Genomic DNA, 55771 nt, shown 5'->3' with positions numbered 1-55771 from the left:
CTGGTACGCCAGGTGCAGATCGCGGTGGACTTCGCCAAAGGCGTGTCCGCGCGTCTGGCCGAGCTTGAAGTGCCGAAATATGACGACAGCGAAACCACCTTTGCCGAACTGCAAGCCTTGATCACCAAGGTATTGGCGTTCATCGACGGCATCAGCCCCGAGCAGATCGACGGCAAGGAAGGCATCGAAATCGTCACCCGTCCGGGCACGCCGAAGGAAAAACGCTTCACCGGCCAGAACTACCTCCTGACCTATGGTCTGCCGCAGTTCTTCTTCCACGTCACCACCACCTATGCGCTGCTGCGCCACAATGGCGTGGAAGTGGGCAAACGCGACTACATGGGCGCGTTCTAAACCCGCCAGCATGAAAAAGCCCGGGACGGTGTGGGCCGTCCCGGGCTTTTTTGTGGCGGTCTGTTTACACGGTGGCTGTGCCATCGCTATCGCGAGCAGGCTCGCTCCCACATTGGATTTGTATCTGCCACAAACCCTGTGGGAGCGAGCCTGCTCGCGATGACGGTCATACCTCCAGCGCCGCTGTCAGGCCACGCGTTCGCGCTTCTCTTCCTCACCCAAGCAAGCCGCCGCGGTGAACAGCACATCGGTAGAGGAATTGAGCGCAGTCTCCGCCGAATCCTGCAGGACGCCGATAATGAAGCCCACGGCGACCACCTGCATGGCGATGTCGCTGGGAATACCGAACAGGCTGCATGCCAGGGGAATCAGCAACAGCGAACCACCGGCCACGCCGGACGCGCCGCAGGCACAAATGGCCGCGACGACGCTCAGCAGCACGGCGGTCGGCACGTCCACCACGATACCCAGGGTATGTACCGCCGCCAGGGTCAGTACGGTGATGGTAATGGCGGCGCCGGCCATGTTGATGGTCGCGCCCAGCGGGATCGATACCGAATAGGTGTCTTCGTGCAGGCCCAGGCGTTTGCTCAGTTCCAGGTTCACTGGGATATTCGCCGCCGAACTGCGGGTGAAGAACGCGGTAATGCCGCTCTCGCGCAGGCAGGTAAAGACCAGTGGGTACGGGTTGCGACGCAGCTTCCAGAACACGATGAGCGGGTTCATCACCAGCGCCACGAACAGCATGCAGCCAATCAGCACGGTCAACAGGTGAAGGTAGCCCAGCAACGCGCTGAAGCCTGAGGTTGCCAGGGTCGAGGCCACCAGGCCGAAGATCCCCAGCGGGGCGAAGCAGATGACCACGCGCACGATCACGGTCACGCCGTTGGACAGATCCCCGAGCACGGTACGGGTGGTTTCGCCAGCATGGCGAATGGCAATGCCCATGCCGATGGCCCAGGCCAGAATGCCGATGAAGTTGGCATTCATCAGGGCGCTGACCGGATTGTCCACCACGCTGAGCATCAAACTCTGCAGTACTTCGCCGATGCCGCCGGGGGCGGTGACGGCGACGTCATGGGACACCAGGACAAGGCTGGACGGAAACAGGGTACTGGCAACCACCGCGACCACTGCGGCGGCGAAAGTGCCGAGCAGGTACAGGAAGAGAATGGGCCGGATATGGGTTTCCTGACCGTGCTTGTGGTTGGCGATCGACGCCATGACCAGCACGAACACCAGGATCGGTGCCACGGCCTTGAGCGCTGACACAAAGACCTTACCGATGAAAGCGGTGGACTTGGCAAGGTCCGGTGCCAGCCACGCCAGGATGATGCCGGCGATCAGACCGATGACGATTTGCGTCACCAGGCCGGTGCGTTTGAGGCGGTGTAGAACGGAAGGAGACAAAGCAGTCATAACGGCATCTCTGATTTTTTTTGTGTGCAACGGTCGACCCCTCAGGGCAACAGGCGGGCAGGCCACGTGAGCGGGACCGAAAAGAAAGTACAGCGTTTGCAGGCCGCGGACTTTATCACAGCCCGCGGAAAAACCTGACGGACCTGTGACGATCCGTCGCTTGGGCGTTCACACGCGTTTGTCTGAGGGGCGCATTCTGTTAGGCTTTGGGCCAATCCCCTTTCTACTCTGCCAGCGACCCTTTTGGGCTGACGCTGGTGTCGTTGTTTTGCTGGAGTTCTGCATGTTGTCTGTTTTTCTGTTGTCGGCGGCTGGTTTTACAGTGCTGACCACCGAATTCATCATCGTCGGCCTGTTGCCATCCATTGCCCGCGACCTGCAAGTCACGATTGCCCAGGCCGGGCTGCTGGTCACGCTGTTTGCATTTACCGTGGCGGCATTCGGGCCGTTCCTGACCGCCTGGTTCGCCCGCTTTGAGCGGCGCAAGCTGTTTATCAGCGTGTTGGTGATGTTTGGTCTGGCCAACACACTGGCGGCGCTGGCCCCCAATATCGGCGTAATGGCCGTCGCCCGATTGATCCCAGCCTTGGGGCTACCGGTGTTCTGGGCATTGGCCAGCGAAACGGCAGTGGACATTGTCGGGCCGCAGTTTGCCGGGCGGGCCATCGCCCGGATCGGGTTCGGCATTGTCTGTGCCACGGTGTTCGGTATTCCGGTAGGCACGCTGATTTCTGATGCGTTCGGCTGGCGCAGCGCCTTTGCCATCCTGGCGTTCGTTGCGTTCGCCAAGGCCTTGCTGCTGTTTGTCTACCTGCCCAAAACCAATCTGCATCAGCACCAGGTCAGTTTGCGCTCGCAACTCAAGATATTGCGCAGCCCGTTGATGCAGGGCCATGTGCTGCTGTCGATCCTGGTGTTCAGCGGCATGTTCACCGCGTACACCTACCTGGCCGATATCCTCGAGCGCCTGGCCGGGTTCGACGGCACACTGGTGGGCTGGTGCCTGATGGGCTTCGGGGCCGTGGGGCTGGTGGGTAACTCTCTGGGCGGCCGCGCGGTGGACCGACACCCTTTGATCGCCTCGATGGTGTTTTGTCTGTTCCTGATCGGCGGCATGGTGGCGCTGGTGCCGAGCATTCATTCGACCGTCGGGCTGGCGGCAGCGATGGGCATCTGGGGAGTGACCCAGGCGGCCCTGTTCCTGGTCAGTCATGTACGACTGATGAAGGCCGCGCCTGAGGCTCCAGCCTTTGCCGCATCGCTGAACATCGCCGGGGCCAATCTGGGAATCGGCCTGGGGGCGATGGTCGGTGGGCGCGTCATCGATACCCTGGGCCTGGGCAGCGTTGGTTTTGCCGCGTCCGGGTTCATCCTCATATCGATCCTGCTGGCGTTGTTGCTGATGACCTTCAAGCCCCGTGCCGCCTGCGCGCAGTCCTAAGCGCTGAACAGCTCGCGTCGGGCACCTTCGGCGATGGCGACGATGCCCGGATGGCTGACCTTGCGCTCCACGGAAATGGCATAGAACGACTCGCTGACCGCATCGGTCTGGCCGATCACCTGTACGCCGTACTGACGCTGAACTTCTTCGGCGATCACGCTCGGACCGATGAAAATTCCGCTGCCTGATTGCCCGAAGGCCTGCATCAGCGCGCTGTCGTCGAATTCGCCGACGATGCGTGGCTGGATCTGTTGCTCGGCGAACCAGCGTTGCAAGCGGCTGCGTACCACGGTTTCGGCACCTGGAATCAGCAGCGGGGCGTCATTCAGGCTGCGGGGGAAATCCTGCCCATAGCGCTCGGCCAGCGCAGCGGTGGCAAAGAAGCTGATCCCGCACTCTCCCAACTTCTGGCTATAACCCTTGATGTCCAGGTGGGTCGGCATCGGGCTGTCGGAAATCACCAGGTCCAGGCGCTGGATCGCCAGGTCCGCCAACAGCCGCTCGAGTTTGTCTTCGCGGCAGGTGATGCGCAGCGGCTCACTCAGCTCCATGGTCGGCGCCAGCAGCCGATAGACGATGGACTTGGGCACCACATCTGCCACCCCGACCCGGAACAGCGTCTGCTGCTCATTGGGTTGGGCCCGGAGCATAAGCTCCAGTTCGCCACCCAACTGGAACATGTGTTCGGCATAGGGCAGCGTCTGGCGGCCAGCCTCGGTCAGTTCCAACTGTCGCCCGACGCGGCGAAACAACTTGATGTTAAAGGTTTGCTCAAGCAGCGAAATCTGCCCGCTGATGGTTTGTGGTGTCAGGTTCAGTTGCTCGCAGGCCCGCACGATGCTGCCGGTCTTGGCCACCACCCAGAAGTAATGCAACTGTCGGTAATTGAGCATAAGGCACACCGATTCGTAAAAATCGAAGTATAACCGCTGAAAATACGAATTTTCCTGAAGTATTCACCTATCTAGAATGCCGGGCCATCGGTGAGCCACCTTTGGTGCTCTGTTTAACCCTGAGAGGCATTTATCCATGACGTACAAAACCCTGGGTTTGGCGGCCTTGTTGGCAGTGTCTTCAATCGCCCTTGTTGGCTGCGAACAGGCCGAAAAAAGTGCCCAGCAGTTGATGGGGCAAGCCGCGGAAACGGCCAAGCAGGCAATCGATGACACCCATAAGGCTGCCGAACAGGCGATCAGCGAGGCCACTGGCGGGTTGATCAGTCCCAAGAAGAAGCCGGCGGATGAGGCTGAAGAATCCGAAACCTCCACCCAAACCATTTAACCCGTCATATCGAGTCAGGACTGACCCATGGATTATCTTTTACAACTCGCTGCCAGCCCCACTGCATGGATCGCGCTGGCGACTCTGGTCGTCATGGAAATCGTGCTCGGCATCGATAACCTGATCTTCATTTCGATCCTGACCAATAAACTGCCCGAACAGCACCGCGCCAAGGCGCGGCGTATCGGCATTGGCATGGCGCTGATCCTGCGCCTGGGCTTGTTGAGTACCATTGCTTTCATCGTGCAGTTGACTGAGCCGGTTATCGAAATCCTTGGTCAGGCATTCTCCTGGAAGGACATGATCCTGATCGCCGGCGGCCTGTTCCTGCTGTGGAAAGCCACCACCGAGATCCACCACAGCATGGACCCGGCACCGAATGATCCGAAGTCCGCCACCTCCGGCGTGACCCTCGGATTTGCCGCTGCGATCGGTCAGATCCTGATGCTGGACCTGGTATTTTCCATCGACAGCATCATTACCGCCGTGGGCATGACCGAGCATCTGCCGATCATGATCATCGCTGTCGTGATCTCGGTGTTGGTGATGTTGCTGGCGGCCGAGCCACTGGCCAAGTTCATCAACGACAACCCGACAGTGGTCATGTTGGCGCTGGGCTTCCTGATCATGATCGGCATGACGTTGATCGCCGAAGGCTTTGGTGCTCATGTGCCCAAGGGCTATATCTACGCAGCCATGGCGTTCTCGGCAGCGATCGAGGTGTTGAACATGATGTCGCGTCGCCGTCAGCAAAAGGCGTTGGCTGACAAAGCCTGATTACAGGCACTCAAAAGCCGCCCGGGTCCATGCCCGGGCGGCTTTTTTTTGGATTTTTGAAGGGCGGCGGGACGGTCAGTGTGCGGCGGCGTGGCGCCTGGCCGGTTTTGGTGCTTTTTCCGCCCGCGCTGGTCGTGGCGCAGGATGATGGCGGCGTGCAATGCGCAAAACGCCCCACAGCATGGCTGTGGCGACGCTTAACCAGCCGAATATCAGCATCAGGATTGTTGTGGTCAGGCTCATCTGTGCCTCCTTCTGCCCAAGTTCAGGGCGACGCACTCGTTACAATGGACAGTCTAGTCGCTAAAGTGTTGCAGGGAATCGATCGGTATTGATGACAGACGGACCGCTTCGTTCTATCGCCGCGATGGGACTGCTGTTTAAGGCTATACCCACGTCTGTCTGCACCTTATGATCGACGGCCCTTGCCTGGCCCGATGTCGGGTGCCTTAACAAGAGAGTCCTAATGTTTCCGGTAATTTCCTCTTTTCGATCACTGGTACTGGTGACGGCCTGCCTGGCGGCCCTGGCGGGTTGCGCAGGCAGTGTGTCGCCGCAGATTCAGCGCCTGCCCGAGCGGGTGGAACTCAACAGCGTGCCGTTCTTTCGTGGCGAAATGTACCAGGGTGGCCCCCAGTCGCTGGCCAGCCTCTTGACGCTGCAAGGCACGGTAATCACCCCGGGGCTGCTGGAGAAGCCTCTGCATCTGCCGGAAGGCGAGGCTCATTTGCAGCAGAACCTGCAGACCCTGGCGCGAGAATATGGGCTGGTGGTATACCCCCTCGACAGCGAACTGCCGGCACTGTTGGAGCAAGTCGCGGCAGGTTATCCCGTGTTGGTGCGCTATACGGAGGGGTCGGCTTTCTGGTCTGGGCCCAGGTACGGCATTCTCGTCGGTTATGACCGCCAAAAGCAGACGGTCTTGCTGCGATCGGGGATGAACCGGCGGCTGCTGATGAGCTTCAGTGGGTTTGAGTCGGCTCTCAAGGATGCTGGAGGCTGGGCGGTATTGGTCCAGCGACCTACGCAGCTCCCGGCCAAGGTAGACTCTCAGCGCTGGCTGAAAGCTGCGGGCGAACTGGCCGGGGCAGGGCAGGAGCAGGCAGCGGCCCGGGCGACTCAAGCCCTGAGCGGCGCACACTGATCTCACCCCCCGTTCGTCACTTGTCGGGCACCACCCGCCATGCCAGAGGCTCCTAACCTCAGGGCCGGAATATCCGGCCCATGCTTGCGAGGAGAAAAGCATGGCACAGTCGAAAACACCTACGGGGCCACATTCTTCCGAACATTCTTCAGGCGATGATTTGGGATTTGATCCCGATTCGCCGGATCTCGGCGATCCTCAAGTCGATCCGATAGGCCCCGCCAAGGCGCCTCTGGACGAAGAGGATGAGCAGGAAGAGCCCGGTTCCAGAGCGTATGACCCGTTGGGTGATCTAAAACCTTGAATAAACAAAGCCCCGATGAGTCGGGGCTTTGTTTGCCTGGTTAATTAATTCGACGCTTCGACTACACCGGTTTGGCGGCTCTTGAGGTTCTTGGCCGCCTTGTATTGAAGGGCCGCGGCAGGGACGCTGGCGCTTTTGCCGGTTTCCACCCAGCTACGGATCCGGCTGGCATCGGCGAAGTGGGTATATTTCCCAAACGCATCCAGCACCACCAGGGCCATCGGTCGATTGCTCATTTTCGTCACCAGTACCAGGCAGTGGCCGGCCTGATTGGTGAAGCCGGTCTTGGTCAGCTGGATGTCCCAGCCAGCCTTATGGACCAAGTGGTCGGTATTGCGAAAGCCCAGGCTATAAACCGGTTTGCGGAAGGTTACGGTCTTTTCCTTGGTGGTACTCAGTTCGCTCAGCAATGGATATTTGCGTGCCGCGATCAGCAGTTTGGTCAGGTCCCGGGCGGTGGATACGTTGTGAATCGACAGGCCTGTGGGCTCGACATAGTGGGTGCTGCTCATGCCCAGCGCCTTTGCCTTGGCGTTCATGGCCGCGATGAACGCTGCGTACCCGCCCGGGTAGTGGTGGGCGAGGCTGGCGGCGGCGCGGTTCTCCGACGACATCAGGGCAATCAGCAACACGTCCCGGCGTGACAGTTCGCTGTTGAGCTTGACCCGGGAAAATACCCCCTTCATCTCCGGTGTATTGGCGATGGTCATGGAGATGTATTCATTCAGATCCTGCTTGGCATCCAGCACGATCAGACCGGTCATCAATTTGGTCACCGAAGCGATGGGCACCACTACGTCGGGATTGCTGGCATAAACGACTTTATTCGTCTGCAAGTCCAGCAGTATCGCGCTGCCCGAGGCGACTTGCAGTTTTGAGGTGTCTCGCGGGGCGGCGATGGTTTCCTGCGCCTCGACATTCTGCGTGATAAAGGTACCTGTGAAAGCGATGAACAGGCTGAGGATAGAAAGACGGATTTTCACGCGAGTAGACTCGATAGAGTTGAAGGTGCCGTGCAGCAATGGCTTGTTAAAAAAGCGCTGCATTTTATGAGTATGGGCGACGACAGCGCCATATGCCTGTACCGCCGGGGCTTGCGATTAAATAAAGTTTAATGAAGGGCGCAAAAACTCCTGTGGGAGCGACCCTGCTTGCGATAGCGGTGTGTCAGTCAGCATGGATGAAGGCTGAGACAAAGCTATCGCGAGCAGGCTCGCTCCCACAGGGATTGGAACTGCGCTGAAAAGGCGTATCAGCTATGCAGCGTTTCCGCCGCATACAAGGTGTTTTCCAGCAGACAGGCACGGGTCATCGGACCTACGCCGCCAGGGACTGGAGTGATCCAGCCTGCACGGGGCAGGGCGGTTTCGTAGATTACGTCGCCGACCAGCTTGCCATCGTCCTGGCGGTTGATACCCACGTCGATCACGATGGCGCCTTCCTTGATCCACTCGCCCTTCACCAGGCCAGGCTTGCCGGCGGCAACGACCACCAGGTCGGCGCGGCCGACGTGTCCAGCCAGGTCCTTGGTAAAGCGATGGGTCACGGTGACGGTGCAGCCGGCCAGCAGCAACTCCATGGCCATCGGACGGCCAACGATGTTGGACGCGCCAACCACCACGGCATCGAGACCGTACAGGTCCACGCCGGTGCTTTCCAGCAACGTCATGATGCCTTTGGGGGTGCAGGGGCGCAGCAGCGGGATACGCTGGGCCAGGCGACCGACATTATAAGGATGGAAGCCGTCGACATCTTTGTCCGGGCGGATACGCTCCAGCAGTTTGGAGGCGTCGAGGTGTTCAGGCAGGGGCAGTTGGAGCAGAACGCCGTCGATGTTCGGGTCGTCGTTCAGGCGATCAATCAGATCAGCCAATGCTTGCTGAGTGGTTTCGGAAGGCAGGTCGTAGGCCTGGGAAAGGAAGCCGACCTCTTCACAGTCTTTACGCTTGTGCGAGACATAAACCTGAGAGGCAGGATCGCTGCCGACCAGGATCACCGCAAGGCCGGGCGTGCGCAGGCCTTGCTGGCGACGCTCGGTGACTCGTTGGGCGATCTGCTGGCGCAGGCTGGCGGCGATCGATTTGCCGTCGATAAGTTGTGCAGTCATTGCGCGTGGTTAACCATCGAGAGGGGAAAAAAAGAGAACGCATTCTCGCATGCCGAGGCGTGAGGGCAAAGGCGCTTGGTCTGCAAATTCCCCTAACCCCTTTAATTAAATGAATTTTTTTTAAAAAAGAGTTGACGACCTATCAGGCCGTCTATAACATTCTTCGCACTTGTCGGGCACAGCCTAGCACTGGTTAAGAAGGTGGAGCAGAGTTGGTTGGTTTAACTCGGTAACACTGAAAGCACTTAGTTTGTAATCGTCCAAGAATACAGATTAAAAAGGCGCCCGTAGCTCAGCTGGATAGAGCATCCGCCTTCTAAGCGGATGGTCGCAGGTTCGAGTCCTGCCGGGTGCGCCAATTAGGCAGCTTTGGCACAAGTAAGGCAACAAGGCAATATGGTGGGCGTAGCTCAGTTGGTAGAGCACGGGATTGTGACTCCCGTTGTCGTGGGTTCGATCCCCATCGTCCACCCCATATTCTAGAAAGGCGCCAGATTAACAGTCTGGCGCCTTTGCTTTAAAAGCTTGATACGCGGATGTGGTGGAATTGGTAGACACACTGGATTTAGGTTCCAGCGCCGCAAGGTGTGAGAGTTCGAGTCTCTCCGTCCGCACCATACAAGTCGCTATTTAAATAGCAGAGAACGGCGCAGTACCTGAAGAGGGCTGCGCCGTTTTTGTATTCATGATTTTTTGTCGCCGACCCTGGTTCAGGGTTGTGCGGGGTGCCCGGGTCATCACGATTGTGTTTCCTGATGATGCGCGGCATGCCCGTTGGTCTCCTCGCGAGACCGGATGCCGGGCGCGCGGGTTTGCTGCTCCTATATATAGAAGCATTGACCCAGAGCCTTGCAGCGACCGACTGTATTTGCAATCCGGGCGAGGCATGACCGTATGTCCGCTCCTAAATTCGGCGCCTGTTTCCAGCCCTTTTTCAGTAGGGTGACTTCTTGAGTTTGACCTACTAGAATGCATGCCCTTGATTCTGGGGTCGGAAACGCCCGGCCAACGTCTGTGCAACGAGGAATATCCATGCAAGTTTCTGTTGAAAATACTTCTGCTCTTGAGCGCCGCATGAGCATCACCGTGCCGGCTGAGCGCATCGAGACTCAGGTCAACAAGCGTCTGCAGCAGACTGCCCAAAAGGCCAAAATCCCAGGTTTCCGCCCAGGCAAAGTGCCAATGAGCGTGATCCGTCAGCGTTATGAAGCTGACGCACGCCAGGAAGCCGTGGGCGATGTGATCCAGTCTTCGTTCTACGAAGCGGTCGTCGAGCAGAAGCTGAACCCGGCCGGCGCTCCGTCCGTCGAGCCTAAAGTGCTGGAAAAGGGCAAGGACCTGGAGTTCATCGCCACGTTCGAAGTGTTCCCTGAGTTCACGGTTGCCGGTTTCGAGTCCATCTCCGTCGAGCGTCTGAGCGCCGATGTTTCGGATGCCGACCTGGACAAGATGCTGGATATCCTGCGCAAGCAGAACACCCGTTTCGAAGTGGCCGATCGTGCTGCCCAGAACGAAGATCAACTGAACATCGATTTCGTCGGCAAGGTCGACGGTGAAGTGTTCGCCGGTGGTTCCGCCAAGGCTACTCAGCTGGTGCTGGGCTCTGGCCGCATGATCCCTGGCTTCGAAGATGGCCTGGTTGGCGCCAAGGCCGGTGAAGAGCGCGTTCTGAACCTGACCTTCCCTGAGGACTATCAGAACCTGGACCTGGCTGGTAAATCCGCCGAGTTCACCGTGACCGTCAACAGCGTTTCCGAGCCGAAACTGCCAGAGCTGAACGAAGAGTTCTTCGCCCAGTTCGGCATCAAGGAAACCGGTCTGGAAGGTTTCCGCGCCGAAGTTCGCAAGAACATGGAGCGTGAGCTGCGTCAGGCCATCAAGTCCAAGGTCAAGAACCAGGTCATGGACGGTCTGCTGGCCTCCAACCCGATCGAAGTGCCAAAGGCTCTGCTGGACAACGAAGTGAACCGTCTGCGTGTACAGGCTGTTCAACAGTTCGGCGGCAACATCAAGCCGGACCAACTGCCCGCTGAGCTGTTCGAAGAGCAAGCCAAGCGCCGCGTTGTGCTGGGCCTGATCGTTGCTGAAGTGGTCAAGCAGTTCGAACTCAAGCCTGACGAAGCCCGCGTTCGCGAGCTGATCCAGGAAATGGCTTCGGCCTATCAGGAGCCTGAGCAAGTCGTGTCCTGGTACTACAAGAACGACCAGCAACTGAACGAAGTCCGTTCGGTTGTGCTGGAAGAACAAGTTGTGGATACTGTTCTGCAGAAAGCTAGCGTGACCGATAAAGCGGTCTCTTACGAAGAAGCGGTCAAGCCGGTGGAAGCTCCACAAGCCGATTGATCGTTCTGCGGTAAGAAATACACACCCATAAGCCAGCCTTCGCGCTGGCTTATGCGTATTCAAGACATAACTATTTGGGAGTGACTGCGAGACATGTCCCGCAATTCTTTTTATCAGCAGAGCTCTGACATCCAAGCCGCAGGCGGCCTGGTCCCGATGGTTATCGAGCAGTCTGCCCGTGGCGAACGTGCCTATGACATCTACTCGCGTCTGCTCAAGGAACGCGTCATCTTCCTGATCGGCCCCGTTGAAGACTACATGGCCAACCTGGTTGCGGCGCAACTGCTGTTCCTTGAAGCGGAAAACCCGGACAAGGATATCCATCTGTACATCAACTCACCTGGTGGCTCGGTGACAGCAGGCATGTCGATCTACGACACCATGCAGTTCATCAAGCCTGACGTTTCCACCATCTGCATCGGCCAGGCCTGCAGCATGGGCGCATTCCTGCTCGCCGGTGGCGCAGCGGGCAAGCGTCACTGCCTGCCTAATTCGCGCATGATGATTCACCAGCCGTTGGGTGGTTTCCAGGGGCAGGCGTCGGATATCGACATCCATGCCAAGGAAATCCTCCACATTCGTTCGCGCCTGAACTCGCTGCTGGCCCATCACACCGGCCAAAGCCTCGAAACCATTGAGCGTGACACCGAGCGTGACAACTTCATGAGCGCTGAGCGTGCGGCCGAATATGGCCTGATCGACTCCGTGATCAACAAGCGTCAAATGCCTGCCTAAGCCGCTCAAAATGCAGGTGGTTGGGATGACCGGCCGCCTGCGGGCTTGAAAAAGCCCGCAATTGCCTTCATCTTGTGTTGCAAGCCTATCGGATTTGGATCGATCGAATGACTGACACCCGCAACGGCGAGGACAACGGCAAACTGCTTTATTGCTCCTTCTGTGGCAAAAGCCAGCATGAAGTACGCAAATTGATTGCCGGCCCCTCGGTCTTCATTTGCGACGAGTGCGTCGACCTGTGCAATGACATCATCCGCGAGGAGGTGCAGGAAGCCCAGGCCGAAAGCAGCGCGCATAAGTTGCCTTCGCCTAAAGAAATCAGCGGCATCCTTGATCAATATGTCATTGGTCAGGAGCGCGCGAAAAAGGTACTGGCCGTAGCGGTGTACAACCACTACAAGCGCCTGAACCAACGTGACAAAAAGAATGACGAGGTCGAGCTCGGCAAGAGCAACATCCTGCTGATCGGCCCGACAGGCTCGGGTAAAACCCTGCTTGCCGAAACCCTGGCCCGTTTGCTGAACGTTCCGTTCACCATCGCCGACGCAACCACCCTTACCGAGGCGGGTTATGTGGGTGAGGATGTCGAGAACATCATTCAGAAACTGCTGCAGAAGTGCGATTACGATGTGGAAAAGGCCCAGATGGGTATCGTCTACATCGACGAAATCGACAAGATTTCCCGCAAGTCCGACAACCCGTCCATCACCCGGGATGTTTCCGGTGAGGGCGTGCAGCAGGCCTTGCTCAAGCTGATCGAAGGTACCGTGGCTTCCGTTCCGCCTCAGGGTGGTCGCAAGCATCCGCAGCAGGAGTTCCTGCAGGTCGACACGCGTAACATTCTGTTCATCTGCGGTGGCGCGTTCTCCGGCCTGGAAAAGGTTATTCAAAACCGTTCCACCCGTGGCGGCATTGGTTTCAACGCCGAAGTGCGCAGTAAGGAAGAGGGTAAGAAGGTCGGTGAATCCCTGCGTGAAGTCGAACCTGATGATTTGGTCAAGTTCGGTCTGATCCCGGAATTCGTGGGTCGCTTGCCGGTCCTGGCGACGCTGGATGAGTTGGATGAAGCTGCACTGATGCAGATTCTGACGGAGCCGAAGAATGCCCTGACCAAGCAATATGCCAAGCTGTTCGAAATGGAAGGTGTAGACCTGGAGTTCCGTTCCGACGCGCTGAAATCGGTTGCCAAACGAGCCCTGGAGCGTAAAACCGGTGCCCGTGGGTTGCGCTCGATTCTGGAAGGCGTATTGCTCGACACGATGTATGAGATCCCCTCGCAGTCTGAGGTGAGTAAAGTCGTGATCGATGAAAGCGTTATAGAAGGTAAGTCCAAGCCTTTGTATATCTACGAAAACAAAGAGCCGGCTGCCAAGGCCGCGCCGGACGCTTAAGCGTCCCGGTGCCGGAATAAAGAAGGGGCCTTCGGGCCCCTTTGCTTTTTGCGCGTTTTAGACGTGTCTTTGCGCTTGTTTTTTTTCAAGGCTGCCCCCATCTTGGTTTCAAGCTTACTTCCATCTGTTTCCGGCCTTGTGGCCGCCGTAGAGGCGAAATCATGAAGACAACCATCGAATTGCCTCTCCTGCCATTGCGTGATGTCGTGGTTTATCCGCACATGGTTATCCCGCTGTTCGTGGGGCGCGAGAAGTCTATCGAAGCCCTCGAGGCTGCGATGACGGGTGACAAGCAGATTCTTCTGTTGGCGCAGAGAAATCCTGCTGACGATGATCCCGGCGAAGACGCACTTTATCGCGTAGGCACAATTGCAACAGTTCTGCAGCTGCTCAAGCTGCCCGACGGCACCGTCAAGGTCCTGGTCGAAGGTGAGCAGCGTGGCACGGTCGAGCGTTTCAGCGAAGTGGACGGCCATTGCCGGGCCGAAGTGTCGCTGATCGACGAAGTGGACGCGCCCGAGCGTGAGTCTGAGGTGTTTGTCCGCAGTCTTCTGTCGCAGTTCGAACAATACGTGCAGTTGGGCAAGAAGGTGCCTGCTGAGGTCCTGTCGTCGCTTAACAGCATCGACGAACCTGGGCGGCTGGTCGATACGATGGCGGCCCACATGGCCCTCAAGATCGAGCAGAAGCAGGAAATTCTCGAAATCATCGATTTGTCTGCCCGTGTCGAACACGTGCTGGCACTGCTGGATGGCGAAATCGACCTACTGCAGGTCGAGAAGCGCATTCGTGGTCGCGTCAAGAAGCAGATGGAGCGTAGCCAGCGCGAGTACTACCTGAATGAGCAGATGAAGGCCATTCAGAAGGAACTTGGCGATGGTGACGAAGGGCACAACGAAATCGAAGAGCTGAAAAAGCGCATCGATGCTGCGGGCCTGCCCAAGGATGCACTTGCCAAGGCCCAGGCCGAGCTGAACAAGCTCAAGCAAATGTCGCCTATGTCTGCCGAAGCCACTGTGGTGCGCTCCTATATCGACTGGCTGGTTCAGGTGCCTTGGAAGGCGCAAAGCAAGGTCCGTCTGGACCTGGCCCGCGCCGAAGATATTCTCGATGCCGACCATTACGGTCTGGAAGAGGTCAAGGAACGTATCCTCGAATACCTCGCCGTGCAAAAACGCGTGAAGAAAATTCGCGGGCCGGTACTGTGCCTGGTGGGGCCTCCCGGGGTCGGTAAAACATCGCTGGCAGAGTCGATTGCCCACGCGACCAATCGTAAATTCGTGCGCATGGCCCTCGGTGGCGTGCGCGATGAAGCGGAAATTCGGGGGCATCGCCGCACTTATATCGGGTCGATGCCAGGAAGATTGATTCAAAAGATGACTAAGGTTGGCGTGCGCAATCCGCTGTTTCTTTTGGATGAAATCGACAAGATGGGCAGCGATATGCGCGGCGATCCCGCTTCTGCGCTGCTCGAAGTGCTCGATCCGGAGCAGAATCACAATTTCAACGATCACTATCTGGAGGTCGACTACGACCTGTCGGACGTGATGTTCCTCTGCACCTCCAACTCCATGAACATTCCGCCAGCACTGCTGGACCGGATGGAGGTGATCCGTCTGCCGGGCTACACCGAAGACGAGAAGATCAACATCGCCGTCAAATACCTTTCGCCCAAGCAGATCCAGGCCAACGGCCTGAAAAAAGGCGAGCTGGAATTTGACGAGGAAGCGATTCGCGACATTATCCGCTACTACACTCGCGAGGCGGGTGTGCGTGGTCTGGAGCGGCAAATTGCCAAGGTCTGCCGCAAGGCGGTCAAAGAGCATGCGCTGGAAAAACGCTTCGCGGTCAAGGTTACTTCGGACCTGCTGGAGCACTTCCTGGGTGTTCGCAAGTTCCGCTACGGCCTCGCCGAGCAGCAGGATCAGATTGGTCAGGTGACTGGCCTTGCGTGGACTCAGGTCGGTGGCGAGTTGCTGACTATCGAAGCGGCCGTAGTACCGGGCAAGGGTCAACTGATCAAGACCGGTTCGCTAGGCGATGTGATGGTCGAGTCGATCACCGCAGCGCTGACGGTCGTGCGCAGCCGCGCCCGGAGCCTGGGCATCCCCCTGGACTTCCACGAGAAGCGCGACACCCATATCCACATGCCTGAAGGGGCTACGCCCAAGGACGGCCCGAGCGCCGGCGTAGGCATGTGCACGGCCCTGGTATCCGCGCTGACCGGCATTCCTGTGCGCGCCGACGTCGCCATGACGGGTGAAATCACCCTGCGTGGCCAGGTATTGGCCATCGGCGGTCTGAAGGAAAAACTGCTGGCGGCTCACCGTGGCGGGATCAAGATCGTGATCATTCCCGAGGAGAATGTCCGCGATTTGAAGGAGATTCCTGACAACATTAAGCAGGATCTTCAGATCAAACCGGTTAAATGGATTGACGAGGTCCTGCAAATTGCGCTGCAATACGCGCCGGAGCCCTTGCCGGATGTGGCTCCGGAGATAGTCGCGAAGGAAGACAAGCGAGAGTCTGACTCTAAGGAAAGAATTAGCACGCATTAATACGCATTTGCCTGGGGGGCTTCCTTGACAGTTTTTTAGAGCCCTTGTTATAAAGCGGCTCTTAAGTGTCTGTAGGCCATTCAGCACTCGTTTTTGCTTTCACCAAAAAAACTTAGAATCATCTCAAATAGATATAAGGGGACTTAGAGTGAACAAGTCGGAACTGATTGATGCTATCGCTGCATCCGCTGATATCCCGAAAGCTGCTGCTGGCCGTGCGCTGGACGCTGTAATCGAATCCGTCACTGGCGCTCTCAAGGCCGGCGACTCCGTAGTTCTGGTTGGTTTCGGCACCTTCTCCGTGACTGATCGCCCAGCGCGTACCGGCCGCAACCCGCAGACCGGCCAAACGCTGGAAATCCCTGCTGCCAAAAAGCCTGGTTTCAAAGCTGGCAAGGCATTGAAAGAAGCTGTTAACGACTAAGGTTTCACCGAGTTTATCCGGGTCGGGGTCATGCCTGGCTTGGCAGCGGAGCGGTCATACAGCCGGTTTGTAGCCGGTGTGTCACGCCAGGACTCGCGGGTTTGAGTCCGGTCCGCTCCGCCAGTTACGAGAAGGCGCATCCTCGGATGCGCCTTTCTTCTATCCGGATTCTACCCACGCTCCACGGTTGCCTAAATTTGAAGTTCAACCGTTTCTGGGGGACGCATGCTGCAGAATATCAGGGACAATTCACAAGGCTGGATTGCCAAAACCATCATCGGGGTCATCGTCGTATTGATGGCGTTGACCGGTTTCGATGCCATTTTTCAAGCTACCACCAACAGTAATGACGCAGCCAAGGTCAACGGCGAAGAGATCAGCCAGAACGAGCTGAGCCAGGCGGTCGACATGCAACGCCGCCAGCTCATGCAACAGCTGGGCAAGGATTTCGACGCTTCGTTGCTGGACGAAAAAATGCTGCGCGACTCAGCGCTCAAAGGCCTGATCGATCGCAAGCTGTTGCTGCAAGGCGCGCAAGATTCGAAATTCGCTTTCTCCGAAGCGGCGCTGGATCAAGTGATCCTGCAAACGCCTGAGTTTCAGGTCGATGGCAAATTCAGCGCCGAGCGTTTCGATCAGGTGATCCGCCAGCTGGGTTACAGCCGCATGCAATTTCGTCAGATGCTGGCTCAGGAGATGCTGATCGGCCAGTTGCGCGCAGGTCTGGCGGGGAGTGGTTTTGTCACCGACGCCCAGGTGTTGGCCTTCGCCCGTCTGGAAAAACAGACCCGGGATTTCGCCACCTTGAATATCCAGGCCGACTCGTCGACGGTCAAACTGACCGATGATGAGGTCAAGGCTTACTACGATAAGCATGCCAAGGAATTCATGACGCCCGACCAGGTGGTCATCGACTACCTTGAGCTGAAGAAGGCTTCTTTCTTCGATCAGGTCAGCGTCAAGGATGAAGACCTGCAAGCGGCCTATCAGAAAGAAATCGCGAACCTGTCCGAACAGCGTCGTGCTGCGCACATCCTGATCGAAGTGAACGACAAGGTCACCGAAGCCCAGGCCAAGGCGAAGATCGAAGAGATTCAGGCTCGTTTGGCCAAAGGCGAATCGTTTGAGGCGTTGGCCAAGGAGTTCTCCCAGGACCCAGGTTCGGCGAACAGCGGCGGCGATCTCGGTTATGCCGGTCCGGGTGTCTACGATCCGGAGTTCGAAAAGGCTCTGTATGCGTTGAGCAAGGATCAGGTATCGGCACCGGTGCGTACCGATTTCGGTTTTCACCTGATCAAGTTGTTGGGAGTCGAAGCGCCTGAAGTGCCAACGTTTGCCAGCCTCAAGGACAAGCTTGTTCGCGAGCTGAAAACCCAGCAGGTTGAGCAGCGTTTCGTGGAGGCGACCAAGCAACTGGAGGATGCCTCTTTCGAAGCCTCCGACCTGGCACAGCCGGCTCAGGACCTGAAACTGACCGTCCACACTTCGGCGCCGTTCGGCCGTGAGGGTGGGGAGGGGATCGCGGCCAACCGCGCCGTGGTGAGCGCCGCGTTCAGCCCGGAGGTACTGGATGAGGGTGCAAACAGCACCGCCATCGAGCTGGACCCGGAAACCGTGGTGGTGCTGCGTGCCAAGGAGCACCGCAAGCCCGAGCAAATGCCACTGGAAAGCGTGGACGGGGCCATTCGCGCTCAACTGGCGAAGGAACATGCCAGTGCGGCGGCCAAGACCCGGGCCGAGGAGTTGATTGCCGGTTTGCGCGATGGCAAGACGGCCCTGGATCAACCTGTCGACGGTCAGAAATGGAAGGTCATCGAGGCGGCGACTCGAAGCCAGGAAGGGATTGATCCGGCGGTGTTGCAGGCATTGTTCCGGATGCCTAAACCCGAATCGAAAGACAAGCCGACGTTCAGCAGTGTGACGTTGCCCGATGGCAGTCTGGTCATCGTGCGCTTGAACGGCGTGAACGAAGCGGCGGCACCGAGCGATGAGGAGAAGGCGCAATACCGCCGTTATCTCGCTTCTCGTGTCGGCCAGCAGGACTTCGCTGCCTATCGCAAGCAGTTGGAGAGTGAGGCGGACATCGAGCGCTTCTAAGTGCTCTGATGGTTTGCCCCACAACGACCCGGCCGAAAGGCCGGGTTTTTTGTGTCTGCTTGTTGCATCGGGCAGTATCTTCGTCGCTCCACCGAATTCGCGTCTTTTTCCCGCAAATAACCCCCAGTAGACTTGTAACCCGTTTGAGACAAGATTAGCCACGCGGCCTGGCAGCGTTCTGTTGCACAATACGCCCCGGATCGTTTTCCTCAGGATGTTCAATGTTCAAATCATTCCCTATGCGCACCGTCGGGCTGGCACTGGTGCTGGCCGCTGCAGCCGGTTGCTCGTCGAAGAAAACAGCTATCTACGAGCATGAAAACTTCGATGACTCCGGTACGTTCTCGCGTTCCTATTCAGTGAATGATGCGGCGACCTGCGAAGCCGGGCGCCGGGCATTGCTCAGCCAGGGCTACATCATTACCAGTAGCGATCCGAAGCTGGTCAGCGGTCACAAGAGTTTTCAGCAGACCGGCGAAACCCATATGGAGATCAGCTTCAATCTGGTCTGTGCGCAAGACAGTGGTCCCGGACACCGTGCGACCATGTTTGCCAACGCCTTGCAGGACCGTTATGCGCTGAAGAAAACCAACAACTCCGCCAGCTTGGGCGTGGGGGTGCTGGGATCGGTGTCGATGCCGATCGGCTCGTCCGATGATTCGATGGTCAAGGTCGCCAGCGAAACCGTGTCGTCGGCGAAGTTCTATGAGCGTTTCTTTGCCCTCGTGGAGTTGTTCCTGCCTCCCGAGGCGAAGAAACCCGTGGAAGAAACCGAAAAACCCAAGGCTGAGCTTGGCGTTCCGGAACCCCAGGTCGAGCCGGCGGCGTTGTCACCGGTTTCTACTCCGGAGCCGACACCGATGCCTGTTCCTGCACCAGAGCCGGCACCGATTCCTGTACCTGCTCTTGCTCCAGAGCCGGAGCCGGCTCCCGAATCGGCTCCCGAACCGGCACCAGCGCCAGTCGCGCCGGTGGAGGAGGCCACGCCCGCGCCTGCCGAGACTTCTCCGGCCAGTTCGGAGCCGGTCGCGCCGCCGGCAGAGCCCGCGCCCATCGCACCCAGCGAGCCTCAACTATCAGAGCCTGAGTCGTCGACGCAAGCCATTACACCGCCACCCTCCAGCGCCTTGCCGGCCCCCTCCGAGCCGATCCAGCCGCTTCCCGCCTCTTGATGCTCAGTGGCAAGGGTGGAAATCCCTTGCCACACCTGCACGCAGTAATTTCCCAGCGCTGTGCTACGTTTAATTCATGAAGCTTTTGCTTCATGTTTTGTTCATAAAGCGGCTTTATGCTGATTCCAGCGCCATCAGGCATCGGTTTCAACGTTACGTTATGGGAAGGATTCAAGATGGATGATTATCAGGAAGAGCTGCTGGAATATCAGGCGTATGAGCTTGATCCCCTGGAACCCGCCGAGGATGCGACAGAGCTGTAAATCCGCTAAAAACGGCACGTTATCAGCGGCAGGTTTGCAGCTTAACTGCTTCTACGACTGCGCCGAAACTCGCCCGGAGTCTGGTTGTTCCAGCGCTTGAAGGCGCGTTGAAAGGCTTCCGCTGAGGCGAACCCCAGCAGGTACGCGATTTCACCGAACGCCAGTTCAGTGTCGCGAATGTAGGTCATGGCCAGGTCGCGGCGAGTGTCGTTGAGGATTGCGCGAAATTGCGTGCCTTCTTCGGCCAGTTTGCGACGCAGTGTCCAGGTCGGCAGCTTCAGACGCGCCGCCACTTCTTCCAGGTCGGGTTCCCGACCGCCGTTGAGCAAGGGCCCCAGCAGTTGGATGATGCGCTCGCGCAGGCTGCGGGTGCGCGTCAATTGCTCCAGCTCCCGTTCACACAACTGAACCAGGTGTCGCCAGGTGCCGGGGCAATGTTGGGGGTTGCGTTGGGCGAGACTGTCGAGTCCCAGGCGTAGCTGATTATGTTCGGCACCGAACTGGATCGGGCAGTCACCGAGCGCGCGATAGGCCTCCAGGTATACCGGTGCTTCGAACTCGATTTCCACACGTTCAGCCCTCAACGCGACAGCACTCACGCAGGACAGCTGCGCCAGCCAGCCGGCGATGATCGAATCCACGACGAAGCGGTTGTAGGCGTTATAGGGGCTGATGGAATAGAACCGCAGCCACGCGCCTCGGGCATCTTCATGAAAACTCGACTGACCGCGATAGTTGGAGCCGTACAGCGGCTCGAAGCGGATCATGCACCGCGCGGCTTCGCGCACCGTCGGTGCCTGAGCCGCCGTCACGCCTGCCAGCCCGGCCTGGCTCAAGCGGCTAAGTTGGCCCATGCGCAAACCCAAGGCAGGGTCCTGGGTCTGTTGGATGGCGGCGTGCCCCAGGCGCATGTAGCGCGGGATCGACAGACGAGCCCCGGGCTCGGCCAGGCGTGCCGCATCCAGACCGTATTGTTCAAGCAAAGGCTGGGGATCGTGGCCATGGCTGGCAACCGCATCGGCCAGGCTATGGACGAAGCTGACTGACAAGTCTCCCAGTCGCATCGGTTGCGGTTTCATGGTGTTACAGCCACAGGTTCAGCAGACGGGCGCCACGAGCTTCACCGTCGGGAAAATGCTCGCCGTCATGGCTGATGAAACTCTGCCCGGCGCTACCGTTGTCCCAGAACTGACCCCGCAGGAAGACACTGACGCCGCCCCTGGCCTGGCTGCTGGGCGGCTGGCTGGTCAGTGTCAGGCGATGCCAGGCCTGGCCTTCACTCACTTCCCCAGGCTTGAGGCTGACTTCGCTCGGTGTGGACAGGCCCCTATAGCCACCCCAGGGTTTTTCCCAGGTATGGCGACCGTTGACAAAGGCAGGCACTGCCACCAATTGCGCACCCTGTTCATTCAACTGCCGATAAAGAACCGGGTACCAACTGTCGCTGCCGATCAGCACGCCCAGGCGACCGGCAGGGGTGTCGACGACGCTGATTGTGTCCGGATGGTCTGGCCCCAGCACGCCCTGTTGCTCGAACATGGGGTGCTGTTGGCGCTGTGGCTGGCCCAGCGGCCGACCGTCGCGGCCGAACACCACGCTACTGTTGTACAACGGGCCCCGGCCAACTTTCAGTTGGCCATCGCTGACGCTTGGCTCGGGCAGCACGATGGAGCCGGCCACCAGAGTCACGCCGAACTCCTTGGCGAGTCCGCCGAACAGTGCCTGGTAGTCACGGGCCATGGTGTCGGCTTTCATGCGCAGGTAAGCATCGTCCAGCCGGTTGTCACCTTTTGCGCTGACCAGCGCCTGGATGAACGCCAGCGGGTTGCTGACCGCCAGCCAGTTCATCGCTTCCTTCAACGTGGCGGCCTGATACAACTCGTCTTTTTCCCCGGCGACCATCAACCAGGTGCCAATGTGCTCGGGCAAGACCACCACGGTTTTGTCATTGAGCAAGCCCAGGTCACGAGCGGTTTGCAGATAGGCCGCCAGTTTGCGGTGCAGGCGTTCGGGGCTCTGGTAGTCGGTGGGGAACAGTTCGGGCTGGATGCCCAGCAAGTTGCCTTGATCGGCAGGGGTGCCCTGGTTCACCGCCAGGTTGATGCGAAGGTCTGACAGGTAATGACCCGCCGGACGATCCACCGTCCACAGCGCGTAGGTGATCAGGGCGGCAATCAAGGCCAGTGACAACAGCAGGTACAGAAATTTGCGCATGGGAAACAGTCAGCGGCCGTGTGCGGATTCACTGACTAGGGTAGGGCCCACGATGGGGTGTTGCCAAGGGGCGTTGCGCATTTGGATCATTAAGTTGTCAGTTACGGCCATTGAGCACGCAGCTTCCCGCTCTTAGGCTGTCTGGCATGACTGATGGAAGCCGCAGAGCCTCCGCATTTTTTTCCGTGATCGCCCGTTGTGGAGTTATCGATGACCACCCCTCATTACCCGCACCTGCTGGCCCCGCTGGACCTGGGTTTTACCACGTTGCGCAACCGCACCCTGATGGGGTCGATGCACACGGGTCTTGAAGAAAAGCCCGGTGGTTTCGAGCGCATGGCGGCGTATTTTGCCGAGCGCGCGCGTGGCGGCGTGGGGCTGATGGTCACCGGCGGAATCGGGCCAAATGACGAGGGTGGCGTTTACTCCGGCGCGGCCAAGCTGACCACCGAGGAAGAAGCCCTCAAGCACCAGATTGTGACCCGTGCCGTACATGAGGCCGGTGGCAAGATCTGCATGCAGATTCTCCACGCCGGGCGCTATGCCTACAGCCCCAAGCAGGTGGCGCCGAGCGCGATCCAGGCACCGATCAACCCGTTCAAGCCCAAGGAGCTGGACGAAGAGGGCATCGAAAAGCAGATCAGTGATTTTGTCACCTGTTCGGTCCTGGCCCAGAAAGCCGAGTACGACGGTGTCGAGATCATGGGCTCGGAAGGTTATTTCATTAACCAGTTCCTGGCGGCCCATACCAACCACCGCACCGATCGCTGGGGCGGCAGCTATGAAAACCGCATGCGCCTGCCGGTGGAAATCGTGCGTCGGGTGCGTGAGGCGGTCGGTCCCAACTTCATCATTATCTTTCGCCTGTCGATGCTCGATCTGGTGGAAGGTGGCAGCAGTTGGGATGAAATCGTTCAGTTGGCCAAAGCCATCGAGCAGGCCGGGGCGACGATCATCAACACCGGTATCGGCTGGCACGAGGCGCGGATTCCTACCATCGCCACCAAGGTTCCGCGGGCGGCGTTCAGCAAGGTCACAGCCAAACTGCGCGGCTCAGTGAGTATTCCGCTGATCACGACTAACCGCATCAACACCCCGGAAGTGGCCGAGCAGATCCTGGCCGAAGGCGACGCCGATATGGTGTCCATGGCGCGGCCTTTCCTGGCCGATCCGGAGTTCGTCAACAAGGCTGCCGCCGGGCGCGCGGATGAAATCAACACCTGCATCGGCTGTAACCAAGCCTGTCTGGACCATACCTTTGGCGGCAAGCTCACCAGTTGCCTGGTGAACCCGCGGGCGTGCCATGAAACCGAGCTCAATTACTTGCCGGTCACCCAGGTGAAAAAAATCGCTGTGGTCGGTGCCGGTCCGGCCGGTTTGTCCGCTGCTACCGTGGCGGCCGAACGGGGTCATCAGGTGACGCTGTTCGATTCGGCCAGCGAAATTGGTGGCCAGTTCAATATCGCCAAGCGGGTGCCGGGCAAGGAAGAGTTCTTCGAAACCCTGCGTTATTTCAAGCGCAAATTGCAGACCAGCCATGTCGAGCTGTGTCTCAACACGCGGGTGGATGTGGCGCAATTGGTCGCGGGCGGTTTTGACGAGATCATCCTGGCCACCGGTATCGCACCGCGGGTGCCTGCGATTCCCGGGGTGGAGCATGCCAAGGTCCTCAGCTACCTGGATGTGATTCTGGAGCGCAAGCCAGTGGGCCGCAGCGTCGCGGTGATCGGAGCCGGCGGTATCGGCTTCGACGTGTCGGAGTTCCTGGTCCATCAAGGGGTTGCCACCAGCCAGGACCGTGAAGCGTTCTGGAAAGAATGGGGGATCGATACCCTGCTCCAGGCGCGCGGCGGTGTGGCGGGTATCAAAGCCGAGCCCCATGCCCCGGCGCGGCAAGTGTTCCTGTTGCAGCGCAAGAAATCCAAGGTGGGCGACGGCCTGGGCAAGACCACCGGCTGGATTCACCGCACGGGCCTGAAGAACAAGCAGGTGCAGATGCTCAACAGCGTCGAGTACCTGAAAATCGATGACGAAGGCTTGCACATCCGCATCGGTGAAACCGGCGAGCCGCAGGTGCTGGCCGTGGATAACATCGTGATCTGCGCCGGCCAGGATCCGTTGCGTGAGTTGCAGCAAGGCCTGGAAGCCGCAGGGCAAACCGTCCACCTCATTGGCGGTGCCGACGTAGCGGCAGAACTGGACGCCAAGCGGGCGATCAATCAGGGTTCGCGATTGGCGGCGCAGTTGTAAAGACCGAATCTTCGGGGGCTGAGCCCCTGTGGGAGCGAGCCTGCTCGCGATAGCGATGAGTCAGTTGCATGAGTGTTTACTGACCCACCGCCATCGCGAGCAGGCTCGCTCCCACAAGGGGTTGCAATGAACACAGGCACTGAGGTCATCCGCGACCTAGCTGTTAAACTTGCGGCTCGTCCCGATTCGGCCTGCTGCAATGTTGCTTTCCTGCCTCGACTGGCACCCCCAACCCCGCCTGGAACTCCTTCATCTGGACTGGCTCACCCGTGCCGGAGTTGAAGTGGCGGTGCTGCGTCTGGACCAGATTGACCCCCTGATCAGCGGCAACAAGTGGTTCAAGCTGGTTCACCATGTGCGCGCTGCCCATGAGGCCGGTGCCAAGGGGATCATGAGCCTGGGCGGTGTCTATTCCAACCATCTGCATGCGCTGGCGGCGGCTGGCAAGCGCTTCGGGTTCCCAACGGTCGGGCTGCTGCGCGGCCATCCCCAGGAAACGCCGACGGTCCTTGACCTCAAAGCGTTCGACATGGATCTGCACTGGCTGGGTTATGGCGGATACCGAGGGCGGCACGCCGCGGATTTCTGGCAACCCTGGCAGGCGCAATACCCGCACCTGCATCCGGTGCCTGAGGGCGGTTCAGGATTGTCCGGCGCGCAGGGTTGCATGGATTGGGTGGCCGGGGCCCGTGAACAATTGGCGGCGTTGGGCTGGGTGGATTACCACGGCTGGTGGCTGGCCTGCGGTACCGGAACCTCCCTGGCGGGGCTGGTATTGGCTGAAGCGGGGGAGCACCCGGTCTACGGCGTGTTGGCTGTGCCTGCGGATCACGGCGTGGCGCAGCAGGTCGAAAGCATCGTGGGGCAAGCAGGTCTTTGCAACCCGCGTTATGAGTTGTTCGACGGCAGCCGTGGCGGCTTTGCCCGGATCGACGCCGAACTCGTCGCCTTCATCCACGCCACTGGCGCCATCGAACTGGAGCCGCTGTATACCGGCAAGGCGTTGATGCTGCTCAAGGCCCGGGTCGAGGCCGGACAGTTTAGCCGCGGCACCCGCTTGATTTTCGTTCACACCGGCGGCTTGCAAGGCCGCCGAGGGTTTGAATAACGGGCGTCAGCCGCGTTTGGGCATCATCCGCAGCAGGGTGTTATCGCGCACGATGTAGTGGTGGTACAGACCCGCCAGGGCATGCAGGCCAATCAGCCAGTAGCCAATGGTGCCCCCCAACTCATGCCAGCCCTCCAGTTGTTTGGCAAAGTCTTTGTCCTGATCGATCAGCAGCGGCAAGTCGAAACCATAGAACATCACCTGATGCCCTTCGGCACTGGTGATCAGCCACCCCAGCAATGGCATGGCGATCATGAACAGGTACAACGCCCAGTGCATCAGGTGGGCAAGGAAGGTCTGCCAGGCAGGCGAGGCGGGAAAGATGGCTGGAGTCTTCCCCATGCTGCGGGCGAACAGGCGTAGCCAGACCAGCGCAAACACGGTCAGGCCGAGCATGAAGTGAGCTTCTTTGATCAGGGTCCGGCCGTCACTGCCTTTGGGGAATATCCCTCGCAGTTCGATGCAGGCATAAACCACGGCCAGCAGAATCAGCATCAGCCAATGCAGGGCGACCGTGACGGTACTGTAGCGGTTTTCCGAGCTTTTCCAGGGCATGCAGGTATCTCCAGTCATCAGGTAGAGCACCGTCTTATGCGGCGTAGTGCTCCTACTGTAAGCCCGTTTTTTCGGGTTCGCTTGAGCCAGATCAGTTTCGCCAGTATGGACAACCCCGATCAATGCATTCACAGGATGGCGGCTGTTGCGCCGCCGCGCGGGAGTAAGCGCCCTGGTCACGCAAGGAGGTCAGGGTGTCAGGTCTGGCGGATTCAGGAGCCAGTCCAATAGCAGCCTTGTGTCATTTTGACCCTGCACCGGTTTCGTTTGTATGGCGGGCTGCCCACCGCCGACATCGCCTACCCCCAGGCACAGCACCGGTCGGTCGGGGTCACCATCGAGAAAGCTCACCAGCACTACGCTGCCGATCCTCAGGACGGGCCGTTCATTCAGCGTCAGGCGTGACACCGGCAGCGTGATGCCTTCGTTATCCGGGGTCCACAGGCTGACCGTGACACGGCCGCGTTGATCGGGGCGTGTCGGCTGATCGCCAGGGTCGAGTACGTACGCGAGGTGATAGCCGGGGATGCAGGGTCTTGGATGCTTGAGGGCAGGCCTGAATACGGTGGACCATGGGATGGCCGAAAACCGGTTACGGTAATCGCGGGTCGCCGGTATGGGCGACAGGTTGGTTTCAAGGATGGAAAATTGCCGCCCGCGATGCTGGATATCGGTGATCAGCCACTGGTCGTTGAAAGTGGACTCCGGGTGTTCACTGATCTGCACGATATGGCCGCTGCGCAGGAAGGGCTGGTGGCTCTGGCCCTGGATTTCCCGCTGTCGACAGCGCAGCCGCTCAAGTCTGCGGCGGCCGGCCTGGTAGCGATGAGCCAACGTCGGACTGCTGCGTATCGTCTCGTGATTTTCACCTTCGAAGGCGTGATTGGCCGCGCTGTCCCCGGCTTGGCTTGTGTCGCGATCACTGAAGCCGGCCGGCAGGCCATGGGTCATTGCGCAGTGTCGCTGGTACACCTGCCTGATGGCTGGTTGCTGGCCGGGATCAGGGCGCAGGTTCAGTTCGATCGGACGGGCGGGAAAACTTTTCGGGTCTTCGGCGAACACCAGGACATGGCCATGAACGGTGTGTTCGAAGTGGTAATGAATGCCTTCTTCTTCACACAACCGGTGCAGCAACTCCAGATCGCTCTCCTCGTACTGGATACAGAACGGGCGGCACGGGTACTGCCCATGGGGCAGTTCAAAGCGGTAGCTGTGGGCCGGCAGCGCATTGTCTTCCAGCAGTCGATGCAGGATCTGCACAGCGCTAAGCCGGTAGAATACCCGTCGCCGTGGGCCCTGTTCCAGGCGCTGGAGGTACGGCACCAGCGTCAAGCGATAGCCGATGCGCTGTGGGGCATGGCTCGTCACGCCGACGCTGTGCACAACGCCATGCACACCGCATTCGCCATCGAGGCGCAGGAAGGCAGGCTGGTCCAGCAACGTGTCGGGATTGATCGGCGGCGACAGCCCGATCAATTCAAGGTCGAAACGGTATGGCTGATTAAGCGCTTCGCGACCGTTAAACCTCAGGACTTGCAGGCGCAAGTCGCTTTGCGTGAGGGTCAGGCTGAAAGGACTTTCCGATTCGTTGCGCATCGCGGTTCTTACTGGCAGGGGAGATAAGTTCACGAGAGTACGAAACCGCAGGAGGAAAGGGGGCCCCAAATCGCCATTTCAGAAACTCCCTACAGCACGTCGGGGAAATGTTGATTCATCGGCGGTGATTTTTTGGTCGATCAGCCGGTTTAGGCCGTATAAACTTGCGCCACAGCGCCGGCCAGCAGATGTCTCGGCGCGACAGACAAGAGAGTGAGTAATGGGCGCACAGTGGAAGGTTAAACACAAAGAAGCGGCTGCCAACGCCAAGGGCAAGATCTTCGGCAAGCTGGTGAAGGAAATCACCATTGCCGCGCGCAACGGCGCTGACACTGCCACCAATGCGCATCTGCGACTGGTGGTCGAGCAGGCGAAAAAGGCCTCGATGCCCCGCGAGACCCTGGAGCGCGCGATCAAGAAAGGCTCCGGCCAGCTCGGCGAAACCGTGCAGTACCATCGTGTGACCTACGAAGGCTTCGCACCGCATCAGGTGCCGCTGATCGTCGAATGCGTGACCGATAACATCAACCGTACCGTCGCCGAGATTCGCGTTGCGTTTCGCAAGGGCCAACTGGGCGCCTCGGGTTCGGTCGCGTGGGACTTCAACCATGTCGGCATGATCGAAGCCGCCCCGGACAGCCCCGACGCTGATCCGGAAATGGCCGCCATCGAGGCCGGCGCCCAGGATTTCGAACCGGGCGAAGACGGCGCGACGCTGTTCCTCACTGATCCTTCCGACCTGGATGCGGTGCAGAAGGCGCTGCCGGAGCAAGGTTTCACTGTGCTGTCCGCCAAGCTCGGCTACCAGCCGAAAAACCCGGTCAGTGGCTTGACGGACGAGCAGATGGCCGAAGTCGAGGCGTTCCTTGAGGGCCTGGACAATCACGACGACGTGCAGGACATGTTTGTCGGGTTGGCCGGTTAAGCACCACAACCCCCTGTGGCGAGGGAGCCTGTTCCTTCGCCACAGTCGCGCAGTAAGCCTTCAATCTCCTCAAACCCCGGCCGCCCCAGCACCTGCGGCTGACAGCAGCGCGCCTGCAGATCCTGCAACGTTGCCAGTTCCTCAGCACTGAGCCCCGGTTCGATCCGCGCCAGCAGTTCCCCCAGCAAAATCCCGAACGCCCGCACTTCGATGCGTTGTAACGCACGGGTTTGCACCGTGTCGGCAGTGGCATGGAACGACGCCGCGCCAAAGTCGCCCAACAGACAGTCGCCCTGGTCATTGCACAAAATATTGTGCCCGTACAAATCACCGTGGGTAATGCCCTGGCGGTGCAGGTGCGCCGCCACCGAGGCGATGCCCAGGGCGATGCGCAAGGCCACGGGAGCGCTTAAACGCAGTGCGTCGGCATACACGTCGCGGGTGCAGGACTCCAGGCTCGGCAGCCCCGCCAGGTTGCGGTAGCTGGGCGCGATCAGGTCCATCACCAGTCCGGCCTGTTGCTCGGGGTGCCCGTTGATCTGGCCCAGCACGTCGATAAGGTTCGGATGACGACCTGCGGTGATGCAGGCGTGCATTTCATGCAATGGCGAGCCGTCGCTGGTCATCTGGCCTTTGTACAGTTTGAGCGCGACGTGTCGCGCGACCTGACCCGGTGGTTGCCATAGCGCCTGATGAATCACCCCCGAAGCGCCTTCGCCTAATTGTTGATGCACGTTCAGTTGCGACCAGTCGATGGGCGTCGTCCTCGCCAGGAGGTCGGCGTTGGCCTGGGTTTCCAGCGGGTTGCCGGCATAGGCCAGCCAGCTCAGGCTTGGCAACTCGAGCAACCATTGCGGCAGCTCGGTCAATTGGTTGGCGGCGATGCGCAGCAGTTCGAGACGATGGCACTGCCCCAGGCTCGTGGGCAACTGCTGTAATCGGTTGCCGGCCAGCATGAGCTTTTGCAAGTGCGGGCGTTGGCCGAGCTCTTGCGGCAACTGACTGATGCGGTTGTCCGTCAGGATCAGCCAACGCAATAGTGGCGGCAGGGCAGTGCCGGGCACGCGTTCGATGCGGTTAGCCTTGAAACCGACCATGGTCAATGCCGCGCAGCGGCCCAGGCATTCGGGCAATTCAATGAAGTGGTTGTCCGAGCAGAACAACACCCGCAGGTGGGGCAACCGATGCAGATCATCGGGCAGCGCAGTCAACTGGTTGCCGCTGAGATTGAGGACTTCGAGCGAGTCGGCCAGGTCGAAGATTTCCCGGGGGAACTGTGTCAGGCCGCAGGACAGATCCAGCCGTTTGATGCCCGACAGCTGGCCGGCGCGCAGTTGAGCGAGGGTGTGCATGAGAGGTTCGCTGCTGATCAAGGGGCGGGCATCAAGCCCGAAGCCGCACAGTTAACCAATAATCAGTTCAACACAACACCCTGTGGCGAAGGTTTTATCTGTGGGAGCAAGACTTGCCCCCACAAAGTCCCCTCGCCAGCGTCGAAGGTGTCTAGCGCTCGACGCTGCGGTTCCATCGTGCGTTCCAGGCCGGGCGTTGCTCGTTGACCTGGTCCCAATCCACCGCAATCGCCGTTTCCAGGTACTGCTTCATCGCCTCTACCTGGCCGCGGGTTTTGTCAGTGGTCGGTGTGGTGGGGTTGGACGGGATCTGGTCGCCTTCTTCCAGGGCGATGGCCTGGGCTTCGGGCGTCAGCAGGAAGGCGGCGAGCTTTTGCGCCAGTTCAGGCTGGGTGTTCTGGGCAATGGCGCACTCAGCGACATTGAGCACCACCGCGCCTTCTTTGGGTTGCGCGTACTCGACCGGCATGCCCTTGAGTTTGAGCGCGGTCACTTGGGTCGGCGTCAACGGGAACAGCGCGGCTTCGTCGGTTTGCAGCATTTCGGAGATCTTCGCTGAGCTGGGGATGTATTCCAGCACGTTGCGTCCGACGGTGTTTGGCCAGGCCTTGAAGCCCGGTTCGACGTCAGTTTCGCTGCCGCCCTGGATCCGGTTGAACATCAGAAAACCGTGCAGGCCGAAGGTCGAGGAAGCCAGGGACTGGAACACCAGTTTGTCCTTGAAGCGTGGATCGGCCATGTCCATCCAGGAGGTGGGCGCACTCCAGCCATTTTCCTTGAACAACCGTGTGTTGTAGGCAAGTCCCGTGACACCGAGGCTGACGGCCACGGCTTGATCCTTGATGCGGCCCTTGGCCGGAATCTGGGCCAGGGGTGGGCTGTCTTCGAGCTTGTCGCACAGCCCCATGGCGATGGCGCGGTACATGATGCCGTCGTCGAGGAACATCACGTGCATTTGCGGGTTGCCTTTACTGGCCTGGACTTTCGCCAGGATGTCGGCGGAGGTGCCGGGCACGATCACCACTTTGACGTTGTTGGCTTTTTCGAAGGCCGGCAAGACCTTGTCGGCGTAAAGCCGCTCCATGGTCCCACCGTTCATGCCCAGATAAAGCGTCGGCTCGGCCATCGCCTGGCTGACGGGGAGCAGGGCGCCCAGGCAGGAGAAACCCAGCGAGCAGAAACCGAACAGTGCACTGCGTTTGACGTTATTCATTGGCGCGACCTTCCTCTATCAAGCAACGGAGATGGAGTGAAACCGGGTGATTGAAAACGCATCCAGCGACGTTTTTGACGCGCCGCAGCAGATGATCTCGGTGAGCGCCTGGCCCACCGCGGGACCGATCTGAAAACCTGCGCCGGCAAAGCCGAACGCATGCAACAGGCCGGGTTGGGTGCTGCTGTGGCCGATCACCGGTTGGCGATCGGGCAGGTAACCTTCGGTGCCGCTCCAGGTGCGAATCGCCTGGGCACCTTTCAAAAAAGGGTAGAGCTCGACGGCTTGGCGCAGGATGTCGATCACTGCGTTCTGGCCGGGGCGGGCGCGGGCATTGTCCAGGGCGAAACCTTGGCCGCCCCCCAGCACGCAATTGCCACGGGCGACCTGGCGGGCGTAGATACCGCCGCCCTCCACGCCAGTGCTGGCATCCATCACCAAGGGTAATGGCTCAGTGACCAGCATCGCTGGATGCCCGGCGTGCATCGGCACCGCTTCGCCAAATTGCGCGGCAAAATGGCTCGCCCAGGCGCCCGCGCAGTTCAGCAGCCAGGGGGCCTGAAGCACCAGGCCCGTTTCGGTACGCACACTAAAGTGCTGACCGTCATGCTGCACATGGCTGACTGCGCATTGTTCAAAGACCTGTGCGCCATGCCTGCGGGCCGCCTGGGCAAATGCCGGGGACACCAGTCGCGGATTGGCGTGGCCGTCGTCCGGGCAGAGGGATGCTCCGACTGCAACTGCACCGACCCATGGGAAGCGGGCGCGCAACTGGTCACGGTCCAGCAGTTGCAGATCAAGGCCGAAGCCCTGGCTGTTGGCGGCATAGTCGTGCAGGGCTCGCAAGTCGTCGGGGCTGCGGGCCAATTTCAGGTGACCGCTGCGCTGGTACTCCCCGTCGATGCCGATCAACTGCGGCAACTGGCTCCAGATTTCATGGGCCCGTTGCGACAACGGCAGTTGTGACAACGGTCGACCCTGGCGCCGCACGCCGCCGTAGTTGACGCCGCTGGAGTGCGAACCGCAGAAGTCTCGCTCCAGCAATGCCACCCGGCGTCCGGCTTTGCTCAGGAACAACGCGGCCGAGGACCCGACGATACCGCCGCCAATGATCACGACATCCACTTTGATCATGGCTCGACCTCCAGGCCAAACGGTACGGGTTTGACCGGTGCCTGTGCCCGCATCCGGCCGATTTCGCCGACCGGACGCCCGCTCTCGCTGGCAATGATTTCCGCCGCTGCCGCACCGCACATTCTCCCTTGGCAACGCCCCATGCCGACCCGGCAATGGGCCTTGACCCGGTTGATTTCCCAATGGCCTTCACCCACTACCTGGCGGATCTCGCCTGCGCTGACTTCTTCGCAGCGGCAGATCATCAGGTCGTCAGCGGCGTGGGCGGCCCAATCCGTGGGAAAGACAAAGGCGCGCTCCAGGCCCTGTCGGAAACGGCCGATGCGTTCCAGGGATTGTTCCAGTTGGGCGCAACGCTGCGGGTCGACCAGGTAGCCGAGGTCTTCGAGCAAAGCCAGGGCCGCACGTTCGCCGGCGATTTCCGCGGCGTCGGCACCCATGATTCCGGCCCCGTCGCCTGCCAGGTAGATCCCCGGCATGCTGCTGCGACCGGCAGGATCACGCTGCGGCAGCCAGGCGCGGTTTAGGGGGCTCCAGGAAAATTCGCAGCCCAGCAGGTCAGCCAGTTGGGTTTCGCTGCGCAAGCCGTGGGCGAAGGCCACCGCGTCGCAGTCGAGCGATTGCAAGCCTTTTGCATTGCGCCACTGCAATGACTGGACGCGTCGTTCTCCGTCGATACGCGACAGGCTCGCACCCTGATGCACAGCAATGCCGTGGCTGCTCAGCCAGGCGCGATAGTAGAGCCCCTTGGCCAGTGTGGCCGGTTGAGCCAGCAGGCCGGGCAGGGCGCGGGCCTGGGCGCTCAAGGGCGAGCTGTCGAGTACCGCGACCACCTTGGCGCCGGCCTTGGCGTATTGATAAGCCACCAGATAAAGCAAAGGGCCGCTGCCGGCGAACACCACCCGTTCGCCGATGGCGCAACCCTGGAACTTCAGGGCGATCTGCGCCGCGCCCAGGCTGTACACACCTGGCAGAGTCCATCCCGGAGCGGGAAGAATTCGGTCAGTGGCGCCCGTTGCGACGATCACGCTGGCGTACTCCAGGCGCGCGGCGCGGCCTTCATGCAAGGTATCCAGCAGGCCCGACTCGGCGTTCCACACCAGTGTGTCTGGCCGGTAATCGAGCTGTTCGCGCAACGCGTCGAAGGTTTGGTGCAGGGCGCTGGCTTTGTGCGCCTCAAAGCCATACAGCTTGGCCGGCGAGCGCTTGAAGTTGGCCGGTTGTTGCCGATAGATCTGTCCGCCACCGCGTGCGGCTTCGTCCAGCAGGACGGGGTATACGCCGTGGGCGACCAGGGTCTGGGCGGCGCGGATACCCGCCGGGCCGGCCCCGATGATGACTACCGGTTTCATAGCCACCTCGCAGGCGATGCTGTGGGATTTATGCTGCTATCGCCGCCGCCGTCGCGAGCAGGCTCGCTGCCACAGGGGGACGGTGGTGATGCTTGCTGCAAGTCCCTTGGGGCAGCGAGTCTGTTCGCGATGGGGCCATTCCAGACGGCATTGTTCATGGCTGGCGCCCCGGTTCGCGGGTGATCTGCTGGCCGGCTTCAAGTAGCGTCGAGCAGGCGCGCACGCGGCGGCCGTCGCCCAGCCGGACCCAGCAATCCTGGCAGGCGCCCATCAGGCAGAAACCGGCCCGGGGCTCGGCGCTGAAGTCGCTGCCGCGCAAGTGTTCACTGCAGGTCAGCACAGCGGTAAGCAGGGTATCGCCCAGCAGACCGATGGCCGGTTTGCCGTCGAGGATAAAGTCCAATGCCGGGCGGTCGCCTTCGGCCAGTCGTTTCAACAGAGCCATGGCGCCCTCATTGTTTGCCCACCAGAACTCGATCCAGGCCATAGACCCGGTCGAGCAGAATCATGGTCAGCGCCGTGAGCGCGATGACCAGCGCCGACACCGCCGCCATCATCGGGTCGATGGATTCGGTGGCGTAGACATACATGCGCACCGGCAGGGTTTGCGTGGCCGGTGAAGTGACGAAGATCGACAAGGTTACCTCGTCGAAGCTGTTGATGAACGCCAGCAACCAGCCTCCTGCTACCCCGGGCAGGATCATCGGCAAGGTGATTTGCCGAAACAGCGTGAAGCGCCCGGCCCCTAGCGATTGCGCGGCCTGCTCGGCGCTGCGGTCCAGGCCGATGGCCGAGGCCAGCACCAGACGCAGTACATACGGTGTAATCACCAGCACATGGGCGAAGATCAGCCAGGTGAAGCTGCCGTTCACGCCCATCAGCGCAAACAGCCGCAGCAACGCCACACCCAGTACCAGGTGTGGAATGATGATCGGCGACAGGAACAGGCCATTGAAAAAATCCCGGCCAGGGAATTCGAGCCGTGTGATCGCCAGCGCCGCCGGCACCGCGATCAACGTCGCCAACGACGCCGCACTGAATGCCAGGATCAGGCTGTTGTAGAACGCATCGATAAAGTCGGCGCGTTCGAACACCGCACGGAACCAGCGCAGGGAAAACGCCGTGGTCGGCAGGCTCAGGGTATTTTCCGGGGTGAAGGCAACAAGACAGACCACCACCAGCGGCGCCATCATGAACACCACCACCAGGGCATGAAACAACAGGGCGAAAGGACCGTTCCTGGACATGATGAGTTACCCCAATGACTTCTTGTAGCGGCCTTCGATCATGCGGTTCCACGACAGCATGATCAGCAGGTTGAGCAGCAGCAGCGCGACGGCAATGGCCGCGCCCATCGGCCAGTTCAGCTCCGACAGGTACTGGTCGTAGATCAGCGTGGCGACCATTTTCAGGCGGCGCCCACCGAGCAGGCCGGGAATGGCGAAGGAGCTGGCGGCGAGGCCGAAGACGATGAGGGTGCCGGACAAGACGCCGGGCATGATCTGCGGCAGCACGACCTTGCGCATCACCGTCAACTGGCTCGCGCCCAAGGACAGCGCGGCCTGTTCGGCGGCCGGATCGAGCTTTTGCAGCGAGGTCCAGACCGGGATGATCATGAATGGCAGCATCACATGCACCAGGGCGATGACCACGGCAAACGGCGTATAGAGCAGCTTCATCGGTGAGCCGCCGAAGGCTTGCAGCGTCTGGTTGACCAGCCCGTCGGCACCCAGCAGCAGGCTCCAGCCGAAGGCCCGCACCACCACCGAAATCAGCAGCGGCGTGAGAATCAGAATGAGGAAGATCGAGCGCCACGGCGCGCCCATGCGGCTGAGGATATAAGCCTCGGGCACGCCGATCAGCACGCACAAAATAGTGGTGAGTGCGCTGATCCAGAATGTGCGCAAGAAAATCTCGTAATAGTACGGGTCGCTCAGCAGGCTGGCGTAGTGGTCGAGGGTGTAGGCGTCCCCGTCGATGCCCGTGCCGTAGTCGAAGACATTGAACGACAGCACCAACGTCAGCCCCAAGGGAATGACCAGCAGACCCAGGTACCAGGCCAGGGCGGGCGCGGACATCAGATAGCCTTGCCTTCCCCGGCGCATTGCGTCGATCAGCTTCATGCCGGCACCTCGTCCACGCTCAGCACCCGCAGCAGCGCCGGATCCCAGTCAAGACCTACCGCTGTGCCTTCGGTCATCGGCGCGCAGCCGTCGTTGCGGCGCACCACGCTGAGCTCGCCCAGGTTGGTCGAGACGCCGTACAGCCATTGGCTGCCGAGAAAGAAGCGGCTGACGATGACGCCTTGCAACCGACCCGAGCCGGCTTGGCACAGATCGATTTTCTCTGGACGCAGGCTCAAGACCAGTGGGCCGTGGCCCTGGCTGCAAGCTTGAACATTGCCCTGGCCGTCGCGCTCGCCGGGCAGCAGGTTGGCTTTACCGACGAAGCCGGAAATGAATTCGGTGCGCGGGTGTTCGTAGAGGGTGTACGGCGCGTCGATCTGAGTGATTCGCCCGGCCTGCATCACCACGACTCGGTCACTGATGGACAGTGCTTCGGATTGGTCGTGGGTCACCATCAATGTGGTGATGCCGACTTCCCGCTGAATGCGGCGGATTTCGTACTGCATCTCCTCGCGCAGGTTGGCGTCGAGATTGGACAGCGGTTCGTCGAGCAGCAGCACTGGTGGTTCGATCACCAGCGCCCGGGCCAGTGCCACGCGCTGGCGCTGGCCGCCCGAGAGTTCCCGCGGGTAGCGCTCGGCGTGCTGGTCCAGACGCACCAGCTTCAGCACCCGATCCACCCGTTGTTGCAGCTCGGCGCCGGGCACTTTGCGCATGCGCAGGCCGAAAGCGACGTTGTCCTTGACGGTCATGTGGGGGAACAGCGCATAGCTTTGGAACACGACGCCCAGGCCCCGACTGGCGGGCTTGGCATGGGTGATATCGCGACCGTCCAGCAGGATGCGCCCACTGCTGACTTCGACGAAGCCGGCGATCATTTGCAAAGTGGTGGTTTTGCCGCAGCCGGAGGGGCCCAGCAGCGAGACGAATTCGCCTTTTTCCACCGAGAGATGGGTGTCCACCACGGCATCGATGGCGCCGTAACGTTTGCCAAGTCCTTCAAGTTGCACAAAAGCCATGATTGCGCTCCACCTGAGATTGTTATGCGTCGCCACAAGGCGCGCTTTTTTGTATGGGCAGATACGAAGGGATGCTGCGGGGTGCGTTGGCGCTCGACGTCAAGTCGGCTGCCGCTGTTGTTCGAATCGCCCCTGTATGGACGCAGAGTAGGACGAAGAATAGGATGGGCTCAATGGACTATTTCACTGAGACGATGACTATTTTCATTTTCCTTCAGTGAGTAAATTTAACCAGCGAGAAACTTCATGTCTGATTCCACTGATCGGAATATCGAAAAAAACGAAGTCGGGGTCGGCGCGGTCTCTCGACTGTTTGCCGTGTTGCGCAGCCTGGGTGACACCGTCGAGGGCGGGGAGCGGGTCACGCAACTGGCTCAGCGCATCGGTCTGTCTCAACCCACCACACATCGCATGCTGCGCAGCCTGATGGACGAGGGCATGGTCGAGCAGGATGCGCGCAGCAAACGCTATCGCCTGAGCCTGGACTTTTTTGCCTTGGCCGCGCGTGCCGGGAACACCGGCAACCTGCGTGAGTTGACGCGCCCTGCCATGCTGCGGCTGTCGGCGTCCCTGGGGGATTCGTTGTTTCTGCTGGCGCGCAGTGGTTTCGATGCGATCTGTCTGGACCGCAGTGAAGGTCCTTTCCCGATCCGCACATTCACCGGCGACATAGGCGGTCGCGTGGCGTTGGGCGTGGGGCAGGGCAGCCTGGCGATCCTGGCATTCCTGCCGGAAGAAGAGCGCGACACGGTGATCCAGTACAACCTGCCACGGCTCAAGGATTTTCATTTGTACGATGAAGTCTTCCTGCGCACGGAAGTGGAGAGCGTGCGTGCGCTGGGTTACGCCGGACGCAACACCGGGGTGTTGCAAGGCATGGCCGGGGTGGCTGTGCCAATCCTGGACCGGGAGGGCCGCGCCGTGGCGGCGTTGAGCGTGGCGACCGTGAGTGATCGACTGGGGCCCGACCGGCTGCCGACGGTGGTGGAAATGCTCAAGCGCGAGGCCGCCCTGATCGGACCGCGAGTCAACCCGTTCGACCCGCTGCTGCGCAGACCTTCGCAGGTGTTTGGGCAGGGTTGAATTTCACGGGCATCCCCGACCTCTGTGGGAGCGGGCTGCAGCGCTCAGAAATTCAGGGTTTGCTTGAGCTTTTGCGCCGCTGGCGTATCACTGGGTATGACCATCGCATAGTTGTATCCCGGTCCGGACCAATACTCGGCTTGCAACTCGCCGTCACGACGGCTGCCGCGCGGTAGCAGGAAATTTTTCGGGCCTGGTGGACGCACGTAGAAGCTGATCTTCTGGCCGCTCGGGTCCTGATAAACCACCATCGCCGCCGCGCCTTGCTCGGTGCTCAGCAATCGCCCGCTGACCGGCTTGAATCCTGCCGCCGACAGATCTGGCAGGCGGTCGGCCCGCGTGAAGTAACGGTCGAGCCAGCCTTGCATGGTGCTCTCATCGCCGCCTTGGTAATCGGCCGGCAGGATGCCTTGCTGGGCAAACAATCGATACGCCTGCAAGGCGTCGCTCATGGGCAGCATAGCGCTGACGAGCGTCATCTCCCGGGCCTTCCAGCCGCTCAAACCGCCGACACTGACGGCCAACACCAACACTGCCGCGCTGGCCAGATGGCGATGGAACCGATGTTTCAGGCGTTGGCGGATCGCTGTCGGGTCGAGGTCCGGATTAGGCGCGTGTTGCAGGCCTGCGTTCAGAGCCGCGCGCAAGTGTTGTGCGTCCTGTTGCCAGGCCTGGACCCGGGCGGCGACTTCCGGGTGATTGGCCAAGTAGTTTTCCATCAGACGCTGGTCGGCTTCGCTCAGTTGACGATCGACGAAGGCGTGCAAGTCGTTGTCGCTGGGGGGCATGCTGATCATTTGAGTATCCGCAGGGCAGGGCGGGTGATTTCGCCGTCGCTGAGTTGGCGCAGGGCCTGGCGGGCGCGGGATAGGCGCGACATCACGGTGCCGGTCGGCACGTCGAGGATGTCGGCCACTTGTTGGTAGCTCAAGCCTTCCACCGACACCCACAGCAACAGCGCACGTTGTTCGGTCGTCAGTCGATCGAAAGCCTCGAGGGACGATTGGGCGATCACGCTGCGCTCGGCTGAAGGGTGAGCATCATCGCGACCGGTGAAAAATTCCAGCATGCGTGCATAGCGTCGGGAACGACGATGGCTATCGAGAAACTGTCGATAAAGAATCGAAAACAGCCAGGCCCGAAGGTCACCATCGGCCCGTTTGTCATTCCATTTTGACAATGCCCGCTCCAGGCACGCTTGCACCAGGTCGTCAGCATTGCTGGGGTTGCGCGTCAACGACACGGCAAAACGCCGTAGTCGGGGGATGAGCGTGCGCAACTGTTCGTCGAGTTCGTTCATGGCTGTGCTTCTTTGGCAGTCACTGCGCCGGGAGTGGAAAGACGACTCGCGAACGAGATTATTCCAGCCTGGGAAAAATAAATACGAAGTGTGGGAATAAAACCCTCTGGCTTTCGTCTGACGGGTCCTTTAGTACAAACGGCCTTGGGCCTTGGAGCTTCGTCATGGTTGACCCTTCCTTTGAACCGAGCCGGCCGCCGTTGAGTGCCGCCAGCCTGGCGCTGCGCCTGACCGGCATTGCTGTGATTGTTGCCGCGTTGGCCGGGACATTTGCCTACGTCAACGGAACCCTTGACCCACAACGCCTGACACCGAATGCGCTGGTCAACGTGCTGGAAAAGAACAACGGTGTGCACCCGGGCTTTCGTCGCAATCACTCCAAAGGGGTTTGCGTTGCGGGCTATTTCCAAAGCAGCGGTGAGGCTCGCCCCTATTCCAGTGCCCAAGTCTTCCTGGAGGCGCGCACGCCGGTCGTCGGGCGGTTTGCCTTGCCCAGCGGCAACCCCTACGCGCCGGACAACAGCGTGCCGATCCGCAGCCTGGCGCTGCGCTTCACCCAAGCCAACGGGCAGCAGTGGCGTACCGGCATGAACAGCATGCCGGTGTTTCCGGTGGGCACGCCCGAAGCGTTCTATCAGTTGCAACAGGCACAATCGCCGGATCCGGCCACGGGCAAACCCAACCCTGCGGCCGTACCCGCCTTCTTTGCCGCGCACCCGGAAGCCAAACCGTTCCTGCAATGGATCAAGACGGCCAGGCCATCGGCCAGCTATGCCACCGAAACCTACAACGGCATCAATGCGTTCTATCTGGTCAATCCTGCGGGACAACGCCAGGCGGTGCGGTGGGGCGTGGTGCCAGTGGCTTCGGATGGCACGGACGTGACGCCACCCCAGGGCGCTGACTTTCTGGAACAGGATCTGGTCAAGCGCCTGGCTGCGGGGCCGTTGCGCTGGCAGCTGAATATCACGTTGGCCAATCCGGGCGATCCGGTGAACGATGCCAGCAAAGCCTGGCCCGAAGATCGAACGGTGCTCAACGCCGGTACGCTGGTGCTGGAGCGCACCCAGTCACAGGACGACGGCGAATGCCGCGACATCAACTATGACCCGCTGATTCTGCCGAGCGGCATCGAAGGTTCAGATGACCCGCTTTTGGCGGCGCGCTCTGCCGCGTATGCCAGTTCGTACTTGCGGCGCACCAGCGAAGTCAGTCAATTGCCCGCCAACCAGGAGTCCCGCCCATGAGCGCCCCTCGACACTTCGCACCGCTGGCTCGACTGCTGCACTGGTTGATGGCATTGATGGTCATTGCCATGCTCTTTATCGGCGCGGGCATGGTGGCCTCGGTGTCCGAGCGCCATGAATGGCTGCTTCAGTTGCACAAACCCTTGGGCATCGCGATTTTGCTGCTGGTGATCGTACGCCTGGTGGTGCGTTTTACGACACGCCAACCACCATTGCCGGCCGATCTGCCAGGCTGGCAGGCGTTGGCGGCCAAGGCGTCCCATGCTCTGTTGTATGCCTTGATGTTGATTCTGCCCCTGTTGGGCTGGGGCATGATTTCAGCGGCGGGAGACCCGGTGATGCTCAGCAGCTCCCTGCAATTGCCTTCCATCGTACCGGCGGATGCCCAGACTTTCGCACTGTTGCGCAAGGCCCACGGCTACCTGGCTTATCTATTGTTCCTGACCGTGCTGGTGCATCTGGCGGCGGCACTGTTTCATGGTTGGGTGCGTCGGGATGAGGTGTTGGACAGTATGTTGCGAGGACGGGATTGAAGTCCCCGCTACCTGTCGACAAACGATAACTTGTGGCGAGGGAATGAATCCCTCGCCACCGAGTGCCCACCACGGGGAGAGCGTTGGATGATGGAGCGTTAGCGCAGCTCGTCGACCATGTCCGCTATGGTGCTCAATACATCCTTGCCCAGTTGCATCGAACGCTTGCCGGACCAGCCGGTGCGAGGATCCGGGTGGTCGTCATGATCCTTGAACGGCATCTCCAGGGTCAGGGACAGGCAGTCGTATTTCTGGCCGACCGCGTTACAAGCCAGGGTCATGTTGGCCAGGCCCGGTGCGTCGCGGGTGTAGCCGTGAGCGGTCTGAAAGTCTTTGGTCTGGTGCTTGAGATCGCTGCGAAAGCGCTCTTCGAGTTCGGCAATGCGTGGCGTGTAGCCGGGGTTGCCTTCGCAACCGGCAGTGAAGACGTGAGGGATTTCCTCGTCACCGTGAACGTCCAGGAACAAATCTACGCCGTATTTTTCCATTTGCTGCTGTACGAAAAATACCTCAGGACTGATTTCCGGACTGGCGTTCTGCCACGCGCGGTTGAGATCCTGACCCATGGCATTGGTACGCAGATGGCCGTGGAAGGCACCGTCAGGATTCATGTTGGGCACCAGATACAGATCGGCCTTGGCAAGCAGTCGGTTCAAGCGCGTGTCGTCCTGATGCTGCAGGCGTTCGATCACGCCCTCCATGAACCACTCGGCCATGTGCTCGCCGGGATGCTGCTGGGCGATGATCCAGACTTTGCGTCGACCTTCGGCACCGCTGCCCTTGCGCAGTAGTTGAATGTCGCGGCCTTCCACGCTTTTGCCGACGGCCAGCAGTTCGGTCCCGGCCTTGTGCAGTGCCTGCTCGATCAACCAGTCGTGACGACCACGGCTGTAGGGTTCGAAATAGGCAAACCAGGCATGGGACTGTTCGGCTTCCAGGTGAAAGCGCAGGGCGTCGCCTTCGAACTGTGTGGGAATACGGAACCAGTTGACGTGATCATAAGAGGCAACGGCCTGGTAACCCGTCCATGCCTTGTTGTAGGACGATTGACTGGCATTGAGCAAACGAAAGGAATATTCCTGGCCGACATGCAAGCCACTGGCCTTGAAGTGGAACCACTGGAAGTGGGCGCTACGGGTGTCGGGTCTGATCTTCAGCAGTGATTGCAAAGGATTGCTGATGTCGACGATCTCGATGTTACCGCTGTCGAAATTGGCGCTGATATCAAAGGAAGATTTAGCCACGGTCACGATTCCTGTGATGGATTTTATGACCGTTACTTTACACGCAAGGAGGAGGATGTCGGGACGATTTGCGTGACAGAAAAGAGGGGGCGTCCTCCCTGGACGCTATTGGAGCTTAGTGAGTCCGCGATTGATTCTCAAGTGCTGCCTGTCGATAGTTTTCGTCGGTATGGCGTGGAGTGCTTGAAAAGGGATATTCATTTGCTATCATCGCCGCCATCGAATGAGCGACACCCAAAAGACTTCATTAGCCTGAAGCCATAAGCCGAAAAATCGGCAAAAAAAGACCCGGCAAAAAGCCGGGTCAAAAACCGTGATTAGCCTGATGAGGAGATATTCCAGAAGTCCGACCTAAGGTCTTCTGGCCTATCGACTGATCTCGCGACCAGCTGATGCAATAATAATCATTATCATTTGCAAGTCAAATGTTTTTATCCTGCCTATTGGAAAATATTTTCCTGGTCCCGCATTCGCGGTGCCATTCCCAAGTGTTACGCCTAGCGAGTAGGGTAGCCATCCAGTGACCGGTCAAGCATCACCTTGACCAGATCAATCATATGCACCACTGAAAAAGCCAGGTCGCGGCTCGACCCTTGTAGTCGACTGGCGGATTCCTGGGCGGTGGCGGCCGCACAGCGCAGCAGGTCGCAAGCATGAACCAAGGCCTCTTCTGCGCTGATGTTGCGGTTTACGTCGAAGAAGCGATGTTCTGCAGGCGCTTCTGACATACCCGGTTTCAAGTAGTAGTCCAGAGCGCGTTGGGCCGCCGGGCAGTCCTTCAGCGAGGTGAGTGTACTGTCGAAAGGGCGGGTGGGCTCATCGTTGTTGAGTCTGTCCATGGTGTCTAGATTCTCCGTGTAGGGGCTGAAATCCTGAATCCAGAATAGTACCTATCGTAATTGTGACGATAATTTAAATACTACATTTTGTGTTTTGATGGTCGGAGCCAGCCAAGTATCGTGCCGCTCATGGATAAATGGATAGAGTTGGTCAAGGCCAAGATGAAGGAGCTGCGCATCACGCAAGTGGTGCTCGCAGAACGTTTGGGGATGTCCCAGGGCGGCGTCGGCCATTGGCTGACCAAGCGCCGGCAACCCAGTGTCGACGACATGAACCGGGTCCTGCGGGAGCTGGGGCTGGAGTTTCTGGAAGTGGCGATGGTGATCCGCGAGCCGGACACCTCCACCGAGGAAGGCATGGCCCTGGCGCAGAAGTACAATCCGTACTTCCGCTACCCGGTAAGTGATTGGAGCGAGGTAGGCGGGATTCGCGAAGGCGATCTGGCGTCCTACAGCCAGGCGCGCTATGAGCTGACGGACTATCACGCTCAGGGGGACGCATTCTGGCTCGTGGTGGTGGGAGATGCGATGACGTCACCCAGCGGGTTGAGCATTCCCGAGGGTATGTCGATCCTGGTGGACCCGGCCATTGACGCGGTGCCAGGCAAACTGGTGGTTGCCCAATTGCCTGACAGCAGTGACGCCACCTTTCGCAAGTTGATTGAAGAGAGCGGGCAGCCTTACCTGGTCCCGCTCAATCCCACCTACCCGAAAACCCTGTACACCGAGCAATGCCGCATCATCGGTGTGGTCGTGCAGGCCACCATCAGGTTCTGACTGGATCGGCCCGTGGGAGCGGGCCGATACTTACTCTTCGAACTCCACCAACGCGCAGCCCTCGCTGACCATTTCACCTTCCTGGCAATACAGTGCCTTGATCACACCGGCTTGGGGCGCGCGAATGCTGTGCTCCATTTTCATCGCCTCCAATACCACCAGTTGCGCCCCGGCTTCCACCGTCTGACCGGCGCTCACCAGCACCCGAACGATACTGCCGTTCATGGGGGCGGTCAGGCCGCCTTGGTGGCTGTGGCTGGCTTCGGCGGCGGCCAGCGGGTCGTACACGTCGACTCGGTGCAGGTCACCTTCCCATTGCAGATACAGGCTGTCGCCCTGGCGAATGGCGCGATGCCTGCGCCGCAGGCCATTGTGCTCGGTCACCAGTTGCTCACCCCGGAATTCTGTACGACCAGCCGTGACGTCCAGGGTCAATGCTCGATCCTGGCCCTCACAGCTAAGGTGCACAGTGGTCTGTCTTGGCAGCCCCAGACGCAGTCCGGCGGTGTTGGCCCAAGGTGAGTTGGCGTCATCGGACCGTGCATGCGGCGTCAGACTCAAGGCGAAGCCATGGGCCGCCGCGAGCCAGAAGTCGTCATCCAATTCGCCGGGCTCTGGCAATAGTTGCGTCTGGTAACGTGGGATAAATCCAGTGTCCAGCTCCGCCGCCGCAAAGGCGGGGTGGGCCACGATGCGTCGTAGAAATCCGATGTTGGTTTTCAGCCCGCCGATGGCAAACTCATCGAGCATGCTCAAAAGCCGCAACCGCGCCTGTTCACGATCCTCGCCCCAGGCAATCAGCTTGCCGAGCATCGGGTCGTAGAACGGTGAAATCTCATCGCCTTCCTCCACGCCGCTGTCGACCCGACGACCCGGTGCCGCACTCGACTCGCGATACAACGCCAGGCGCCCGGTAGCCGGCAGGAAGTCGTTGGCCGGGTCTTCGGCGTACAGGCGCACTTCGATAGCGTGGCCCAACAGGGGCACTTGCTCCTGTGTCATGGGAAGCCGCTCGCCACGTGCCACGCGAATCTGCCATGCCACCAGATCGAGGCCGGTAATGGCTTCGGTGACCGGGTGCTCGACTTGCAGGCGCGTGTTCATCTCCATGAAGAAGGAACTCACCGCGTGCATCCAGCAAAAACTCCACGGTACCGGCACCGACATAACCGATGGCTTGAGCCGAGCGCACGGCAGCTTCACCCATGGCACGCCGCAGTTGTGGGGTGAGGCCGGGGGCAGGGGCTTCTTCCACCACTTTCTGATGCCGACGCTGGATCGAGCAATCACGCTCATTGAGGTACAGACAGTTGCCGTGCTGATCGGCAAAAATCTGGATTTCCACGTGCCGTGGCTTGAGCAGATATTTTTCCACCAGCATCCGCGAATCGCCAAACGACGATTGCGCTTCACGCTGGGCCGAAGCCAGGGCTTCGGCCAGTTGGCTGACGTCCTCGACCACTTTCATGCCTTTGCCGCCGCCACCGGCAGTGGCCTTGAGCAGTACCGGATAGCCAATGCGTTCGCAGGCGTCGCGGAAGGTCTCCAGGTCCTGGGCTTCGCCGTGATAACCGGGCACCAGAGGCACACCGGCGGTTTCCATGAGGGCTTTGGCGGCGGACTTGCTGCCCATGGCATCAATGGCCGAGGCGGGCGGGCCGAGGAAGATCAAGCCGGCGTTTTCGATGGCCCGGGCGAACCCGGCATTTTCCGAAAGAAAACCATACCCGGGATGGATGGCCTGGGCGCCGCTGGTCTTGGCCGCGTCGATCAGTTTGTCGATTTGCAAATAGCTGTCAGCGGCCTTGCTACCGCCCAGGTCAACGCGGATATCGGCTTCACGGCTGTGACGGGCATCGCGGTCGGTGGCGCTGTGGACGGCCACTGTGGTCAGCCCCATGGCCTTGGCGGTGCGCATCACGCGACAAGCGATTTCACCACGGTTGGCCACCAGCAACGTGGTGAGGATGGGGACGCTCATCAACGCGGCTCCTTGTTGTTCGATTCGGCCTGCCAGCTGGGCGAGCGCTTTTGCAGGAACGCTCGTAAACCTTCCTGGCCTTGCGCACTGACGCGGATGCGGGCGATGGCGTTTTCGGTGTAGCGCCGCAATGCAGGTGTGAGGGCGCCGTTGCCGACTTCACGCAACAGTTCCTTGCTGGCGCGCATGGCCGCCGGACTGTTGAGCAACAGGTTGTCGACCCATTGTTCGACCTGCTGGTCCAGTGTTTCGGCCGGGTAACTTTCCGACAGCAGACCGATTTCTTTTGCCCGTTGTCCGTCGAAGCGTTCCGCGGTCAGGGCGTAACGCCGCGCGGCCCGCTCTCCGATGGCTTGCACCACGAACGGGCTGATCACCGCCGGCGCCAGGCCAATGCGTACTTCCGACAGACAGAACTGCGCTTGATCAGCGCCAATGGCCATGTCGCAGGCGCTGATCAGCCCCAGCGCACCGCCAAACGCTGCGCCCTGGACCACCGCCACGGTAGGAATTTTCAACTTGGCGAGGTTGTACATCAGCTCCGCCAGTTCCCGGGCGTCGTCCAGGTTGGTGTGGTAATCGAGTTCGGCCGACTGCTGCATCCAGGCCAGGTCGGCACCGGCGCTGAAGTGTTTACCGCGACCACGGATCAGCAGAAAACGCAGGTTCGGATCACTGCTGACATGGTCCAGGGCAAGGATCAGCTCGCGGATCATTTCGGCGTTGAACGCGTTGTTTTTCTGCTCACGGCTGAGCCACAAGGTCGCAAAGCCGCGGGGGTCGCTGAGCAGTTCGAGGGTGTTGAAGTTATCCATGTGCATTCCCCGTTTACATCCGGAACACGCCGAAGCGGCTCGGTTCGATGGGCGCGTTCAATGACGCGGACAAGGCCAGGCCCAGTACATCGCGGGTCTGGGCCGGGTCGATGACCCCGTCGTCCCACAGCCTCGCGCTGGAATAGTAGGGGTGGCCCTGCTCTTCGTACTGATCGAAAATCGGTTGTTTGATTTCAGCTTCTTGGGCGGCGCTGAACGGATGGCCGCTACGTTCGGCCTGTTCGCGCTTGACCTGCACCAGTACGCCGGCGGCCTGTTCGGCACCCATCACGCCAATCCGCGCATTCGGCCACATCCACAGGAACCGTGGGTCGTAGGCGCGGCCGCACATGCCATAGTTGCCGGCACCAAAGCTACCGCCGATGATGACCGTGAATTTCGGCACCTTGGCGCAGGCCACCGCCGTCACCAGCTTCGCGCCGTGCTTGGCGATGCCGCCGGCTTCGTATTTTTGCCCGACCATGAACCCCGTGATGTTTTGCAGGAACAGCAGCGGGATACCGCGTTGACAGGCCAGCTCGATAAAGTGCGCGCCTTTTTGCGCGGCTTCGGCGAAGAGGATGCCATTGTTGGCGAGAATCGCGATCGGGTAGCCGTGCAAGTGAGCAAAACCGCAGACCAGCGTCGTCCCGAACAGCGCCTTGAACTCATCGAACACCGAACCGTCCACCAGCCGCGCAATCACTTCACGCACGTCAAACGGCTGCTTGGCGTCCGCCGAAACCACGCCGTACAGCTCGTCGCTCGAATACAGCGGGGCGATGGGGGCACGTTGCTGCACTTCGCCGAGCTTGTGCCAGTTGAGGTTGGCAATGCTGCGGCGGGCAATGGCCAGGGCGTGTTCATCGCTGTCGGCGTAGTGATCGGCGACGCCGGAGATCTTGCAGTGCACATCGGCACCGCCCAGGTCTTCAGCACTGACCACCTCTCCGGTGGCCGCTTTCACCAGCGGTGGGCCGGCCAGGAAGATCGTGGCTTGCTGGCGAACCATGATCGCTTCGTCGGCCATCGCCGGCACATAGGCGCCACCGGCGGTGCAGGAGCCCATGACCACGGCAATTTGTGGAATGCCCATGGCGCTCATGTTCGCCTGATTGAAGAAGATCCGCCCGAAGTGCTCACGGTCGGGAAACACTTCGTCCTGGCGCGGCAGGTTGGCGCCGCCGGAGTCCACCAGGTATATGCACGGCAAACGGTTCTGTTGAGCGATGGTCTGCGCGCGCAGGTGCTTTTTCACGGTCAGCGGGTAATACGAACCACCTTTTACGGTGGCATCGTTGGCGACAATCATGCACTCGACGCCTTCCACCCGGCCGATCCCGGCAATCACGCCAGCGGCCGGCACGTCTTCGCCATACACCTCGTAAGCTGCCAATTGGCTGATCTCAAGAAACGGCGAACCCGGATCGAGCAAGCGATTGATGCGCTCACGGGGCAGCAGTTTGCCCCGCGAGGTGTGGCGCTCCTGCGCCTTGGGGCCGCCACCTTGTTGAACCTGAGCGAGCAGGGTGTGCAAAGCGTCGACCTGTTTGAGCATCGCCTCGCGGTTGGCAATAAATTCCGCTGAGCGCGGATTGTGCTGGGTATGCAGCGTGGCCATGGACAGCTCCGTTTAGCGGGTTTCGTTGAACAGTTCACGACCGATCAACATCCGGCGAATCTCACTGGTACCAGCACCGATTTCGTACAGCTTGGCGTCACGCAGCAGGCGACCGGCGGGGAATTCATTGATGTAGCCGTTACCCCCCAGAATCTGGATCGCGTCGAGGGTCATCTGCGTGGCGCGTTCGGCGCTGTAGAGGATGACCCCGGCGGCGTCCTTGCGGGTGGTTTCGCCGCGCTCGCAGGCTTGGGCCACGGCATAGAGATAGGCTCGGCTGGCGTTGAGCTGGGTGTACATGTCCGCGACTTTGCCCTGGATCAACTGGAATTCGCCGATGCTCTGGCCGAACTGCTTGCGGTCGTGGATGTACGGCACGATCAGGTCCATGCAGGCCTGCATGATCCCGGTAGGGCCGCCCGACAGCACGACACGCTCGTAATCGAGGCCGCTCATCAACACTTTCACGCCGCCGTTGAGCACCCCGAGGATGTTTTCTTCCGGGACTTCGACGTCATCGAAAAACAACTCGCAGGTGTTGGAGCCGCGCATGCCGAGCTTGTCGAATTTGTTGCTGCGACTGAAGCCTTTCCAGTCGCGCTCGACGATGAAAGCAGTAATACCGTGGGGGCCTTTTTCCAGGTCAGTCTTGGCGTAGATCACGTAGGTGTTGGCGTCGGGACCGTTGGTGATCCAGGTCTTGCTACCGTTGAGCACGTAGTGGTCGCCGCGCTTGTCGGCCCGCAACTTCATCGACACCACGTCAGAGCCGGCGTTGGGTTCGCTCATGGCCAGTGCGCCGATGTGTTCGCCGCTGATCAGCTTGGGCAGGTACTTGGTTTTCTGTTCGTGATTGCCGTTGCGGTTGATCTGGTTGACGCAGAGGTTGGAGTGGGCGCCGTAGGAGAGGGCGACCGAGGCCGAGCCGCGGCTGATTTCTTCCATTGTCACCACGTGGGCCAGATAACCCAGGCCAGCGCCGCCATATTCTTCCGGGACGGTGATGCCCAGCAGGCCCATGTCGCCGAATTTGCGCCACATGTCGGCAGGGAACAGGTTGTCGATGTCTATCTGGGCGGCCCGTGGCGCTAGCTCAGCTTTGACGAAGGCCTGCACCTGATCACGGAGCATGTCGATGGTTTCGCCGAGGGCAAAGTTCAGGGATGGGTAGCTCATGGGACACCTTTTGGATTTTTTGTCGGGTGTGGAGAGGGGGGATTGGCTCTCACCTTTACGTTAACGTAAGCCTGTGACGAATGGCTGTCAATCACCCTTTACGTTAACGTCAACTTACGCCAAAGTAAGTGCGCTTGAGTCAGCAGGTTCACCGATACACCCACTAATAAAGACAAGAGGGGTCATCATGGATCAACCCGGTTCGCAATCGCAGCTCAGCTACACCCGTGGCTCTCAGGACAAGACTCTGCTGGCGCACACCATCGGCGAGGCCTTTGATCAGACTGTGGCCCGGTATCCCGATGGCGAGGCGTTGGTGGTTCGCCATCAAGCGCTGCGTTATACCTGGCGCCAACTGGCCGAAGCCGTCGACTTGCATGCCCGAGCCCTGTTGGCGCTGGGCTTGAAAGCCGGCGACCGTCTTGGCGTGTGGGCCCCCAACTGTGCTCAGTGGTGCATCAGCCAGTTCGCCAGTGCGAAGATCGGTGTCATTCTGGTCAACATCAACCCGGCGTATCGCAGTTCCGAACTCGAATACGTGCTCAAGCAGTCAGGTTGCCAATGGCTGGTCTGCGCCGCAGCGTTCAAAACCTCGGATTATCACGCCATGGTGCAAGCGCTCGCGCCTGAACTGGCGGAGCAATCGATAGGCCAGTTGCACAGCGAGCGTCTGCCGCTGCTACGAGGCGTGATCAGTCTGGACGCCCAACCACCGTCAGGCTTTTTACCCTGGTCACAACTGGCAGCCCTTGGCGCTGCGGTTTTGCCTGAGCAACTGGTCGAGCGCCAGGCCAGCCTGCATCATGATGACCCGGTGAATATCCAGTACACCTCCGGCACCACCGGGTTCCCCAAGGGCGCGACCCTCAGCCATCGCAACATCCTCAACAATGGTTACATGGTCGGCGAAAGCCTGGGTCTGACGGCGAGCGACCGGCTGGTGATCCCGGTACCGCTCTACCATTGTTTCGGCATGGTCATGGGCAATCTGGGCTGCATGACCCACGGCAGCACCATGATCTACCCCAACGACGCCTTCGATCCGTTGCTGACCCTGCGTACCGTGGCCGAAGAAAAAGCCACGGCGCTGTATGGCGTGCCCACCATGTTCATCGCCATGCTGGACCAGCCGCAACGAGGCGATTTTGATTTGTCCAGCCTGCGCACCGGGATCATGGCCGGGGCCACTTGCCCTATTGAGGTGATGCGCCGGGTCATCAACGAGATGCACATGGCCGAAGTGCAGATTGCCTACGGCATGACGGAAACCAGTCCTGTGTCGTTGCAGACCGGTCCTTCAGACGAACTGGAATTGCGCGTGACCACCGTTGGCCGTACCCAGCCGCAGTTGGAGAGCAAGATCGTCGACGAGGCCGGCAATATCGTTGCCCGTGGCACCATCGGCGAGTTGTGTACCCGTGGCTACAGCGTGATGCTCGGCTACTGGGACAACCCTAGCGGCACTGCTGACGCCATCGATCAGGACGGCTGGATGCACACTGGCGACCTGGCGACCATGAACGAACAGGGTTATGTCTGCATCGTCGGACGCAACAAGGACATGATCATCCGAGGCGGCGAGAACATTTACCCGCGTGAGCTGGAAGAATTTTTCTTCACCCACCCCGCAGTGGCTGATGTGCAAGTGATCGGCATTCCGTGCTCGCGCTACGGTGAAGAAATCGTCGCCTGGATCAAGTTCCATCCCGGCCACAGCGCCACCGAGCAAGCCTTGCAGGCCTGGTGCAAAGAGCGCATTGCCCACTTCAAGACGCCACGTCATTTCAAGTTCGTCGAGGAGTTCCCGATGACCGTGACCGGCAAGATCCAGAAGTTCCGCATGCGCGAAATCAGCATTGAAGAACTGCGCGAAAAGGAAAGCTGAGAAAAATCCCCTGTGGGAGCGGGCTTGCTCACGAATGCGGTGTGTCAACCAAGGTGATATGGCTGACACATCGCCCCGGAAAACCCAAATCCCAGATAGCACAAAGGGGAGCCGAAGCTCCCCTTTAATTTTGTCGTTACGTGCTCTTTTTTTATTATTGAGGGGCGGCCTGTTGTTGTTTTTAGTAGCCGTGACCCTTTACCGCTGTTTTGGTGATCCCCATCCGGGATCAAGAGCAAACGTATTTTTTTGAGCGCTGACCTGCTTTTTCGCTTCGCGATCCAACCGATTCGGGGGCTACCTGAAGGTAGTTTTATTGTTCTCTGTCCGGTTGCGGGTTGCTCCTGAAAGCACCCTGAAAAGCCCATCTTCTCCAAAAAAATCTGTTAGCTGCGCCTCTGTCGTGTTGTTTTTGTTATGTCAGAGTCGTTTCGTCTTGTTTTTATTGGGTGTATCGCATTTTTTATTTTTGTTATGCCAAAGGTATAGCAGAGTGCGTGCCAACTTTTATGAATGCTTTATAAATCAATGACTTGGGCTTTTTGTCGGAAATATCCGCCCGTCCAGACCTGACAAATTGTTTCCGTGTTACTCGTTTCGTAGCTGTTACACCGGGAGCGGTAACACCTCACTGTGCGGCGCGCGCCTTGGCTACCCGCGAACCGGTAGGGCGACCCAGTACGTCACAGATCTGCCGGCCGGCAGCCATCAGTGCGTCCAGGTCGACGCCAGTTTCAATGCCCAGGCCATTGAGCAGGTACAACACGTCTTCGGTGGCAACGTTACCGCTGGCGCCCTTGGCATACGGGCAACCGCCCAGGCCTGCGACAGAACTGTCGAACACGGCGATGCCTTCCAGCAGACTGGCGTAGACGTTGGCCATGGCTTGGCCGTAGGTATCGTGGAAGTGCCCGGCGAGCTTGTCCCTGGGTACTTCAGCCGAAACCACCTCGAACATCTTGCGTGTGGCGCCAGCGGTGCCGGTGCCGATGGTGTCCCCCAAGGACACCTCGTAGCAGCCCATTGCGTACAGTTCGCGGGCGACCCACGCCACTTGTTCGGGCTTGACCGCGCCTTCGTACGGGCAGCCCAGCACGCAGGAGACGTAACCGCGCACGCTGACACCGTTCTGCCGGGCGGCTTCCATGATCGGCGCAAAGCGCTCAAGGCTTTCCTTGATGGAACAGTTTATGTTGCGCTGGGAGAACGCCTCGGACGCGGCGGCGAACACGGCGACCTCTTTCACGCCGGCCGCCAGCGCGTCTTCAAAACCCCGCAGGTTCGGCGCCAGGGCGCCATAGGTGACGCCGGGTTTGCGCTGTATCTGCGCGAACACCTCGGCGGAGCCGGCCATTTGCGGCACCCACTTGGGCGAGACAAAACTGCCGACTTCGATATAACCCAGGCCGGCGGCGCTCAGGGCGTCCACCAGGTGCACCTTGTCGGCGACACTGATGGGTTGTGCTTCATTCTGCAGGCCGTCGCGAGGGCCAACTTCAATCAGGCGTACAAAGGAGGGAAGGGACATGGGGATTGACCTGTAGTGGGCTGCCAGTATCAAGAGGATGACGATGATTACTGCACGGTTTCCTGACCTTTGATCGTCTGCTCCAGGGCCTGGATGCAGCGTTCTTCGGCGGTGTCGAGTTCTAGCTTCATCTGTTCGATGTCCAGCAGTTGCTGTTCGAGCTGTTCCCGACGTTCGGTGATCTTCGCCAGCATGCTGTGCAGTTGTTTCTGATTGCCGCTGGTGGGGTCGTAGAGTTCGATCAGTTCACGGCACTCGGCCAGGGAAAAACCGATGCGCTTGCCCCGCAGGATCAGCTTCAGGCTGACCTTGTCCCGAGGCGAATAAATGCGTTCCTGGCCACGTCGTTCCGGGCTCAGCAGGCCTTGCTCTTCATAGAAGCGGATGGCCCGGGTGGTGATATCCAGTTCGCGGGCGAGGTCGGAGATGCTGTAGGTCTGGCTGCTCATGGAAGCGCTCGAAACGAAAGGGGCTGGCGCTAAGCTAATGGCAGGTTGACGTTCACGTCAAGCAATCAGATCCCAATGCAGACACACCCCTTGTGGGAGCGAGCCTGCTCGCGATAGCGGTATACCTGTCAGCATTAATGTTGACTGACCCGGCGCCATCGCGAGCAGGCTCGCTCCCACAATTTTGATTGCCTAAACCTTGTCGAGCTTCTTCTCATGCGCCGTCACCTGCTGGCACAGCTCGATCATCTGTTCGCGCATCCAGCGATTGGCCGGGTCCTGGTCGGTGCTTTCATGCCAGTAGAGATGGGTTTCCACGGGGGGCACATCGTTGACCGGCAACACGAAGGCATGCAGATCGTGACGACGGGCAAAGCGCTCGGGGACGGTCATGACCATGTCGGTCTGTTGCAACACCTGGGACGCCATCAAGTAATGCTGGGAGCGTAGGGCGATCTTGCGCTGGATGCCCATCTTGCCCAGGGCCAGGTCGACATAACCCAGACCGTTACGGCGGCTGGAAATATGCACATGAGTCTGGGCCAGGTAATCATCGAGGCTGATTTTTTCCTTGCCCGCCAGTGGGTGCCCCTTGCGCATGGCGCACACGTACCGGTCTTCCATCAGCTTGACGTGGCGCACTTGCGGGTCGGTATTGAGTGGCGCGTCGACGGCGAAGTCGAGGCGACCGGCGGCCAGTTCCTTGGTGGTTTCACGGCGCTTGGACAGGAAGCTCTCGATGGCCACGGTCGGCGCCAGGCGTCGCAGGCGCTGGAACAACAGAGGCAGGATCACGCCTTCGGTGAGGTCGGTCATGCTGATGCGGTAGGTCTTGACCGCCTGCAGCGGATTGAAAATCCGGCTTTCCTGCACCGACACTCGCAGCAACGATAAGGCATTGCGCACCGGGCCAATGATGTTCTGGGCCATGGGCGTGGGCACCATGCCCTGGGCCGTGCGCACGAACAGCGGGTCATTGAAGGTCTCACGCAAACGCGCCAGGGCATTGGACACCGCCGGCTGAGTGATGCCGACGATCTGTCCAGCGCGGGTCAGGTTGGCTTCGGTGTAGATCGCGTCAAAAACGATAAAAAGGTTGAGGTCGACCTTGCTCAGATTCATGGCGCTGCACTCTTGTTCTTGGGCTTGTTGTGAGGTGCCGGGTGGCGATGCAAATCAGTGAACCATATATCGGTGATGAATGTTAATACACGCCGAGAATAGGTTAGGTAAATTTTCGTAGCTGAACTAGCATCGATTTCATGACCTAAAAACAACCTCTGCCAAGAAGGTGCTTCTCATGGATTTTGCGTATTCCCCCAAGGTTCAGGAACTGCGTGAACGTGTCACCGCGTTCATGGACGCCTACGTATACCCGGCTGAAGCAGTGTTCGAACGACAAGTGGCCGAAGGCGACCGCTGGCAGCCCACCGCCATCATGGAAGAGCTCAAGGCCAAGGCCAAAGCCGAAGGGCTGTGGAATCTGTTCCTGCCCGAGTCTGAGCTGGGCGCTGGCCTGACCAACCTCGAATACGCGCCGTTGGCAGAGATCATGGGCCGTTCGTTGCTGGGGCCGGAGCCGTTCAACTGCTCGGCGCCGGACACGGGCAACATGGAAGTGCTGGTGCGTTACGCCAATGAAGAACAGAAACAACGCTGGCTGGAACCGCTGCTGCGCGGCGAGATCCGTTCGGCCTTCGCCATGACCGAGCCGGACGTTGCTTCTTCGGACGCCACCAACATGGCCGCCCGCGCCGAGCGCGATGGCGACGAGTGGGTGATCAACGGCAAGAAGTGGTGGACCTCCGGGGCCTGTGATCCGCGCTGCAAGATTCTGATCTTCATGGGCCTGAGCAACCCCGACGCGCCGCGTCATGCCCAGCACTCGATGATTCTGGTGCCGGTGGACACGCCTGGGGTAAAAATCGTACGTCCGCTGCCGGTATTCGGCTACGACGATGCGCCCCACGGCCACGCCGAAGTGCTGTTCGACAATGTGCGGGTGCCGTACGAAAACGTCTTGCTGGGTGAAGGGCGCGGTTTTGAAATTGCCCAGGGTCGCCTCGGCCCGGGCCGGATCCACCACTGCATGCGTTCCATCGGCATGGCCGAGCGTGCATTGGAGTTGATGTGCAAACGTGCCGTCAGCCGCACCGCCTTCGGCCAGCCGTTGGCGCGCCTGGGCGGCAACGTCGACAAGATCGCCGATTCACGGATGGAAATCGACATGGCGCGCCTGCTGACCTTGAAAGCGGCGTACATGATGGACACCGTCGGTAATAAGGTCGCCAAGAGTGAGATCGCCCAGATCAAGGTCGTTGCGCCGAACGTGGCCTTGAAGGTCATCGACCGGGCCATCCAGATCCACGGCGGCGCCGGGGTTTCCAACGATTTCCCGCTGGCCTACATGTACGCCATGCAACGCACCTTGCGCCTGGCCGACGGCCCGGATGAAGTGCACCGCGCCGCTATCGGCAAGTTCGAAATCGGCAAGTACGTGCCCAAGGAGATGTTGCGCAGCGGGCGCTAGGAAGTTAGCCCACTACGAGCCTTTGTGGGAGCAAAGCTTGCTTCCACAGGCTCATCTTGTGGGGGTGAGCTCGCTTACTCCTTGACGCTCATATATTCCTCGGCCCAGC

Annotated in this window: 51 protein-coding genes, 3 tRNA genes and 1 pseudogene (2 of these 55 running past the window's edge); 26 read left to right on the top strand and 29 right to left on the bottom strand. The window is 59.9% G+C overall.

What is annotated here, in order from left to right:
- A protein-coding gene (locus tag PSH91_RS17460) for a DUF1993 family protein (RefSeq protein ID WP_047228507.1) crosses the window boundary here: on the top strand, window positions 1–354 show its 3' portion. The gene continues 156 nt to the left of window position 1, outside the view; only the last 354 of its 510 coding nucleotides appear in the window; its start codon lies beyond the left edge, outside the window; its stop codon occupies window positions 352–354.
- A 186-nt stretch (window positions 355–540) separates the two neighbouring features.
- Here the strand turns inward: PSH91_RS17460 and sstT are convergent, their stop codons facing one another.
- Window positions 541–1773 (bottom strand): serine/threonine transporter SstT, encoded by a 1233-nt coding sequence (gene sstT / locus PSH91_RS17455; protein WP_047228506.1) that lies wholly within the window; start codon window positions 1771–1773, stop codon window positions 541–543.
- Between the two features lie 283 nt (window positions 1774–2056).
- On the opposite strand from sstT, the gene PSH91_RS17450 reads away from it, so the two are divergent.
- A complete protein-coding gene (locus PSH91_RS17450; protein ID WP_047228505.1) occupies window positions 2057–3214 on the top strand; it encodes an MFS transporter in 1158 nt (385 codons plus the stop codon).
- Here the strand turns inward: PSH91_RS17450 and nhaR are convergent.
- Window positions 3211–4107 (bottom strand): transcriptional activator NhaR, encoded by an 897-nt coding sequence (nhaR, locus tag PSH91_RS17445; protein ID WP_076383964.1) that lies wholly within the window; start codon window positions 4105–4107, stop codon window positions 3211–3213. The genes PSH91_RS17450 and nhaR overlap by 4 nt on opposite strands.
- 136 nt (window positions 4108–4243) lie before the next feature.
- Between nhaR and PSH91_RS17440 the strand changes: the two genes are divergently transcribed.
- Together PSH91_RS17440 and PSH91_RS17435 are read left to right on the top strand one after the other, a co-directional pair.
- Window positions 4244–4495 (top strand): hypothetical protein, encoded by a 252-nt coding sequence (locus PSH91_RS17440; protein ID WP_107322275.1) that lies wholly within the window; start codon window positions 4244–4246, stop codon window positions 4493–4495.
- Between the two features lie 27 nt (window positions 4496–4522).
- On the top strand, window positions 4523–5272 hold the full coding sequence (locus PSH91_RS17435) for a TerC family protein (protein WP_305466302.1): 750 nt from the start codon (window positions 4523–4525) through the stop codon (window positions 5270–5272).
- Between the two features lie 75 nt (window positions 5273–5347).
- Here PSH91_RS17435 and PSH91_RS17430 read toward each other — a convergent pair whose 3' ends face one another.
- Window positions 5348–5515: a hypothetical protein gene (locus PSH91_RS17430; RefSeq protein ID WP_171061342.1), complete on the bottom strand. Its 168-nt coding sequence runs from the start codon at window positions 5513–5515 to the stop codon at window positions 5348–5350.
- A 223-nt stretch (window positions 5516–5738) separates the two neighbouring features.
- Between PSH91_RS17430 and PSH91_RS17425 the strand changes: the two genes are divergently transcribed.
- Together PSH91_RS17425 and PSH91_RS17420 are read left to right on the top strand one after the other, a co-directional pair.
- Complete coding sequence (locus tag PSH91_RS17425; protein WP_047228501.1) at window positions 5739–6416, top strand: peptidase C39 family protein; 678 nt, start codon at window positions 5739–5741, stop codon at window positions 6414–6416.
- Between the two features lie 100 nt (window positions 6417–6516).
- Window positions 6517–6720 (top strand): DUF6021 family protein, encoded by a 204-nt coding sequence (locus PSH91_RS17420; RefSeq protein ID WP_076383965.1) that lies wholly within the window; start codon window positions 6517–6519, stop codon window positions 6718–6720.
- Between the two features lie 44 nt (window positions 6721–6764).
- On the opposite strand, the gene pbpG is transcribed toward PSH91_RS17420, so the two are convergent.
- Window positions 6765–7703, bottom strand: coding sequence for a D-alanyl-D-alanine endopeptidase (gene pbpG, locus PSH91_RS17415; protein WP_047228565.1), 939 nt, complete (start codon window positions 7701–7703; stop codon window positions 6765–6767).
- 269 nt (window positions 7704–7972) lie between these two features.
- A complete protein-coding gene (gene folD / locus PSH91_RS17410; RefSeq protein WP_047228500.1) occupies window positions 7973–8827 on the bottom strand; it encodes a bifunctional methylenetetrahydrofolate dehydrogenase/methenyltetrahydrofolate cyclohydrolase FolD in 855 nt (284 codons plus the stop codon).
- Between the two features lie 281 nt (window positions 8828–9108).
- On the opposite strand from folD, the gene PSH91_RS17405 reads away from it, so the two are divergent.
- The 11 genes from PSH91_RS17405 (at window position 9109) to PSH91_RS17355 (ending at window position 19810) form a co-directional block, all read left to right on the top strand.
- Window positions 9109–9185 (top strand) — tRNA-Arg (locus tag PSH91_RS17405).
- Between the two features lie 41 nt (window positions 9186–9226).
- Window positions 9227–9302 (top strand) — tRNA-His (locus PSH91_RS17400).
- Between the two features lie 57 nt (window positions 9303–9359).
- Window positions 9360–9444: transfer RNA gene (locus tag PSH91_RS17395), tRNA-Leu, on the top strand.
- 415 nt (window positions 9445–9859) lie between these two features.
- Entirely contained in the window at window positions 9860–11170 is a 1311-nt protein-coding gene (gene tig, locus PSH91_RS17390) for a trigger factor (protein WP_047228499.1), read from the top strand.
- A gap of 93 nt (window positions 11171–11263) precedes the next feature.
- On the top strand, window positions 11264–11905 hold the full coding sequence (clpP, locus tag PSH91_RS17385) for an ATP-dependent Clp endopeptidase proteolytic subunit ClpP (protein ID WP_003183177.1): 642 nt from the start codon (window positions 11264–11266) through the stop codon (window positions 11903–11905).
- Window positions 11906–12012: 107 nt separating this feature from the next.
- Window positions 12013–13296 carry an ATP-dependent Clp protease ATP-binding subunit ClpX gene (gene clpX / locus PSH91_RS17380; protein ID WP_047228498.1) on the top strand — a complete coding sequence of 428 codons (1284 nt, stop codon included), beginning with the start codon at window positions 12013–12015 and terminating at the stop codon, window positions 13294–13296.
- Between the two features lie 161 nt (window positions 13297–13457).
- On the top strand, window positions 13458–15854 hold the full coding sequence (gene lon / locus PSH91_RS17375) for an endopeptidase La (protein ID WP_076383967.1): 2397 nt from the start codon (window positions 13458–13460) through the stop codon (window positions 15852–15854).
- A gap of 148 nt (window positions 15855–16002) precedes the next feature.
- The gene (locus PSH91_RS17370; RefSeq protein ID WP_047228496.1) at window positions 16003–16278 is read left to right on the top strand and encodes an HU family DNA-binding protein; all 276 of its coding nucleotides are present in this window, start codon (window positions 16003–16005) and stop codon (window positions 16276–16278) included.
- A gap of 225 nt (window positions 16279–16503) precedes the next feature.
- Window positions 16504–18375 (top strand): SurA N-terminal domain-containing protein, encoded by a 1872-nt coding sequence (locus PSH91_RS17365; RefSeq protein ID WP_076383968.1) that lies wholly within the window; start codon window positions 16504–16506, stop codon window positions 18373–18375.
- A gap of 221 nt (window positions 18376–18596) precedes the next feature.
- On the top strand, window positions 18597–19547 hold the full coding sequence (locus PSH91_RS17360; RefSeq protein ID WP_047228494.1) for a DUF2242 domain-containing protein: 951 nt from the start codon (window positions 18597–18599) through the stop codon (window positions 19545–19547).
- 116 nt (window positions 19548–19663) lie between these two features.
- On the top strand, window positions 19664–19810 hold the full coding sequence (locus PSH91_RS17355) for a hypothetical protein (RefSeq protein WP_171061343.1): 147 nt from the start codon (window positions 19664–19666) through the stop codon (window positions 19808–19810).
- 41 nt (window positions 19811–19851) lie between these two features.
- On the opposite strand, the gene PSH91_RS17350 is transcribed toward PSH91_RS17355, so the two are convergent.
- Both PSH91_RS17350 and PSH91_RS17345 read right to left on the bottom strand, forming a co-directional pair.
- The gene (locus PSH91_RS17350; RefSeq protein WP_305466299.1) at window positions 19852–20889 is read right to left on the bottom strand and encodes an AraC family transcriptional regulator; all 1038 of its coding nucleotides are present in this window, start codon (window positions 20887–20889) and stop codon (window positions 19852–19854) included.
- A 4-nt stretch (window positions 20890–20893) separates the two neighbouring features.
- A complete protein-coding gene (locus PSH91_RS17345; protein WP_305466298.1) occupies window positions 20894–22024 on the bottom strand; it encodes a carbon-nitrogen hydrolase family protein in 1131 nt (376 codons plus the stop codon).
- Window positions 22025–22234: 210 nt separating this feature from the next.
- On the opposite strand from PSH91_RS17345, the gene PSH91_RS17340 reads away from it, so the two are divergent.
- Both PSH91_RS17340 and PSH91_RS17335 read left to right on the top strand, forming a co-directional pair.
- Window positions 22235–24274 carry an FAD-dependent oxidoreductase gene (locus PSH91_RS17340; RefSeq protein WP_047228491.1) on the top strand — a complete coding sequence of 680 codons (2040 nt, stop codon included), beginning with the start codon at window positions 22235–22237 and terminating at the stop codon, window positions 24272–24274.
- A 199-nt stretch (window positions 24275–24473) separates the two neighbouring features.
- Window positions 24474–25382, top strand: coding sequence for a 1-aminocyclopropane-1-carboxylate deaminase/D-cysteine desulfhydrase (locus PSH91_RS17335; RefSeq protein WP_305466296.1), 909 nt, complete (start codon window positions 24474–24476; stop codon window positions 25380–25382).
- Window positions 25383–25388: 6 nt separating this feature from the next.
- Here PSH91_RS17335 and PSH91_RS17330 read toward each other — a convergent pair whose 3' ends face one another.
- Together PSH91_RS17330 and PSH91_RS17325 are read right to left on the bottom strand one after the other, a co-directional pair.
- On the bottom strand, window positions 25389–25937 hold the full coding sequence (locus tag PSH91_RS17330; RefSeq protein ID WP_305466295.1) for a cytochrome b: 549 nt from the start codon (window positions 25935–25937) through the stop codon (window positions 25389–25391).
- A gap of 189 nt (window positions 25938–26126) precedes the next feature.
- Window positions 26127–27533, bottom strand: a complete 1407-nt coding sequence (locus tag PSH91_RS17325; RefSeq protein ID WP_305466293.1) for a type VI secretion system Vgr family protein — start codon at window positions 27531–27533, stop codon at window positions 26127–26129.
- 220 nt (window positions 27534–27753) lie between these two features.
- On the opposite strand from PSH91_RS17325, the gene PSH91_RS17320 reads away from it, so the two are divergent.
- Window positions 27754–28458, top strand: a complete 705-nt coding sequence (locus PSH91_RS17320; RefSeq protein ID WP_047228487.1) for a YebC/PmpR family DNA-binding transcriptional regulator — start codon at window positions 27754–27756, stop codon at window positions 28456–28458.
- On the opposite strand, the gene PSH91_RS17315 is transcribed toward PSH91_RS17320, so the two are convergent.
- The 8 genes from PSH91_RS17315 to PSH91_RS17280 all read right to left on the bottom strand — a co-directional run bounded on the left by PSH91_RS17315 (window position 28455) and on the right by PSH91_RS17280 (window position 36654).
- A complete protein-coding gene (locus PSH91_RS17315; RefSeq protein WP_288912764.1) occupies window positions 28455–29810 on the bottom strand; it encodes a leucine-rich repeat-containing protein kinase family protein in 1356 nt (451 codons plus the stop codon). The genes PSH91_RS17320 and PSH91_RS17315 overlap by 4 nt on opposite strands.
- Before the next feature lie 151 nt (window positions 29811–29961).
- Complete coding sequence (locus PSH91_RS17310; protein WP_076383975.1) at window positions 29962–31023, bottom strand: ABC transporter substrate-binding protein; 1062 nt, start codon at window positions 31021–31023, stop codon at window positions 29962–29964.
- A gap of 18 nt (window positions 31024–31041) precedes the next feature.
- Window positions 31042–32157: an FAD-binding oxidoreductase gene (locus PSH91_RS17305; RefSeq protein ID WP_305466291.1), complete on the bottom strand. Its 1116-nt coding sequence runs from the start codon at window positions 32155–32157 to the stop codon at window positions 31042–31044.
- Complete coding sequence (locus PSH91_RS17300) at window positions 32154–33509, bottom strand: NAD(P)/FAD-dependent oxidoreductase (protein ID WP_281460008.1); 1356 nt, start codon at window positions 33507–33509, stop codon at window positions 32154–32156. The genes PSH91_RS17305 and PSH91_RS17300 overlap by 4 nt, the downstream gene beginning before the upstream one ends.
- Window positions 33510–33663: 154 nt before the next feature.
- Window positions 33664–33954 (bottom strand): (2Fe-2S)-binding protein, encoded by a 291-nt coding sequence (locus tag PSH91_RS17295; RefSeq protein WP_047228483.1) that lies wholly within the window; start codon window positions 33952–33954, stop codon window positions 33664–33666.
- A 7-nt stretch (window positions 33955–33961) separates the two neighbouring features.
- Window positions 33962–34756: an ABC transporter permease gene (locus PSH91_RS17290; protein ID WP_047228482.1), complete on the bottom strand. Its 795-nt coding sequence runs from the start codon at window positions 34754–34756 to the stop codon at window positions 33962–33964.
- A gap of 6 nt (window positions 34757–34762) precedes the next feature.
- Window positions 34763–35632: an ABC transporter permease gene (locus PSH91_RS17285; protein ID WP_047228481.1), complete on the bottom strand. Its 870-nt coding sequence runs from the start codon at window positions 35630–35632 to the stop codon at window positions 34763–34765.
- Complete coding sequence (locus PSH91_RS17280; protein WP_107322282.1) at window positions 35629–36654, bottom strand: ABC transporter ATP-binding protein; 1026 nt, start codon at window positions 36652–36654, stop codon at window positions 35629–35631. The genes PSH91_RS17285 and PSH91_RS17280 overlap by 4 nt, the downstream gene beginning before the upstream one ends.
- Window positions 36655–36900: 246 nt before the next feature.
- Between PSH91_RS17280 and PSH91_RS17275 the strand changes: the two genes are divergently transcribed.
- Window positions 36901–37737: an IclR family transcriptional regulator gene (locus PSH91_RS17275; RefSeq protein WP_107322284.1), complete on the top strand. Its 837-nt coding sequence runs from the start codon at window positions 36901–36903 to the stop codon at window positions 37735–37737.
- 44 nt (window positions 37738–37781) lie between these two features.
- Here the strand turns inward: PSH91_RS17275 and PSH91_RS17270 are convergent, their stop codons facing one another.
- Both PSH91_RS17270 and PSH91_RS17265 read right to left on the bottom strand, forming a co-directional pair.
- Window positions 37782–38534, bottom strand: a complete 753-nt coding sequence (locus tag PSH91_RS17270; RefSeq protein ID WP_047228478.1) for an anti-sigma factor — start codon at window positions 38532–38534, stop codon at window positions 37782–37784.
- Window positions 38531–39037, bottom strand: a complete 507-nt coding sequence (locus tag PSH91_RS17265) for a sigma-70 family RNA polymerase sigma factor (RefSeq protein WP_047228477.1) — start codon at window positions 39035–39037, stop codon at window positions 38531–38533. The genes PSH91_RS17270 and PSH91_RS17265 overlap by 4 nt, the downstream gene beginning before the upstream one ends.
- Window positions 39038–39201: 164 nt before the next feature.
- On the opposite strand from PSH91_RS17265, the gene PSH91_RS17260 reads away from it, so the two are divergent.
- Complete coding sequence (locus tag PSH91_RS17260) at window positions 39202–40284, top strand: catalase family peroxidase (protein ID WP_047228476.1); 1083 nt, start codon at window positions 39202–39204, stop codon at window positions 40282–40284.
- Complete coding sequence (locus PSH91_RS17255; protein WP_047228475.1) at window positions 40281–40817, top strand: cytochrome b; 537 nt, start codon at window positions 40281–40283, stop codon at window positions 40815–40817. The genes PSH91_RS17260 and PSH91_RS17255 overlap by 4 nt, the downstream gene beginning before the upstream one ends.
- A 98-nt stretch (window positions 40818–40915) precedes the next feature.
- Here the strand turns inward: PSH91_RS17255 and PSH91_RS17250 are convergent, their stop codons facing one another.
- Together PSH91_RS17250 and PSH91_RS17245 are read right to left on the bottom strand one after the other, a co-directional pair.
- Window positions 40916–42067 carry a M14-type cytosolic carboxypeptidase gene (locus PSH91_RS17250; protein WP_047228474.1) on the bottom strand — a complete coding sequence of 384 codons (1152 nt, stop codon included), beginning with the start codon at window positions 42065–42067 and terminating at the stop codon, window positions 40916–40918.
- 491 nt (window positions 42068–42558) lie between these two features.
- Window positions 42559–42900 carry a DUF3077 domain-containing protein gene (locus PSH91_RS17245; protein ID WP_047228473.1) on the bottom strand — a complete coding sequence of 114 codons (342 nt, stop codon included), beginning with the start codon at window positions 42898–42900 and terminating at the stop codon, window positions 42559–42561.
- Window positions 42901–43029: 129 nt separating this feature from the next.
- Here PSH91_RS17245 and PSH91_RS17240 point away from each other — a divergent pair, with 129 nt between their 5' ends.
- Entirely contained in the window at window positions 43030–43677 is a 648-nt protein-coding gene (locus PSH91_RS17240) for a LexA family transcriptional regulator (protein ID WP_047228472.1), read from the top strand.
- Between the two features lie 30 nt (window positions 43678–43707).
- Here the strand turns inward: PSH91_RS17240 and PSH91_RS17235 are convergent.
- The 4 genes and pseudogenes from PSH91_RS17235 to PSH91_RS17220 form a co-directional block, all read right to left on the bottom strand.
- Window positions 43708–45658 (bottom strand): annotated as a pseudogene (locus tag PSH91_RS17235) (biotin carboxylase N-terminal domain-containing protein).
- Window positions 45658–46473, bottom strand: coding sequence for a gamma-carboxygeranoyl-CoA hydratase (locus PSH91_RS17230; RefSeq protein WP_047228470.1), 816 nt, complete (start codon window positions 46471–46473; stop codon window positions 45658–45660). Before PSH91_RS17230 ends, PSH91_RS17235 begins: the two are co-directional and overlap by 1 nt.
- Before the next feature lie 13 nt (window positions 46474–46486).
- Window positions 46487–48094 (bottom strand): carboxyl transferase domain-containing protein, encoded by a 1608-nt coding sequence (locus tag PSH91_RS17225; protein ID WP_305466286.1) that lies wholly within the window; start codon window positions 48092–48094, stop codon window positions 46487–46489.
- A 12-nt stretch (window positions 48095–48106) separates the two neighbouring features.
- Window positions 48107–49270, bottom strand: coding sequence for an isovaleryl-CoA dehydrogenase (locus tag PSH91_RS17220; RefSeq protein ID WP_305466284.1), 1164 nt, complete (start codon window positions 49268–49270; stop codon window positions 48107–48109).
- A gap of 187 nt (window positions 49271–49457) precedes the next feature.
- Between PSH91_RS17220 and PSH91_RS17215 the strand changes: the two genes are divergently transcribed.
- The gene (locus tag PSH91_RS17215; RefSeq protein WP_305466283.1) at window positions 49458–51155 is read left to right on the top strand and encodes an AMP-binding protein; all 1698 of its coding nucleotides are present in this window, start codon (window positions 49458–49460) and stop codon (window positions 51153–51155) included.
- A 628-nt stretch (window positions 51156–51783) separates the two neighbouring features.
- Here PSH91_RS17215 and PSH91_RS17210 read toward each other — a convergent pair.
- From PSH91_RS17210 to PSH91_RS17200, 3 genes are all read right to left on the bottom strand, one after another.
- Window positions 51784–52683, bottom strand: coding sequence for a hydroxymethylglutaryl-CoA lyase (locus tag PSH91_RS17210; protein ID WP_173406767.1), 900 nt, complete (start codon window positions 52681–52683; stop codon window positions 51784–51786).
- Between the two features lie 47 nt (window positions 52684–52730).
- On the bottom strand, window positions 52731–53132 hold the full coding sequence (locus PSH91_RS17205) for a MerR family DNA-binding transcriptional regulator (protein ID WP_047228465.1): 402 nt from the start codon (window positions 53130–53132) through the stop codon (window positions 52731–52733).
- Between the two features lie 192 nt (window positions 53133–53324).
- Window positions 53325–54254 (bottom strand): LysR family transcriptional regulator, encoded by a 930-nt coding sequence (locus PSH91_RS17200; protein WP_047228464.1) that lies wholly within the window; start codon window positions 54252–54254, stop codon window positions 53325–53327.
- Between the two features lie 178 nt (window positions 54255–54432).
- On the opposite strand from PSH91_RS17200, the gene PSH91_RS17195 reads away from it, so the two are divergent.
- Window positions 54433–55662 (top strand): acyl-CoA dehydrogenase, encoded by a 1230-nt coding sequence (locus PSH91_RS17195; RefSeq protein WP_047228463.1) that lies wholly within the window; start codon window positions 54433–54435, stop codon window positions 55660–55662.
- A 74-nt stretch (window positions 55663–55736) separates the two neighbouring features.
- On the opposite strand, the gene PSH91_RS17190 is transcribed toward PSH91_RS17195, so the two are convergent.
- Window positions 55737–55771, bottom strand: partial view of an oxaloacetate decarboxylase gene (locus PSH91_RS17190; protein ID WP_047228462.1) — the end only. 835 nt of this gene lie beyond the right edge of the window; the window shows 35 of its 870 coding nt (coding positions 836–870); its start codon lies beyond the right edge, outside the window; it ends in the stop codon at window positions 55737–55739.

Source organism: Pseudomonas sp. FP1154 (genome assembly GCF_030687245.1).
Lineage (GTDB): Bacteria > Pseudomonadota > Gammaproteobacteria > Pseudomonadales > Pseudomonadaceae > Aquipseudomonas > Aquipseudomonas rhizophila.
The sequence above is the reverse complement of the archived record's forward strand: the minus strand, read 5'-3'. Positions and strand labels throughout refer to the sequence as shown.

Bases quoted from the DNA above. Each gene is read 5' to 3' on its own strand.
- sstT (WP_047228506.1), bottom strand. From the start codon at position 1,773: ATGACTGCTTTGTCTCCTTCCGTTCTACACCGCCTCAAACGCACCGGC.
- PSH91_RS17450 (WP_047228505.1), top strand. From the start codon at position 2,057: ATGTTGTCTGTTTTTCTGTTGTCGGCGGCTGGTTTTACAGTGCTGACC.
- nhaR (WP_076383964.1), bottom strand. From the start codon at position 4,107: ATGCTCAATTACCGACAGTTGCATTACTTCTGGGTGGTGGCCAAGACC.
- PSH91_RS17440 (WP_107322275.1), top strand. From the start codon at position 4,244: ATGACGTACAAAACCCTGGGTTTGGCGGCCTTGTTGGCAGTGTCTTCA.
- PSH91_RS17435 (WP_305466302.1), top strand. From the start codon at position 4,523: ATGGATTATCTTTTACAACTCGCTGCCAGCCCCACTGCATGGATCGCG.
- PSH91_RS17430 (WP_171061342.1), bottom strand. From the start codon at position 5,515: ATGAGCCTGACCACAACAATCCTGATGCTGATATTCGGCTGGTTAAGC.
- PSH91_RS17425 (WP_047228501.1), top strand. From the start codon at position 5,739: ATGTTTCCGGTAATTTCCTCTTTTCGATCACTGGTACTGGTGACGGCC.
- PSH91_RS17420 (WP_076383965.1), top strand. From the start codon at position 6,517: ATGGCACAGTCGAAAACACCTACGGGGCCACATTCTTCCGAACATTCT.
- folD (WP_047228500.1), bottom strand. From the start codon at position 8,827: ATGACTGCACAACTTATCGACGGCAAATCGATCGCCGCCAGCCTGCGC.
- tig (WP_047228499.1), top strand. From the start codon at position 9,860: ATGCAAGTTTCTGTTGAAAATACTTCTGCTCTTGAGCGCCGCATGAGC.
- clpP (WP_003183177.1), top strand. From the start codon at position 11,264: ATGTCCCGCAATTCTTTTTATCAGCAGAGCTCTGACATCCAAGCCGCA.
- clpX (WP_047228498.1), top strand. From the start codon at position 12,013: ATGACTGACACCCGCAACGGCGAGGACAACGGCAAACTGCTTTATTGC.
- lon (WP_076383967.1), top strand. From the start codon at position 13,458: ATGAAGACAACCATCGAATTGCCTCTCCTGCCATTGCGTGATGTCGTG.
- PSH91_RS17365 (WP_076383968.1), top strand. From the start codon at position 16,504: ATGCTGCAGAATATCAGGGACAATTCACAAGGCTGGATTGCCAAAACC.
- PSH91_RS17360 (WP_047228494.1), top strand. From the start codon at position 18,597: ATGTTCAAATCATTCCCTATGCGCACCGTCGGGCTGGCACTGGTGCTG.
- PSH91_RS17355 (WP_171061343.1), top strand. From the start codon at position 19,664: ATGCTGATTCCAGCGCCATCAGGCATCGGTTTCAACGTTACGTTATGG.
- PSH91_RS17350 (WP_305466299.1), bottom strand. From the start codon at position 20,889: ATGAAACCGCAACCGATGCGACTGGGAGACTTGTCAGTCAGCTTCGTC.
- PSH91_RS17345 (WP_305466298.1), bottom strand. From the start codon at position 22,024: ATGCGCAAATTTCTGTACCTGCTGTTGTCACTGGCCTTGATTGCCGCC.
- PSH91_RS17340 (WP_047228491.1), top strand. From the start codon at position 22,235: ATGACCACCCCTCATTACCCGCACCTGCTGGCCCCGCTGGACCTGGGT.
- PSH91_RS17335 (WP_305466296.1), top strand. From the start codon at position 24,474: ATGTTGCTTTCCTGCCTCGACTGGCACCCCCAACCCCGCCTGGAACTC.
- PSH91_RS17330 (WP_305466295.1), bottom strand. From the start codon at position 25,937: ATGCCCTGGAAAAGCTCGGAAAACCGCTACAGTACCGTCACGGTCGCC.
- PSH91_RS17325 (WP_305466293.1), bottom strand. From the start codon at position 27,533: ATGCGCAACGAATCGGAAAGTCCTTTCAGCCTGACCCTCACGCAAAGC.
- PSH91_RS17320 (WP_047228487.1), top strand. From the start codon at position 27,754: ATGGGCGCACAGTGGAAGGTTAAACACAAAGAAGCGGCTGCCAACGCC.
- PSH91_RS17315 (WP_288912764.1), bottom strand. From the start codon at position 29,810: ATGCACACCCTCGCTCAACTGCGCGCCGGCCAGCTGTCGGGCATCAAA.
- PSH91_RS17310 (WP_076383975.1), bottom strand. From the start codon at position 31,023: ATGAATAACGTCAAACGCAGTGCACTGTTCGGTTTCTGCTCGCTGGGT.
- PSH91_RS17305 (WP_305466291.1), bottom strand. From the start codon at position 32,157: ATGATCAAAGTGGATGTCGTGATCATTGGCGGCGGTATCGTCGGGTCC.
- PSH91_RS17300 (WP_281460008.1), bottom strand. From the start codon at position 33,509: ATGAAACCGGTAGTCATCATCGGGGCCGGCCCGGCGGGTATCCGCGCC.
- PSH91_RS17295 (WP_047228483.1), bottom strand. From the start codon at position 33,954: ATGGCTCTGTTGAAACGACTGGCCGAAGGCGACCGCCCGGCATTGGAC.
- PSH91_RS17290 (WP_047228482.1), bottom strand. From the start codon at position 34,756: ATGTCCAGGAACGGTCCTTTCGCCCTGTTGTTTCATGCCCTGGTGGTG.
- PSH91_RS17285 (WP_047228481.1), bottom strand. From the start codon at position 35,632: ATGAAGCTGATCGACGCAATGCGCCGGGGAAGGCAAGGCTATCTGATG.
- PSH91_RS17280 (WP_107322282.1), bottom strand. From the start codon at position 36,654: ATGGCTTTTGTGCAACTTGAAGGACTTGGCAAACGTTACGGCGCCATC.
- PSH91_RS17275 (WP_107322284.1), top strand. From the start codon at position 36,901: ATGTCTGATTCCACTGATCGGAATATCGAAAAAAACGAAGTCGGGGTC.
- PSH91_RS17270 (WP_047228478.1), bottom strand. From the start codon at position 38,534: ATGATCAGCATGCCCCCCAGCGACAACGACTTGCACGCCTTCGTCGAT.
- PSH91_RS17265 (WP_047228477.1), bottom strand. From the start codon at position 39,037: ATGAACGAACTCGACGAACAGTTGCGCACGCTCATCCCCCGACTACGG.
- PSH91_RS17260 (WP_047228476.1), top strand. From the start codon at position 39,202: ATGGTTGACCCTTCCTTTGAACCGAGCCGGCCGCCGTTGAGTGCCGCC.
- PSH91_RS17255 (WP_047228475.1), top strand. From the start codon at position 40,281: ATGAGCGCCCCTCGACACTTCGCACCGCTGGCTCGACTGCTGCACTGG.
- PSH91_RS17245 (WP_047228473.1), bottom strand. From the start codon at position 42,900: ATGGACAGACTCAACAACGATGAGCCCACCCGCCCTTTCGACAGTACA.
- PSH91_RS17240 (WP_047228472.1), top strand. From the start codon at position 43,030: ATGGATAAATGGATAGAGTTGGTCAAGGCCAAGATGAAGGAGCTGCGC.
- PSH91_RS17230 (WP_047228470.1), bottom strand. From the start codon at position 46,473: ATGGATAACTTCAACACCCTCGAACTGCTCAGCGACCCCCGCGGCTTT.
- PSH91_RS17225 (WP_305466286.1), bottom strand. From the start codon at position 48,094: ATGGCCACGCTGCATACCCAGCACAATCCGCGCTCAGCGGAATTTATT.
- PSH91_RS17220 (WP_305466284.1), bottom strand. From the start codon at position 49,270: ATGAGCTACCCATCCCTGAACTTTGCCCTCGGCGAAACCATCGACATG.
- PSH91_RS17215 (WP_305466283.1), top strand. From the start codon at position 49,458: ATGGATCAACCCGGTTCGCAATCGCAGCTCAGCTACACCCGTGGCTCT.
- PSH91_RS17210 (WP_173406767.1), bottom strand. From the start codon at position 52,683: ATGTCCCTTCCCTCCTTTGTACGCCTGATTGAAGTTGGCCCTCGCGAC.
- PSH91_RS17205 (WP_047228465.1), bottom strand. From the start codon at position 53,132: ATGAGCAGCCAGACCTACAGCATCTCCGACCTCGCCCGCGAACTGGAT.
- PSH91_RS17200 (WP_047228464.1), bottom strand. From the start codon at position 54,254: ATGAATCTGAGCAAGGTCGACCTCAACCTTTTTATCGTTTTTGACGCG.
- PSH91_RS17195 (WP_047228463.1), top strand. From the start codon at position 54,433: ATGGATTTTGCGTATTCCCCCAAGGTTCAGGAACTGCGTGAACGTGTC.